Source organism: Halobellus captivus, assembly GCF_003697845.1.
In the GTDB taxonomy this organism is placed as follows: domain Archaea; phylum Halobacteriota; class Halobacteria; order Halobacteriales; family Haloferacaceae; genus Halorubrum; species Halorubrum glutamatedens.
In genome coordinates this window covers 1-54,682 of the sequence record NZ_RDQE01000012.1, presented here as the reverse complement: position 1 = coordinate 54,682, position 54,682 = coordinate 1, and the positions used below count along the sequence as shown (strand labels likewise).

Sequence of the window (54,682 nt, the reverse complement as noted above, 5' to 3'; positions counted from 1 at the left end):
TTCCCTCGCGACCCACCGTGACGGTCACGCCCTCGCCGCCGTGCTCGACGGCATTTCGAAACAGGTTCTCGAACAGGGTCCGAAGCCGCGAGGCGTCGCCGTCGATCGCCCCGACCTCTTCGATCCGCAGGGTCGCGTCCGCGGTCTCGACGGTCCCCCAGGCCCGCTCGGCGACGGCCGCGACGTCCACCCGCTCGACGTCGACGACGCGATCGCCCATTCGGGCGAACGAGAGGGCGTCCTCGATGAGCTCCGTCATTCGATCGAGCGCGACGACCCCGTCACGCTCGGCGAGATCGGGGTCGTCCGGCGCCGACTCGCCTGGAGGGACCGCTCCGTCGAGACGACCCGCTCGCAGACCGTCGACGACAGGGAGACGACGTCGCCCTCGGCGAACTCGCCGGTGGCGTCGTCGACGACCACCGTCCGATAGCGGTCGCCCTGGACTCGCGAGAGCAGTCCCGACTCGACGCCGAGTACCTCCCTGCCGAGCGCGAGCAGCGAGGCGACCTTTCGCTCGAACGTGGCGTCCCTCTCCGAGATGGCCTCGTGGAGCCGGTGCATGACGGACTCGCGCCGCTCCAGCTCGCGCCGCTCGTGCATCGCCTCCGTGACGTCCCGGGAGTAGACGGAGACGCCCGAGTCGAACGGATAGACCCGCGTCTCGAAGAAGCGGTCGGCCGGCTCGTAGTGGATCGTCGCGGTCGTCGACTTGCCGGTCTCGCGGGCGCGCTCGAGGGCCGTCCGGAACTCGGTGTCGATCACGCCGGGGAACACGTCCCAGACGCGCTCGCCGACGAGGTCGTCGCGGTCGCGGTCGCCGGCCGTCACTCCCGCCGCCCGGGCGTTGAGGTAGGTTATCCGGTCGTCGGCGTCGAGCGCGACGAACGCGTCGGTCATCCGGTCGAGCAGTTCGGCGCGCTCCTCCACGAACGCCAACTCCGCGGTGATGTCGGTCGCGATCCCGTAGACCGCGTACGGCTCGCCGGTCTCGTCGAAGAGCGGGACGCGGACCGTGGCGAACCGACGCTCGCCGTCCGGGCCGGGATAGCGCTCGTCGAACCGCTACGGCTCGCCGGCCGCGATGGCCGCCTCGTCGTTGGCGCGGAAACGACCGGCGAACTCCCCGCCGTGGACCTCGGCGGTCGTCGCCCCGATGATCTCCTCGCGCGGGACCCCGACCAGCGACGCGAACGCGTCGTTGACGAGGAGGTAGCGGTCGTCGGTGTCCTTCATGAACACCAGGTTCGTCGTGTGCTCGAGGATGGTGTCCAGACGCTCGGCTGACGCCCGGAGCCGCTCGATCGTCGCGGCGTGGTCGGCGTCGTCGCCTCCCGCTCGGACGGTACGCGCCCGCCGTATCCGGTCGCGGAGGTCCGCGAGCGCGTCCGGGTCGCCCTTCCGCACGTAGCCGGTCGCGCCCGCGTCCACCGCGGACGCCGCGAACGCCTCGTCGCCGTCGGCGGTGACGACGAACACGGGGACTCCCGGATCGATCCGGCGGACGGCCGCGAGAAGGTCGAGTCCGATCCCCGAGCCGAGGTCGCGCTCGACGAGCACGCAGTCGTGGCGGGCCGGATCGAACGCGTCGCGGGCGGTTCGGAGGTCGCGGACGTGCCGGAGTTCGAACTCGCCCGTCGCGTCGGCCAGCGTCGTCTCGAGCGCCGCGGCGAACTCGTCGTGGGGGTCCGCGAGCAGCACGGATGCCGGGCGCTCCGTCACGATCCCCCGTTCTCGTCGGTGCCACTTGTGTGTGGCGGGGATCGGACGCGGCCGTCTCGGTCGACGAACGCCCGCCCGTCGGCCCGATCGATATCAACCCTTTTGCTCCTCTCCGTTGATGGGGGGGTATGGGCCTCTTCGACCGGTTGCGCGGGAACGACACCCCGCGCGTGGCGTTCGTCGGGATCGACGGACTCCCGTACGACCTCGTGGCGAACGACCCCGAGACGTTCCCGACGCTCTCGGCGATCGCCGAGGCGGGCGACGGCGGGGCGATAGACAGCATCGTCCCGGCGGAGTCGAGCGCCTGCTGGCCCGTCCTCACGACCGGCGTGAACCCGGGCGAGACCGGCGTGTACGGCTTCCAGGACCGCGAGGTCGGCTCCTACGACACCTACGTCCCGATGGGCCGGGACGTCCAGGCGACGCGGGTGTGGGACCGGGCCACCGCGGCGGGTCTCGACGCGACCGTCCTCAACGTCCCCGTCACGTTTCCGCCCCAGCGGAACCTCCAGCGGATGCTCTCCGGCTACCTCTCGCCGGAGGTCGACACGGCCGCACATCCCGAGGAGCTCCGGGCGTACCTCGCGGAGGCCGACTACACCCTGTCGGTCAACGCGAAGCTCGGCCACAAGGCGGACAAGACCGAGTTCGTCGAACACGCCCGCGAGGTCCTCGACGGACGGGCGGCGCTGTTCGAGCGCTACGTCGAGCGCGACGACTGGGACCTGTTCGTCGGCGCGTTCACCTCGCCCGACCGGATCAACCACTTCCTGTGGGGCGACCACCTCGATTCGGGGCCACACCGCGAGGACTTCCTCGAATTCTACGCCGCGCTCGACTCGCACATCGGGTCGATCCGGAAGGCGCTCCCCGACGACGTGACGCTCGTCGTCGGCTCGACGCACGGGTTCACGCGGCTCGAACACGACGTGTACTGCAACGAGTGGCTCGACCGCGAGGGATGGCTCGAGTACGACGACGAGGACCACGACTCGCTCGCGGACATCGGCGGCGACGCCCGCGCGTACTCGCTCGTCCCCGGCCGCTTCTACCTCAACCTCGAGGGGCGCGAGCCGGAGGGCGTCGTTCCCGAGGCCGACTACGACGACGTGCGGGCCGACCTGGTCGCGGACCTGGAGGCGTGGGAGGGTCCGAACGGCAAGCCCGTGGTCGACCGCGTCGTCGAGCGCGAGACCGCCTTCCGGGGCGACCACGACGCGATCGCGCCCGACCTCGTGGCGATCCCCAACCCCGGATTCGACCTGAAGGCCGGGTTCCGGCCACGAGACCGCGTCTTCGACCCCGACGGGCCACGGACCGGCATGCACACCTTCGAGAACGCCGCGCTCTTCGTCGACCACCCGGCCGCGACCGTCGGGGACGCCGACCTCCTCGACGTCGCCCCCACCCTCCTGAAACTGCTCGACGTGGAGTACGCGCGGACCGACTTCGACGGCGCGAGCCTGGTGTGAGAGTCGGCTGACGCCGCCCGTGGTCCCCATCGCATGACGGACGTGTTACAGGCCGTGTACTTCGTGTTCCTCGCGGGGATCCTCGGAACGCTCCTGGTCGGGACGTCGTCCCGGGACCTCCGGGCGGTCGTGAACGGGATCGCATCCCTGGTCGCGGCCGTGACGCCGACGCTCGCCGAGGTCGCCATCGCGCTCGAAACCGGGGCGAACGTGACGTTCCCCCCCGAGCTCTCGGTGTGGATCGTGGTCGCAGGGTTCCTTCACATGCTGGGAATGTTGGGGTGGTACGACACCGTCGGGTGGTGGGACCACCTGACACACACCGTCTCCGCCGCCCTCATCGCGGCACTCGTCTACGCAAGCCTCCAGAGCCGGTACGCGTTCGGAGCGCAGGTCACCGACCTCGACGCGGCCGTCTTCACCGTACTGTTCACGCTCGGGGTCGGCGTGTTCTGGGAGTTCGTGGAACTCGCCGCCCGCGAACTCGGCGAGCACGTCGACAGACCGCCGGTGCTCGAGTACTACGGCCTCCGTGACACGGTCCTCGATATGGCGTTCAACGGAGCGGGTGCGGCCGTGGTGGTCGCACTCGACGTGCGGACGTTCGTGTCGATCGTCGATCACGTCCCGCGGATCGCGGAAGCGGTCGTCGTCGGGAGCACCGTCCTCCTGTTCGTCGGCACGCTCGGTCTCGGAATCGTACTCGAGATCGTTCGGGAGGCTGCGACCGATGCTAGATGACGGTCCGGCCTCCGAACGCACGCCGGGGGGAGCCGGCTCCCACCCGGCATCGTGGTGACTTTCGTCCCCGTGTCGGTCCTCGAAACCGCTCGACGATCCTCGAAACCCCCAACAACGATCCCCGGAACCGCCAACGCTTATTCGCGGTCGTCCGATACCCGTACGCATGCAGGTCGTCTTTCGAGCGTACGGTCCCGTACGGGACGTCGTCGGGGCGAAGACGGTCGAGCGGGAGCTTCCGCCGGACGCGACCGTCGAGGACCTCCTGGCGGGACTGGTTGAGGAACATCCCGATCTGGCGAACCTCCTCTACGCCGACGGGGACCTCGGCGACGCCGTCAGCCTCACCGTCGATGGCGTCAGCGTCTCGCGGCTCGACGGGCTCGAGACGACGCTGTCGGCGGGCGACGAGGTGCGCGCAGCCCCGCCTATCCACGGCGGGTGCGGCGTCGACCGAGCGTTCCCGTCGGACTGAATTCCGTCAGTCGTCGGCGACGCCGCCGGCTCCTCCGCCGACGTGGCCGGCCGGAACCGTTCCGTCCGGGTTCCAGCCGCGGAGCTCGTAGTACTCGTCGAGCGCCGCCTCGAACCCCGGCAGGTCGTAGGGGAGCCGGTCGTCCTCGCGGTCGAACCCGCGGCGGTTGTTGAAGTGGCGCTCGAGTTCGATCACGCGGTCGCCCATCGCGAGGAGGTCCGCGAAGTCGGCGTCCAGGAGTTCGGCCCTCGCCTCGTCGTCGACGTAGCCGCTCGCGAACGCACAGAAGATCCCCGAGTCGCGGACGACCTGCCGGTTCTCCCGCTCGATCAGCAGCTCGGGTTTCCCCTCCAACCCCTCCGGGTCGACCTCGCCGTCGTACTCCAGGCTGAGGAACGACGAGTACATGTGGTCGGCCCCGCGGTTCGCCACCGCGTACGAGAGCCCCTGGCCGTGGATCGCCCGGCCGTCGTGTGCGGCGAACTCGAGCCCCTTCACCGACCAGTTCTCGACGCCGAGCTCCTCGTGACAACGGGCGACGCCCTCGGCGAGCGTGTCGCCGATCCCCTCCCGACGGGCGACGTCCTCGAGCGTCTCGTGGACCAGCTCCGCGTTGCCGAACTCGTCCTCGCTCGCGAGGTACGCGGCCACGGTGTCGCCGGCGGAGATGGTGTCCATCCCGAGGTCGTCACAGCGGTCGTTCGAGATCATCACGTCGACGACGTCGTCGACGCCGGCGTTGCTGCCGAACGCCATCACCGTCTCGAACTCCGGTCCCTCCGTCTCGACGCCGCGCTCCTCGTCGCGAGTGGGGAGCTTGCACGCGAACGCGCACATCGAACACGCCGCCTTCTCGTACTTCTTCTCCTCGACGGCGTCGCCGCCGATCCCCTCGACGCCCTCGAAGCTCATCTCCGAGAAGTACCGGGTCGGCAGCCCGAACTCGTCGTTGATGAACTCGGTCCCGTTGGTCGTTCCCTGTCGTTTCATGATGTCGTCCGCCGTCGCCGCCTCGCCGTGGATCTCCGACTGGATCTCCTCGGGGAGGTCGACGCGGGCGGGCGAGTCGCCCTCGAAGGTGAGACACTTCACGTTCTTCGCGCCGAGGACGGCCCCCATCCCGCCGCGACCGAACGCCCGGCTGTCCGAGGTCATCACGCAGGCGAACCGGACGCGGTTCTCCCCCGCCGGACCCACGGTCGCGAGGTGCTCGCTCTCGAGCCCGTGCCGTTCGCGCATCGCCTCGGTCACCTCCGGCACCTCCGCGCCGGCGAGTTCGGGGACCTCCTCGAACTCGACGCCGCCGTCACGGACGTGGACCGCGAGGAGTTCGTCGCTCGCGCCCGTGACCTCGACGACGCCGTGTCCGGTGTCGACGAAGTTCCGCGAGAGGTAGCCGCCGGCGTTCGTCGAGCATAGTCCATCCGTGAGCGGCGAGAGGCCGGTCATGTTCATCCGCCCGGTGAAGCTCATCCGCGAGTGCTGGAGCGGACCCGACGAGAGGTAGACGCGGTTCTCGGGGCCGAACGGGTCCGCGTCGAACGGGATCCGGTCGTGTGCGAGCTTCGTCGCCGCCCCGCGGCCGCCGACGAACGCGGCCAGCACCTCGTCGATATCCGTCGTCTCCGCCTCGCGGGCGCCGACGTCGACGGTCAGGAGGTCGCCTTTCGCGTGGTTCATGCGGACGTGTACCACTCGACGGGTTAGGGAGTCTCGGGAACCGTACAGATTTTCCGGTACTCGCCGCGAGCGCGGCGGTTCCGACGATCCTCGTCCGCGTCCTCCGTCCGCGTCGACTTGAAGTAGTCTCGCGCACATCCACGGGCATGGAACGGACGCCGGACGGATCCCCCGTCGGCGTCGACGATCCGTACGCGGTCGCGGGCGTGTGTGATCACCTCACCGACGACGGGCGGTGTCGGTTCGCGTTGACGCGAGCCGGCGACGACCCCGCGTTCGCCGCCGAGCGACGCCGTGACGGGTACGCCTGTCACGTCGGTCCCGACGGCGAGTGGCGGGCGTGCCCGCACTACCGATCGACGACCGACGGCCGCGAGTGTGCGCGCTGCGGGCTCGAGGAAGTCCGAGTGGCCCACGAGGACGCCCGGCCGCTCGTGGAGGAGCACCACCTCTCGTACGCGGGACGGGAGAACGGGACGGACGACGGGGGAGTCTCGGGGACTGACGACCGCCCCGACGCCGGACCCCACGAGATCACGGTCGCGCTGTGCCGCTGGTGTCACGCGAAGGTCCACGGCTCCATCGCGCGGATCGACGACGACGCGAGCCCGGATCCCGAGGCGATCGCCGAGCGGGAGGGTCGGCGGACGAGAGAGCGCGCGGAGTCGGCATTCGAGACGGCGCGGGAGCGGTACGATACTGAAAAGTGAGAAGCGATGGCGTGCGGATCGATGGCTAACGAGGGGGACGTGGTTCCAGTGAGGTCCGATCTCTGTGTGTGATACGGCACGAAACAGCCGATCACTGAAAAGTGGTTGTAGAACGATCGTTTCGAGAGAGATCGGGTCGATCGGAACGGGATCGTTGGTTAGGTGGTGGGCACCTCCAAAGCCCCAGCCGCGAGGACTCGATGCGCTCGCTGCGGTTCTCGTCGCTCACTACGTTCGCTCCTGCGGTCCTTACGTCACGCGTCTTCGTCCTCGCGACTGCCCCTTTGAATCCCACCCGAACCGCACCGCCCCGCACCTCACGCCTCCCCAGCCTCGCGGCTCGCTCGTCGAGGTGCTCGCTTCGCTCGCACCTCGCACCACTCGCCGCGTCCCTCGCGGGCTGCTCGCGTCCTCCGGGCGCTCGCAGGCGCGCCACCGCACCACAGATCGTTCGTTCCTTCGTCTGTAGTGAGCATCCGCGAGCGAAGCGAGCGGTTCACCGACGGCTCGGCTGTCGCCTCGCCGTCGGCTTTTTCCCTCCAGGTTTTTCGAGGAGTGGTTCCCGAAGCGAGCGCAGTGAGCGAGGGAACCCGACGAGAAAAAGGTGGGCGGTTACTCTTCGGGTTTCGGACGGACGAGGTTCGCGAGCGCGACGAGCGCGCCGAGGAACCAGCCGAGCGGGACGGAGATGCCGATCCACATGAGGACGTAGCCCAGTCCCGGGAGCCCCCACTGCTCGCCGAAGGTCTCGAGGTCGAAGGCGTTCCGGAGCGTGTCGTTGACGTCGCCGACCGCGAGGAACGTGTCGAGGATCCAGGCGGCGAGGTCGTAGCTCGGCGGGAGGATGACCGCCTCGAGGCTCGGCGTGACGAGCGCGGCCACGACGGGCGGCAAGAAGAGCGCGGTCATCGCGAAGGGATACGCCAACAGGACGCTGACGAAGCGGCCGCCGACCTTCGAGAAGCCGGCGGCGAGCGCGGCGGAGACGATCGCGACGACGCTGGCCGCGCCGACCGCGATCACGTCCGCGGTGGCCAGTTGGAGGTAGGTGACGAGGGTGAGCGCGCCCCAGACGACGGTCGCGACGAGCACCGCGCCCGCGATACCGAACCGGGTCACCGCGGAGTCGAGCTTCGCGGCGTAAAACCGGGTGGCGAACCCGACGAGGAGCAGGGGGTACGCGACCGCGACGAGCGGGGCCCCGAGGACCGCCCAGAGGTAGTAGCCGACCGTCTGGGGGGCGGTCTCCGGCTTCCACTTGCCGAGCACCGTGCTGGGATCGAGCTGTCTGGGGAAGACGATCTCCATCCAGGTCTCGTGGAGCCGGACGACGTCCAAGAGAAGCGCCTCCAGCAGGCCGATCTGTCCTCGTCGTTCCATTTGGCTCACATCGCGGGCGGGGTGACGTGAACTTTGTGCCTTCGGGACGGATCCGCTCGGACGGTCGGGAACTCGGCGGCGACGGGGCGGACGCTCCGCCTTCCGGAGGGTTCCTCTCCTCCTCGATCTCGCCCGCCACACGCCGACATATTTAAAGGTGGCTCGCGGCGTATCCCGGGTATGTACCGAAGACGACTGCTGGGGGCGCTCGCGGCGTCGGGGGCGGTCGCCGCCGCCGGCTGTCTCGGGGGCGACGACGGGAGCTTCGAGTTCGACGCGGAGCCGGCGCGGGTGCCGGACGCGGCGCTCTCCGAGGCCGGCTACGAGGGCGAGGAGCCGGAGTCGTTCGAGATCGAGCAGACGCTCGAGGTCGCCGGGATCGAGCGGGAGGTGTCGGCGACGACGTGGGTCGCGAGCTACGAGAACCCCGAGCGCGCGTCGTCGCTTCTGGTCGCGAGCACGCCGAACCCGACCGTGGCGGGCCAGTCCGTCAACCCGCTGGTGCGCGCGGACGACGCCGAGCTGCTCCGGCGACTGCTCGAGGGGGGCCTCGGCGGTGGCGGCGGTGGCGGCGACGGCGGCGACGGCGAGGCCGGCGGCGTGGAAGGAGGGAACGTCGACGACCTCGAGGAGGTCGGCACACAGACGCGGACGGTCCTCGGGACCGAGACGACGGTGACCACGTTCGCGACCGAGATCGAGTTCGACGTTCCCCGGGACGCGCCCGTCGACGGCGAGGGAACCGTCCCGGCGCTCGTCCACGTCGCGACCGTCGAGGACGGCGACGACGTGCTCGCGCTCGTGGGCGTCCATCCGGAGGCGGTCGAGGAGGGGGAGACGCTGGGATCGCTGATGGAAGCGGTCGAGCACTGAGACGGCCGGGCGAGCGGACGGTCGAAGGCCACACCCTCCCTGCCCGACGGCCTTTTGCCCGTCGAGTTCCGGAGGGACGTAACGTGAACCGACGAGGGGTCCTGGCGGCCGGCGTGCTCGCGGTCGGCGGCGCGATGGCGGCCAGCGCGCGGGTGGTCGCGGAGTCGCTCGCGGGCGGCGAGGACGGGTCCGGGTCGAGCGCGCCGGTCGTCGATCCGGACCTCCGAACCGTTCGGGCCCTCCCGGAACCCGGCGACGGCTGGGAGCGGAGCCGGCCGACCGCGCTGGCGATCGACGGGACGGCTGCCGAGGAGGGGACCGGCGCGGAGTACGTCGCCCCCGACGGGGAGAGCGCCCTCGTCCACGTGGTCCTGTGGCCGGACGCGGGCGTCGCGGCCGAGCGCGCCGAGACGGACTACGCCGAGTGGGACCGGGCGATCGCCCACGAGGAGTTGACGTTCGCGTGCGACGGGCCCTCGCGTGCGGACGCGACCGAGTTGCTCTCGGCGTCGCCGGCGCTGAACGGCAGCGCCGCGGATTCCGACACGGACGGGCCGGTCGGCGACGGATCGTGAACGAACGGTTCGCCGTCCCGCTCGCGTTTCACCGTCGTTCCCGGCGGAATTCCTAACCGGCCACGACGAAAGGATCGACCACGGCGATGGTATCAAGCACCGACTCCTCGAAGCCGGTCGACGACGAGCTTCGCCGCCCCTACGAGCGGTACCGGTCGGCCGAAATCGACGAGGAGCGCCGCGAGATCGCCCCGGAGACGGGAGCGCTCGACGGACGGCGCAACGCCGAGATCTACGACCGGCTCGAGGACGAGTAGTCGTCCGGATCCCCGCCGAGGTCCTCCGCGAGCGCTTCGCGGACCGCCTCGGCCCCTTCGTCCATCGCGTCCTCGAACGCTTCGAGTTCTGCCTCGGTCATCGGTTTCCGATCCCGTGCCATGTTTCGAATCTCCTGATGGATCGCTCGACGCGGCGGCTCGATCTCCCTCGGGGGCACAGAGTACGGGCTCCACAGCCAGCATGTCGTGGTCGAACCACCCCCGTTTCGATGATCCCGCGCGTCACCGCCCGATCCGACCGGGTACAGTATCGAACGTAAACGTCCGACGGGGTTCAGAATCCGTAGCGCTTGTGTGCTTCGTCGATGGGGACGATCTCCAGTACGCGCACTTCGCTTTCGTCTTCCAGGACCGTGTAGATAGCCGTGTAGGTCCGAGAGACGTGTATCCGGTATCGGTCACGACGACCGTCGATGGGGAGCTTCTCCTTGTCTCCACGGCCGCGTCCCGGATAGGGGTTCTCCGCCAAGTAGCCCAGTTTCTCCGTACAGATCCGCTCGGTCTTCTCGTCGGCGACGACGAGGAATTCTCGAGCCTGTTCACCCAGTAGAACCTCGTACTCAGACATCCGAAAGGGACGTCAACTCGTCACCGTCCGCGTCTTCCAACTCTCGAAAGCGCCGCTCCAGGTCCCGTCGGCGTCGCTGCCGTGCGAGCTCCTGGAGGAGTTCGTCGTACGTCTGACCGGGCTCTTTGAGCTCGTGGAGCTCTCGTCTCGTTTCCTCCGTCACCGGGATGCGTTTGTCTGCCGACATCGGTTATCCGGACGTACAGGACTAACAGTCTTAACAGTTTCTCACCGGTAGGTAGTGACGTTCGCCTCTCACCTTCGCGCACACGAGGCGTTCGACGACGACTCCCCGGGATCCACTGCGGCGAGAGGGTCTCAAGTATCAGCACCTTCAAAACTTTCGTAGCTTTCAGTCCTATCACTTTTCACTGTAGCCGACGTACGGTCAGTCAACGATGTCGATCGATCGAGAGACGTTCGAGAACACGAGCGAGGACGAGCTCGAGGAACTGTCCGTCCCGGATCGGGTCCTCGGGTTTCTCGCCGCTCACGAGGACCGCGCGTTCAAGGCGCGCGAGATCGCCTCCCGGATCGGTATCGACGAGGGCGCGGTCAGCACCGCACTCTCGCGGTTGAAGGACCGCGACCTCGTCGAACACAAGGCGACGTACTGGGCCGTGACCGACGACACCGATCGACTCGACGGCTACAGCGGCTACGAGCGGGCGACTACCCTGTTCAACGATCGACTCGGCGAGGAGGACGGGGAGTCGTGGCACGAACACGCCCCTGGCGAGTCGCATCCGAGCGTGGAGAACGAATCATGACCGGATCTCTGCCGTATTCTCTCGTATTGAGCGTCAGCGATCAGTCGCCGCCGTCGGCTATCGGACGCTTCCGGTAGTCGTCCGGATCCCCGCCGAGGTCCTCCGCGAGCGCTTCGCGGACCGCCTCGGCCTGTTCGTCCATCGCGTCGTCGAACGCTTCGAGTTCTGCCTCGGTCATCGGTTTCCGATCCCGTGCCATGTTTCGAACCTCTTTACGTACCTCTCGGCGTGCTGGTTCAAGTGTTCTCCGGCGAACGTCAGGGCATTACGGGAACTCGAGGCTTCTTGAATCTCCGTAATTCACCGGGGCGTCATAGGGCGGTTCGCATCCACGTGTTGCTCCTCGGAGATCACTCATAGGGATTACCCGAGCTTCCGTGTGAGGCCTCGAACCGACTCGACGTCCCGTTGCCGGAGCGTCTCTACGAGCTCACATCGCTTCGGCGTGAGGACCGTATTCGCACTCTCCCAGATAATATATCTACAATTCCTCGGATATATATTCTATCAGGACGTAGTAGCGTCCATGTCCGACGAGATCGATGACGACGACGATCCGAACGTACCGTCGATGACGCGGGGTGAGCGGGTTCGTGCCGCCGCACGAACGCTTCGGACGCCCAGAACGGCATCGTGGGTGGCTGAGGAGACGGAAACCACCACGAAGACGGCCCGGAAGTACCTCGATCAACTGGTCGAGGACAACGTGTTACAGAAGATTGAACGTGGCGGGCAGACGCTCTACTGTGTCGATCAATTGATGGCGACCTATCACGAAGTCGCGACCCTCCAACGCGAGCACGACCGGGAGGAACTTGCTGACACGCTGGAGTCGATACAGGCACGGATCGCGGAGTGGGAAGCGGAGTACGGCGTCGAGTCGCCAAGCGAACTCCTCGCGAGCATCGCCGACGTCAACGATCCCGATGAAGCCGACGCTCGTCGTGAGATCGCCAGCGAGTGGGAACATCTCGCCGACCGGCTGCCGGTCGTGAAGGCGGCGCTAAAGCAGTACGATTGGGCGACCGATCGAGACGCGATCCCGGTCTAACGATGGGGTTGCCAGGAACGATCGACCCCTCCGTCTACAACGGGCTTCGTGACGTGTTGAATCGACATCCCAAGATCACGACCGTCGGGTTCGAGCCGGACAGTATCTCGAAGGAGTTCGTTCGGGCGAACGTCGCTCCCGATCGAATCGACCCACCGACCGGTCCGGACTCCCCAATACTCGAAGTGGAGTGGCGGTTTCGACGGGGTACGGAATACTATCGAATACACTACGCTGACCCCAACACGGGCTTCAATTGTGGGTGGCATCGCGACGAGGATCATCCAGATCTCGGTTCGGTACACTTCCAGTACGAACATCGAAAAACAGGGGAAGCGGATCGTTTACGCGCAGGCTTCACAAAATCCGTTCCGACGGAGATCCTGTGGACCGCGCTTCAGCGGTTGTTCGAAACGAAGATCCCAGCATATTCTTCCAGTGAATAGACGATGCCTCCCGAGTGTTCCGGACGACACGAGAGCGAGAGAACTCGTTCGTTCCCAGTCGGGTCCGACTCGATCCGACGTTCGTTTTCCTTCCTTTCCTTCCCTCCATACTTCCATCTTCGCGCACGCGAGGCGTTCGACGACGACTCCCGGGGACTCGACCGAGCGGTACCGATCGGCCGAAAGCGACGAGAAGCTCTAGACTCCGGATCGCGTCGGCGAATTTCGGCGGCTCACAGGGTCGTAACTGAACAGTGGTGGTTTAGACCGGAAACGGGTCTCGGGGCTCTCACACGATGGGTTCGACGACGACGTGGTCTTGCGTGAGGGTCGGTCGTTTCGCGTTCCCGTTCTTCTCGTATCGGACGACACCGATCTCGGCGAGGTCCGCCAGGTCTCGGCTGACTTGGCCCTTATCTCGATCGAGCTTCCGCGCGAGGCCTCGAACCGACTCGACGTCCCCCTGCCGGAGCGTCTCGACGATCTCACGTCGTTTCGGCGTGAGGACCGTATTCGCACTCTCCCAGCTAATGACCTGGACGCCGTCCATCCCGCCCCGGGCGAGGGAACGTGCCATCTTCGCTCGGAGTGAGTCACGATCAGCGGTGTCGGAGGACGTGTTCCCGGGATGGCTCCCCGAACTCGCATCAGACATCAGTTCCACCCATACGTTGTGTATGAACCTCAACGGCTTAAAGGTACTCGATCGTATCGTTACCCGTGCAAAATAGACCTCACGATCGAGATCAATATATTCAAATTCGAGTGATCTGTGAAGTCGAGCAAGGACCGTTCTCTAGCGTTTGATATCACATCATGACTGAAGGATATGACTTTGACTACCTGTATGAGGCAGGAAGGCTACGAGGAGTCGTCTCTCAGATCGGTGTACGGGCAGACCCGGATATCAATCACGTCGACTCCTTTGCCGTCGTCCTGTTCTTCGAGTCGTCGGATGGAACCGTCGTTGAGGTGGCGAAAGTCGATGACAGTACGCACGAGGAAGGGAATATTCACGTCGATCGGTACTATCGAGAACGGGACAGTGAGAGGAAGGACTTTGACGTCCAACTCTCGAACGTCTGGGAAGCGGACGAGTATCTACTGCACAACTGGGAGCGATTCGTGAGGGCCTATCTCGATACCCACGGGAAGCAGCCACCCGACGAGGATTGAGCAGCGAGAACGGACTGTCGACGATTCGGTCCCGCTTCACTCGATGTCGTAGTACGCCAGCGCTCGATGAACGCCTTCGTCGAGGCCACCTTCGCGCACGCGAGGCGTTGCGACGACGACTCGCTCCGCCTCGACCGAGCGGGACGTTCTCAGAACCGAAAACGAGCGTCTGACGCGGGTCAGACTCGCTTGTGGCGTGTTCACACGATTCGAGGAAATCACACAAAGCATATATACCGAACGCTTGAACACACGGTTGCAACCCCTACCCAAATGCGTCAGTGGACGAGTAACCTCCGACCGAGTCCGGCCGTACGACGAGACATGGTAGGCGACGACGATCGGGCGTGTCTCGAAGGTCAAGAGAAAGCCGCTGATGCGATGCGAACGAACGAAACAAACTATGACAAACGACAATAACTCAACACGGAAGAAGGCCAATGCGGTCTTCTTCACGGCAGTCATGGTACTATCCATGGTTGCTGCCGGTTTCGCAGCGGCTCCCGCTGCGGCAGCGGCGAATTCACATGCAGACATCAGTTATGATCCTGCCAGCCCGTATCAGGGTCAAGATGTATCGACAGTCGATCTTAACGACGCAGATGGCGACTACCAGATTCGCCGAGTGACTGAAACCGAAGATGGCGAGGTCACTAACAGTCAGTTCGTCGAAGATGCTAACCCAGGCGATGACGGGGAGATCACCTACGATACTGACGATCTCCAAGCAGACGACTACTTCGTCTCCGGAGAGGAATTAAGTCGGACGCCTAGTCTGGACCAAACCTTCGAGGTTCGTGTCCAAGACCTCAGTACTGAGTTCGACGACGACGAGGTCACTGACGAAGGGCAGAACGCCCTGACCGACCTTGATATCTCCTCGAACCGTGGCGAATACAGCCTCAACGTGAGTGCTGATGGTGACCTCGACGACGAGGAACTGTACAACATCCTCAACACTAATCAGGACAACAGCTACAGCGATGCTGCAGATGATCCGGTGACTTCGGATGATCTGACTGACGGTCGCAACTCTGGTAACTTCAACGTGGCTGTCTACGACCCCGAGGAGGAGGACGCTGACGAGAAGGTTGTCCTCGTTAACTTCCAGGACGACGAGTTCGAGGCTAACTTCTCGGACATCGACGCCGGTGACTACGAGTTCACCTTCGAGGTCACCGACACGGAAGCCGAAGACACCGCGAACATTACGGTTACCGAGCGTGACCGCTCCGCGGCCTTCAGCCAGAGCGTCTACACACAGACCGCAGGCGACGTTGTTAACGTGACCGTCGAACTCGACGATACCGACAACACCTGGGTTCAGTTCGGTAGTGAGGATGCCGGGTTCATCGACGTCCTCTATCTTGAGGACGACGACGACGACGATGAAGTAACCTTCCAGGCCAACACCCGTACCCTCGGGAATGAGGATGCTGACTTCGAGGATGTCTACGACAGTGAAGAGGACATCATCGGAAGTGAGATCCACGGCGGCGACTTCGAAGAAGACGCATCCTACGTTGACGAGGATGGTAACGATCTCAACGGTGACGGTAACGGTAACTTCGAGGACTACCTCGAAGCGCTCGACTTGATCGACAACGCTGAAGCCGACCTCGTTGACGAACAGCTCACGCGTCCGCTTCAGCCGACTGACTACGATATCGCCGCGAACGGGAACAACGAGTTCGTCGTGAACGACGATGATGAGTCCGAGCTGGACGACGAGATCGGTCTCGCGACGGTCGATCTGACTGAGCCCGGCATCGACAACATCCAGACGTGGACTGCTCCGGGCAACAACGCTGACGAGAACGACGAGCTCGACGAGGTCCTCGAAACGGTGACCCAGCGGTCGGACATCGCCATCGACGATCAGCTCATCGTTCAGGTTGAAGCCAGCGGCATCTACGGCCAGATGGTCAATCAGTCTGACAACGGCTTCGATGATCTTAACGACGGCTTCAGCGCTCAGACGATCGCCGACCTCAACGGCATGGACGGCGTGACACTCGAAGTCGAGTCGACCGACGCGACCGGCAACCAGGACCCGGTGGCACTCGACTTCGCCGGTGGCGACGTTGGTGACGATGACATCTTCGTTCTCGTCGACAACGAGAACGGTGAGATGTACATCATCGCCGACACGAGTTCCGGTGACACGTTCGACCGCTCCGTCGAGGACGGTGACGACTTCACCGCCGAACTTGAGTACGACACGGATGAGGACGAGCGCTTCGAATTCGGTGAGGTCGAAGACGCCTTCCCCTACTTCCAGGCTGGCGATGAGAACGTCCAGAGCGAGTCTGCCGAGTTCACGCTCGAAGATCGCGACGCCACGTTCGACAACCAGAACGAGGACGACGAAGTCCAGATCGTCGCACAAGAGGGTGCGACGGTCTCCGGTGAGACCAACGTTGCGCCCGGCTCGGACGTGAGCGTTCGCGTCCGGTCTGCACAGGGTGTCTCACCCTCGTTCGTCGAGACGGCTGATGAGTTCAATGTCAGTGAAGACGGCACGTTCGAAGCCGAACTCGACCTCAGTGCCGGCTCGGTCGGTGACGAGGGAACGATAAACTTCCGTGTTGCCGGAAGCTCCATCGCTAGCTCCGACATGGTGCTCGTTGAGGAGGAGGCTCCCGCGAACTTCGCGGTCTCCGACCTCAGCGCGCCCGGTAGCGTCACACAGGGTGACGCCATCGACGTCTCCGCGACGATCGAGAACACGGGCGATGAAACCGCGACCCAGACCGTCGAATTCCAGATCGACGGTGATGTCATCGCCGACCAGGACATCGAACTGGAAGGTGGCGAGGACACCACGGTCGAGTACACCGATGTCGACACGTCGAGTCTCGACCCCGGTGACTACGAGCACGGTGTCTTCACCGACGACGACAGCCAGACGGCCACGCTGACCGTCGAAGCCCCCGACGACGGTGGCGACGACGATGACAGCGAGGACGACTCCACCGACGACTCCACGGACGACAGTACTGACGACTCCACGGACGATTCCACCGATGACTCCACGGACGACAGTACTGACGACTCCTCGGACGACTCCACGGACGACTCCACCGATGACGACTCGACGGACGACAGCACGCCCGGCTTCGGCGCGCTCGTCGCCCTCGTGGCGCTCATCGCCGCTGCCCTGCTCGCGACGCGCCGTCGCGACTAAGGCAGCTACTCCGTCGAACTAACCACCGGCCCCGCGCCGGTCATCCTCGCGGGATTTCTTTATCGCGCTACGTCGGCCAGCGGCGGCTTCGGTCGGAACGGAACTCCTCCTCGTGACGAGAGAGCAGCGGCGACGAACCTATGTATGTGTAGGATCTACACATCGATCGATGGCCGAAGAGAAAACCCGCGTCGATTTCAACGCCCCGAAGTCCCTCATCGAACGGGCCGATAGCGTCGTGGAGGTCCTCGACGTTTCACGGACGCGTCTCCTCATCGATGCCCTTGAGGACGAACTCAAGGAGCTCGCGAACGACGAGGAGTTCCGGCGGCGTCTCGGCGACGCCTACTACGACGGTCGTGTCGAGTACGACACCGTCGAAACGGTCCTCGGCCGTGAGGAAGCCCTCCGAATGAAACTCCTGCGGGAATCGATCGATCGGACACCTCCTATGCCCCAACTCGAGGACGACCTCCCGAGCGACGATGTCTTCTACGATGGCGACGTCCCGGAATGGACGGGCCCTCCACCGTCCGAACCGTCGGATGACGAGTCACACGCCTGAGGATGTCGGAGAAAGCCGTTGCCGTCGTTGACACCAACGTTCTGTTGAACCTGGCGCTCCCCGTCGTTGACGGTCGTCCGAAGGCCCCCTCCGGCGCGGATCCCTTCAAAGCCCTCCTCTCGGCGTATGACGTTCACGTCCCCGAAAGCGTCCTCGGAGAGCTCACCGACGCGACGGGGAGCGGCGATCTGCTTTCCGTGGCCGCCGACCTCGTGTTCCAGGCGGCACACCATCTGACGACGCACGACGTCGAGGATTACACTGGCGATCCGCTCGATTACGGCCTCGATCGCGGGGAATCCGACTGTATCCGGCTGGCCAACGAGTTGGAGGCAGACCTATTCATCACTGACGAGTTCAATACGACCAACTACCTCCTTATCACTCTCGCGCTCGACGATCGGAACGTCCTGTTCACGACGCCACACGTCCTCTGTACGTTCGCGACCCGAGAGGCCCTCCCCGCGGAATACGTCGCGGCCACGCTCACCTACTACGTCGAAACCAAGGGCTGGGACGCGCAGTACGTCGATCGACTTCGGCAGCAGTATTTCGAGGATTGACGACCGATCTCCCTACTCCACCGGAACCCGAAGGTCCGCCACTCGCCGGGCGCGATAGAAGCGCACGTAGCGCGTGACCAGTCGCCAGCCGACGACGGCGAGGCCCGCGCCGGTGGCGTTGGTGAGGACGTCGTCGTAGGCGGCGGTGCGGGCGGTGAGCGTCGACTGGAGCAGCTCGATCCCGGCCCCGTAGGCGGCGACGGCGAGGAAGACGAGCGCGAGGACCTGCCAGTCCGGCCGCGGGGTGTCGTGGAGGGTGTACGCGAGCGTCGCGGCGAGCCCGCCGTACGCGAGCAGGTGGAGCCAGGTGGAGTAGCCGAGCAGCCCGAAGGGGCCGGTGCGGAACGTCCCGCTTCCGGGTGCGGGCACGATCGAGTACGACAGGATGACGAGCGCGACGAGCGCGACTGCGGCCCAGCGGACGCCCCGCGGGATCAACGGTAGCCGGATCCGATCCATGGACTCCCGGTGACGACGCGTCGGAGTAAAACGCCCGATCCCGGCTCGGGGCGGGCGAGGAGAGGGCGCACGCCGACGAGGCCGACGAACGGACGACCGACCCGACGACAACGGAGGCTTTTACCCGGTCGCCCGCACACGGACGGGTAATGGCGGACCCGCACGCGGCGACGCGGGAGCTCCTCGCGGAGCGACCGGCGATCGAGGAGGCGCTCGAAGCGGTCCTCGCGGCGGACGAGTCGGGGGCGTGGGCGTTCGACGACGTCGACGTCGACTCCGGCACCTTCGGCGAGCTGGTCTCGCGGGGGATCGTCGAGCGCGCGGACGACGGGGGCGACTACCGCGTCGCGGACCGGGGGGCGGTCCGGGCCGCGATCGACGGGGAAGCGTACGCGTCGGGCGGAGAGAACGGGGAGGGGTCCGCGATCGGATCGTCCTTCCGGTCGAAGTTCACGGATCGAGTGAACCCGTTTCGGTCGACGTTCGGAGCGTCGCTGCTCGCGTCGCTTGCCGTGTTGGTGGCGTTCCGGCTCGTCACCTATCGGTCCGTGTTCCGTGAGAGGATGGTGGCGCTTCCCGGCAACGATCCGTACCACTATCGACATCACGTCGACCGACTGCTCGCCGCCGACCCGTCTCCGTTCGATCTTCAGGCGATCGCGGACGTGTTGGGTGGCCGGGTGACCGGCGATCCGCTCGTCTATACGCTCGGCTACTGGGCGACGCGACTCTTGGAACCGACGGCCGAGCAATCCGGTGCCGCGATCGCGTGGCTGCCGGTCGCGGCCGCGGTTGGCGTCGGCGTGCTCGTTGCGTGGATCGGACTCGTCGTCTCGAACGACGAGCGCGTCGCCGTCCTGTCGGTGCTCGCGCTCGCGGCGACGCCCGCACACGCCCTCTATTCGGGAATCGGGTTCTTCGATCACCACCCGTTCGATTACCTCTGGGTCACGGCGATGGCCGCAGCGCTGGTGTGGCTCGCACGCGACGTAGAACGCTGGCGGGCGGACGACTCAGTATCCGAGAACCCGGTGCGAGGACACCTCCTGAGTCCGTGGACGTGGGTCGTCGCTTCAGGGTTCGGTGTCGTCGTCGCTGCCTCGATGCTCTCGTGGGACGGCTCGCCGCTCCTGTTGAGCGGGGTGGCGACGTACGCCGTCCTCCGGTCCGGATCGGATCTGCGGGCCGGTCACTCGCCGGTGGGAGTTGCCCTTCCGCTCGTCGGCGGGCTGACGCTCGGAGGTGCGATCACCCACGCGATCCATTCGTCGTACGGCTGGCTGGATCCGGCGGTCGCGTACAGTCCCCTGTTGGTGGCCACAGGAGCTCTCCTCGTCGCCGCGATCGGCGAAGCCTATCGTTTCCTCGGCGTCACGTCTCTCCGGGCGTATCTCGGTGGTGTCGCCGTCGGGGGGGCTGGGTTGTTCGTCGGCGCAAGGGTGGTGACACCGGCGGTCCTCGGGCGGCTCGTCGACCGGTTTGGAACGATCGTCGGCGGGGCGCGAGGCGGGATCGCCGAGAGCCGATCGCTCCTGTCGGCCGACTACGGCGTGGTGTTCGGGAGCCTCGAGATGTTTGGCTGGTTCCTCGTGCTCGCGCTGCCGGCGCTCGGATGGATCAGTTGGCAATGCGTACGGACACATGAGCCGCGGTGGCTCGTCCTCTCCGGGTTCGCGTGGCCGCTCCTCGGCGTGACGCTCTTCGAGATCAGGTTTGCCGGCGAGTTATCGCCCTTTACCGCGGTGTTCGTCGCGGTCGGGGCGCTGTGGCTCCTGTCGTGGATCGATCTGGCAGCACCCGTCTCTCCGATCGAGGGAGGGTCCCGCTACCGATTACCTCCGGATGCTTTCCGACCGTCGTCGGAGACCGCCTACGTCGCGGGCATGTTGCTCCTCGTCGCGAGCCTCGGGATCCTGTTGGGGCCGGCGGCGATGGACACGGTCGCCCAGACCGACGAGCAGGTCGAAGCAGTCGGCTGGATGACCGAGGACGCGGCGACGAACGAGCCCGACGAGTTCGTCGCGAGCCAGTGGGGCGAACAGCGGTTCTACAACTACCACGTCTTCGGCGAGAGCGATTCGTATCGAACAAGCGTTCAAGACGACATCGAAGCGCTGTACGGGTCGTCGACTCCCGATGCCGAGTACGATCGCTTCAACTCGGGGATCGGCTACCTCGTGTTCGAGGAACTCGAGGACGTTCCCGAGGGAACCGGTCCCGAGGACGGCTATATCCGCCTCGTCGAGGAGTACGGAAGCGCGACGGCCAGCGCCGACGGCGTCGGCCACTACCGCCTGCGATTCGCGTCGTCGGACGGCGGCTATCTCGTCTTCAAGCCGGTTCCCGGGGCGACGATCAACGGAACCGGGCCGGTCGACGAGCGATTCAACGCGTCGACCGACGTGTCGGTCCCCGGTGCGTCGTTCACCTACAGCCGGTACGTCGAACCCACCGATACCGGGACGTACTCGGTGCGGGTCGCGCATCCGGGAACCTACGACCTCGGCGATCAGGGTACGGTCACCGTCAGCGAGGCGGACGTGCGCGAGGGTCGGACCGTCTCCGTCGGCACAGAGAACTCTTGAAAAGAGTTCCTGAAACCTCTTGCTCGCCGTTCGGTAGATCCTTTTGAACGGATAGAGACGCGTGATTTATATACGCTGACCGACGTGTTTCGCGTAATGCTCACGGGTTGGCGGTATCGACTCACGGGCGTCGTCGGGGTCGCGGCGCTCGCGACGCTCTCCGTGTACGTCGCGAACCTTCCCCTACTTCAGGCGATCCTCACGACGCACGTTCCGATCGTCAACAGGCTCGATCCGATCGTGTTGACGGGGAATGGACTCCGGTGGGCCGTTTTCATCTCCACGGCGATCGTGTTGGCCTCGTTCGTCCCGCTTTTCCGACCGGAGCCACGACGCGTGCTCGACGTGGTGTTTTCCGTCGAGAAACGGGTCGTCTTCGCAGTCTGTGCGATGGCGACGCTCGGCTACTTCAAGTGGTCACATCGCCTCCCGCGCCAAACGGTGATCCTCACCACAGTCCTCCTGTCGATCACGCTTCCCGCACTGTTCGTGGCGATCTCTCGGGCCCCATCCATGGACGGGGAGCGATCACTCGTCATCGGCGACGATCCCGCCAACATCGAGCACGTCGCCGACGTGTACGACGGGCCAATGCTCGGTTACGTCGCTCCTCCGACTCCCTACCGGTCGGGTGACGATCCTACTGACCGTGAACCGGCCACAGTTACTGACGGCGGCCGGACTGTCTTCGAACACGGGTACGTCGGTGGGCTTTCCCGGTTCGAGGATGCCGTCCGCGAGTACAACGTCGATTCAGCGATCCTCGCGTTCGAAACGGCGGATCGCGCCGAATTCTTCGGTGCATTACATTCCTGTCACGAACACGGGATCGATGCGAAAGCACACGTCGACCACGTCGACAGCCTCCTCGTCGATCCCACGAGCGGTGATGGACCGATCGTCGACATCGACCTCGACCCCTGGGATCCGCAAGATCGAGTAATCAAACGACTGTTCGACGTCTCGTTCGCCGGGACTGCGCTGCTCGTCCTCGCTCCTGTTATCCTCCTGATCTCGCTTGCGATCAAACTCGAAGGAAACGGACCGATCCTGTTCTCTCAGAACCGAACATACCGATTTGGAGATACGTTCACGGTTTACAAGTTCCGGACGCTGAAGCCGGAACCTGAAGGAGAAGTCGGAACCGTGTTCGACGATGGCCGACGCACCCGGCTCGGTGACTTCCTCCGGATGACCCATCTCGATGAGATCCCGCAACTGTGGTCGATCCTCGTCGGGGACATGAGTGTCGTCGGTCCGCGACCCGCCCAGACTGACCTCGAGGACGATTTCGAGAACGAAGCGGCAACCTGGAAGCGCCGGTGGTTCGTGAAACCCGGTCTCACAGGGCTCGCTCAGATCCACGATGCGACGAGTCAGGAACCGTCGCTGAAGATCGACTACGACGTCGAGTACATCCGTAGACAATCGTTCACGTTCGACGTGAAGATCGTGTTACGCCAACTCTGGCAGGTTGCCCGCGACGTGGCGTCACTCGGAGAAGACGACCACGAAGTGTGACATTTCCAGCGGGCTGACCTACTCGTTGGTAGTTCCTTCGAAACTCTCGTGTCTCACGGATATCCTCGCCGCCGTACGATTCGGTCAGCGCGTCGGTGGCTCTTCAACCACCGTATCGACGCGCGCCGTCGTCTCCCCCAGCGTCACCACGGTCGCGGACGTGTCATCCGGCATCGCGTTCTTCGCGTCGTACACGAACGAGGCGTGCTCGCCCAGTCGGACCAGATCGAACGCGTCGTGGTCCACGAGGAGGACGGCCGCGTCGGCCGCCTCTATCGTTGCGTCGCTCACTGATTCCGTGACTGGAACCCACAGCTCCTCGGGGTCGACGTGCGGATCGACGAGCGTCACGTCGGCGTGGCGACGGAGCTCCTCGAACACGTCGATCGCGGGTGAGTGTCGCGGATCGCCGACGTTCGGCTTGTACGCCGCGCCGAACGCGAGCACCGAGGCGTCCTCGAGGGGAACGCCACGGGCTTCGAGCGCGGTGGTCACCCCCTCGACGACCCGACCGGGCATCCCTTCGTTCACCTCGTGTGCGTGTTCGATGAACGGGAGTTCCGTGCCGGTCTCGTTCGCCCGCCACGTCAGGAACTGTGGGTCGATCGGGATACAGTGGCCGCCGACGCCGGGGCCGGGTTCGAACGCCTGGAAGCCGAACGGCTTGGTCCCGGCGGCGTCGATCGCCTCCCACACGTCGGCGTCGAGCCGTTCGGCGAGTGCGACGAGCTGATTGACGAGCGCGATGTTCACCATCCGGTAGGTGTTCTCGAGAGTCTTCGAGAGTTCGGCCGTCTCGGTCGCATCCACCGGGACCGTCTCGGTGATCGATTCGAAGAGCGCCGCTGCCGCGTCCCGTGCGGTCGGATCGTCCGCGCCGACGACGAGCGGGATCTCCGCGATCTCGTGACCACCGCCGGGATTGAGTCGCTCGGGAACCATCGCGAACAGGGTCGATCCGGCGGGACGATCCGCGGAGACGATCGGGGCGACCACCTCGCTCGTGGCTCCCGGGTAGACCGTACTGGAGACGATGACGAGCGTCTCGCGCTCGCCCGCCTGCTCGGCGATCGTTCTCGCGGCGGCCCTGACGGCGCCCATCGCCGGTTCCCCGTCGGCGACGCCGGTGGGAACCGCGATGACGTACGCGTCACAGTCGGCGACGACGGACGAAGTCGCCTCCGGGATGAACCCCTCGTCGAGTCCCGCCGTGAGTTCGGCGTCGCTCACGTCGTCGACGTAGCTATCCCCGTTCCGGAGGCGTCCGACACGCTCCTCGTCGATGTCGAAGCCTCGAACCTCGAAGCCTGCATCGACGAAGGCGAGACTCAACGGGAGGCCGACGTATCCGAGGCCGATCACGCCGATCCTCGCGTCACGGGTCGCGAGACCTCTTTCGACGCCAGTCATCGTGCGGGCACCTCGTCCGTTCGTTCGTCGATCACGTCGTGCAGGATCCGGTCGAGCTCGACCGTGGGTGTTCGTCCCAGAACGTCCCGAAGTTTCGAGACGTCGGGTTCCCGTTCGTCGGGTTCCTCGAAGTCCTCGCTGTACGCCTCCGCGAAGGGGACGTGAGTGATCCCGGAATCCGAATCCGTGAGTTCGATCACTCTGGTCGCGAGGTCGTTGATCGAGGTCGGATCCGGCGTCCCGACGTTGAACACCCGGCCGTGGGCCTCGGGCGTCGTCAGTAGTTCGTGCGTGATCGAGACGGCCTCGGCGACGTGCGTGAAGCTTCGGGTCTGGGTTCCATCACCGTATACCGTGAGGTCGTCCCCGGCGAGCGCCTGCTCGACGAACGTGGGGATCACCATCCCGTACTGCCCCGTCTGTCGCGGACCGACGATGTTGAAGTAGCGCCCGACGACGACGGGGAGATCGTGTTCCGAGTGATGGCCCAACGCGAGGAACTCGTCGGCGGCCTTGGCGGTCGCGTACCCCCACCGTGGGGAGGTCGTCGGACCGTACACTCGATCGTCGTCCTCCGCGAAGGGAACGGACTCGGACTTGCCGTACACCTCCGATGAGGAGGCGATGAACGTCGGGGTGGCGTCCGCCGCCGCCGCCTCGAGGACGTTTTCCGTTCCCTTGAGGTTCGTCCGGATCGAGTCCAACGGGTTCTCGACGATCGTCTTCACGCCGACCGCGGCCGCGAGGTGGTAGACGGCGTCGGAGTCCGCGACGAGGTCCGTGACGAGGGAGCCGTCCCGGACGTCACCGTCGACCGTCTCGACTCGATCGGTATCGAGGTGGGCGAGGTTCGCCGCGTTGCCGGTCGAGAAGTCATCGAGAACGACGACCCGGTCGTCGGTCTCGGCGAGGAGGTGATCAATGAGATGCGAGCCGATGAATCCCGCCCCGCCGGTGATCAGAACTGACATCTATTGGAGTAGTATCCGGGGTAGCGGCACGTTAACTTTGTGTATTGGTTCGTGGCTGTCGTGATTCGACCGGAACCAGTCCATGTTTCGAAAACATGAACGCACTGAGGCCGGCAGGCGCGACGCTCGACAGGGTTTTCCACCCGCTGGTGAAACCTACCCGTAGATCTCGAAGCGATCGACCATGGAACGCACACGATGCACGGTTGAGAGCCCGGGGGCGACGGTCGCCCGCGGTGCCGGGGTGGTATAGATGGGGACGCGACGGATCGGCGTCGACGTCGGCGGCACGTTCACCGACGTGGCGTTGGCGCTCGACGGCGAGCTGGTGACCGCGAAGGTCCCGAGCACCGACGACCAGAGCGAGGGGGTGATGGCCGGGATCGAGAAGGCCTGTGCTGAGGCCGGGATCGACCCCGAGAGCCTCGAGGAGTTCTCCCACGCGATGACCGTCTCGGTCAACGCCCTCCTCGAGGAGGACGGCGCGCGGACCGGCCTCGTGGCGACCGAGGGGTTCCGGGACGTCCTGGAGATCGGCCGGCAGGACCGGCCGTCGCTGTACGACCTCGACGCCGAGAAGCCCGCGCCGCTGGTCCCGGGACGCCGCCGCTTCGAGGTGGACGAGCGGGCGACCGTCGAGGGGATCGAACGCCCCGTCGACGACGCGGACGCGCGAAGGGTCGCCGCGGCGCTCCGGGAGGCCGACGTCGAGTCCGTCGCCGTCTCGCTGCTCCACGCGTACGCACATCCCGAGAACGAGGCGCGCGTCGCGGAGGTGCTCCGCGAGGAGCTCGACGTGCCGGTGTCGGCCTCCCACGAGGTCCTCGCCGAGTTCCGCGAGTACGAGCGGACGTCGACGACGGTCGTCGACGCCTACGTGCGCCCGGCGATCGACCGCTACGTGGGCCGGCTCACGGAACGCGCGCGCGACCGCGGGGTCCCCCAGCCGCGGATCATGCAGGCGAACGGCGGGATCACCGACGCCGACACCGTCAGGCGAAACGCCGTGACGACGGTCCTGTCGGGGCCCGCCGCGGGCGTCGTGGGCGCGAGCGCGATGGCGGCCGCGAGTGATAACACGACGGACCTAGCGGACGACGACGCGGACGAGGAGGCCGGACTCGTCACCTTCGACATGGGCGGGACCTCGAGCGACGTGAGCCTCGTCCGCGACGGCGCGGCCGCGCGGACGACGGAGGGGGCGATCGACGGCCGGCCGATCCGGACGCCGATGGTCGACGTCGAGACGGTCGGCGCGGGCGGCGGGTCGATCGCCTGGATCGACGCCGGCGGCGCGCTCCGGATCGGGCCGCGCTCGGCCGGAGCCGACCCGGGACCCGCCTGTTACGGGAAGGGCGGCACGGAGCCGACCGTGACGGACGCGAACCTCGTGTTGGGCTACGTCGGCGCGAGCACCAGCCTCGGCGGCGAGCTGTCGCTCGACCCGGACGCCGCTCACGACGCGCTCGCGGAGCTGGCCGCGGAGGCGGGCATGGACGGCCCGCTCGCGGCCGCCCGGGGCGTCCACCGCGTCGCGAACGCGAACATGACCCGCGCGATCCGGTCGGTGACCGTCGAGCGGGGGTACGACCCGCGGCGGTTCGGCCTCGTCGCGTTCGGCGGCGCGGGCCCGATGCACGCGATCGCGATCGCGGACGGGCTCGACGTCTCCCGCGTGACCATCCCGCGGGCGTCCGGCGTCCTCTCGGCGTACGGCCTGCTCGCGGCCGACGAGAAGCGCGACGCGGTCCGGACGTACCAGCGCCCGCTCTCGGCGGTCGACTCCGACGACGTCGATTCGGTGTACGCGGCGCTGGCGGAGGAGCTGCTCTCGGAGGTGAGCGACCGCGACGCGGCGACCGTCCGTTTCGCCGCGGACCTCCGGTACGCCGGGCAGAGCTTCGAGCTCACCGTCGACGTCGAACGTCCCTTCGATCCCGCGGCGGCCGCCGAGGCGTTCGCCGCCGCCCACGACGCCACCTACGGCTACCGCGCGGACGAGCCGGTCGCGCTCGTGAACTGTCGTGCGACGGCCACCGTCTCCCGGAGCGCGCCGGCGTTCGAGTACGACGCCGGCGGCGACGCTCGGAAGGGAACCCGCGAGGCGGCCTTCGGGACGCCCTCGGGGGACGGTGGGGCGGGCGGTAGTGTGGCGGGAGGCGATGCGGCGACCGACGGAGCGACCGCCGACGCCGTCCGCGAAACGGCCGTCTACGACCGCACTCGGCTGTCGGCGGGCGAGGCGATCGCGGGGCCGGCGGTCGTCGAGGGCGACGAGAGCACGGCCGTGGTCCCGCCGGGGTGGGACGTGCGGGTGCGTGCGGACGGCGCGCTGGTGGCGGAGGTGAGCGACGAATGAGCGACGAGTCGACGACGAACGACGACCGCGACGGGATGGACCCCGTAACGCTGGAGATCCTCCGGAACCAGCTCGAGAGCGTCGCCGCCGAGATGGGTCACGTACTGATCCGCGGGGCGTACTCGCCGAACATCAAGGAGCGACAGGACTGCTCGACCGCGCTCTTCGACGCGTCGGGACGGATGGTCGCACAGGCCGAACACATCCCGGTCCACCTCGGCGCGATGCCCGACGCGGTCGAGACGGTCCTCGAGAAGGACCCGAAGCCCGGCGACGTGTTCGTCGTCAACGACCCGTTCGCGGGCGGGACGCACCTGCCGGACGTCACCCTGGTGTCGACGATCGCGCCCGCGGGCGAGGTGCTCGGCTTCGCGGTCTCGCGCGCGCACCACGCCGACGTGGGCGGCAGCACGCCGGGGAGCATGCCGCCCGGGGCCCGCGAGATCTACGAGGAGGGGCTCCGGCTGCCCGCGGTCCGGCTCGTCGACGGCGGCGAGCCGAACGAGGCGGTCCACGAGCTGATCCGGGCCAACGTCCGGACGCCGGACGAGCGCGAGGCCGACCTCAGAGCGCAACGCGCCGCGAACGCGCGAGCCGAGGAGCGGATCGGCGAGCTGCTCGACGAGCACGGACCGACCCTGATCTCGGCGTTCGACGCCGTCATCGAGTACTCCCGCGAGCGCGTGGAGACCGAGCTCGCCGCGCTCCCGGACGGCACCTACCGGGCGCGGGACGTCCTCGAGGGCGACGGCGTGACCGACGAGGACGTGCCGATCGAGGCCGCCGTCACGATCGACGGGCCCTCCCTCGCCGTCGACTTCGCCGGCACCGCCGAGCAGGTGGCGGGCAACCTGAACGCGCCGCTGTCGGTCGCGAAGAGCGCGGTCTACTTCGTCGTCCGCGCGATCACCGACCCGGAGATCCCGCCGAACCACGGCTGTTACGAGCCGGTGTCGGTGTCTGCCCCGAACGGGTCGCTTCTCGATCCGAACCCGCCCGCGGCGGTCGTCGGCGGCAACGTCGAGACGAGCCAGCGCGTCACCGACGTCACGCTCGCGGCGCTCGCGCCCGCGATCCCCGACGTCGTCCCCGCCGGCGGGCAGGGAACGATGAACAACCTCATCATCGGCGACCGTTCGGGCGAGTTCACCTACTACGAGACGATCGGCGGCGGGTTCGGCGCTCGCCCCGGGAAGGACGGCATGGACGGCGTCCAGGTCGGGATGACGAACACGCTCAACACGCCCGCCGAGGCGATGGAACTCGAGTATCCGCTCCGCGTCGAACGCTACGCGCTGCGTCCCTCGACCGGCGGCGACGGTCGGTTCCGCGGCGGGCTGGGGATCGAACGGACCGTCACCGTCGAGACCGACGCCACCGTGTCGCTGCTGACCGATCGGCGGCGGACGGCTCCCGCCGGACTCGACGGTGGCGGGGATGGCGCGACCGGCCAGAACCTCGTCGACGGCGAGCCGGTGCCCGCGAAGACGTCCGTCGACGTCGCTAGCGGGTCGACCGTCTCGATCCGGACGCCCGGCGGCGGCGGCCACGGCGATCCCGCCGAGCGGGACCCGGAAGCACGAGAGCGTGATCGGCGCGACGGGAAAGTCGAGGAGTGAGACGACAGTAAGAGGAAGACCGGTCTCACCCGCCGTAGTCCTCGAGGAGCTCCCACTCCTCGCGCATCAGTTCGCGAACGCCGTGTTCGAGGATCCCCTCACCAAGTGAGGTCGCCCGGTAGTAGGAGTAGAGCCCATTGCTCGACGGTTCCGTTCGTTTGCGGTTTTCCACGAGTCCGACGTCGACGAGTTCGTCGAGGTGATAGTGAAGGGTGTTCGACTCGATGTCGAGTGTGGCTCGGAGTTCCGCCGCTCCCTGTGCGCCCTCTTCAACGAGCAGGTCGAGGATCCGGAACCGGGTCTCGTTGCCGATCGCCCGCTGCATCGCGAGGTATTCCTCGAGCGAGAGCAAACTGTGCTCCGGGAGGAGTGCGGACCGCCCACCCGAACCACGTTCCGTTCTCCCTGTCTCGGCCATATCTCGAAGTGACACGCCTCACGGCATAAGCCTTCGCTGACTCAATAGATACTGATATTGGTGGTTTTTATATCGAATACGTATCAATACCCGCTATGCGCAACCGGATCGTTGATTCCCTCGGAGAGCTCGCCCACTCCCGATTTCTGGTCTATTTGATGGGACCGTACAAGGCGTTCGACCTCGATTCGGTCCTCGAGACGACCGATGCGGATGACGCCCTCGATCTCGATCGGATCCCTGAGTCGATCGATTTCGGAACGCTCGTCGACTCCGAAACCGACCTCGAAAAGCAGGAGGCCGTCTTCGACTTGCTGTTGTTCGTTCGCGATCGGCTCCGAACCGACCCGGGCGTGAACGCATTTCTCGCGGTCGATGTCGACGTCCCACTCGATGAGATGGATGCAGGAACCCAGAGCATCGAGTTCGCTTTCGCGAGCAACGCGGTGATATATCTCGTCCCGAAAATCGGCGATAACCTCGGCGTTGGAATCGAAACTGGATCCGTCCTCGAGGCGTTCTACCGCGAACGCGCCGAATCCATCGACTCCCGATCCGTGTCCGATCGGCACGAGCGAGTTCTGTTCATCCACGAATCAGGTGTGCGAAGCGCCATGATCGCGGCCGTCCAGGATCGTTGGGACGCACGGGTGTACTCGTACACGGATCGTGAGGACCTCGTCACACAGATCCGACTGTTCGTTCGCGATCTCGCTCGACGCGAACGGCACGGTTCGCTGCCGACCCTCGAAGACGCTTCCGATGCTACGGATCGGTCGTGAGTCAGCCGGATCTCGAACTCAACGATGTGTGGCAGATCTGATCGTTTCTGGAACGATCATGTTCTCCGCGTCGGTCACGTCCCGCTAGTTCGTCCCCACCGTGTCCTCGAGGTAGGGCCCACAGACGCGTTCGACGCCCTCTTCGAAGTCTATCCGCGGTTCCCAGCCCGTGGCGTCGTGGAACGTCGAGTAGTCGGCCATGGTGTCGTGGACGTAGCCGTCGAAGGGACACTCGATGTATTCGGGGTCGATGTCGGTGCCGAGCGCGTCGTTGATCAGCTCGACCATCTCGTTGAACGAGTAGGCTTCCTGGGTGCCGACGTTGTAGACGCCCGTCAGTTCGTTGTCGGCGGCGAGCTCGCAGGCGCGCGCGACGTCGCTCACGTGGGTGAAGTCCCGCGTCTGGGTGCCGTCGCCGAAGAGTTCGGGCGCTTCTCCCGAGGCGATGGCGTCGGCGAACTGCGCGACCGTGTTGGCGTACTCGCCCTTGTGGCCCTCGTTGCCGCCGAAGCCCTGGTAGACGGAGAAGAAGCGCAGGCCGGCGGCGTTCACGTCGTGGTGGTTGGCGTAGTACTCGGCGTAGCGCTCGCGGGCGAGCTTGGAGGCCTCGTAGGCGGTGTGGGCTTCCACGTCCATGTCGACGGGAGACGGCTCGGTGCGGCTGCCGTAGATGGAGGAGGTGGAGGCGTAGACGATGGTCTCGCATCCCTCCCTGCGGGCGCGCTCGACCGTGTTGACGAAGCCCTCGACGTTGACGCGACAGCCGCGCTGGGGGTCGTTCTCGTGCATGTTCCGCGAGGAGAGCGCCGCGAGGTGGAAGACGACGTCGACGTCGACGGGATAGTCGTCGTCGAGGACGTCCGCCTCGACGAACTCCACGTCCTCGTCGAGGTTCTCGGCGGTCCCGAGATAGGTGTCGTCGACGGCGATCACGTCGTTGTCGCTCGCGAGGCGGTTCGCGAGGTTCGAGCCGATGAAGCCCGCGCCGCCCGTGACGAGGACGCGCTGGTTCTGCATGGGGGACGTTCCTCGGAGACGCCGGTTTAGCGCTTCGGTTCGTCCCGTCGCTATTCGGGAACGTTCACGTCGGCAGGAACGAGAGAGAACCCGAGCGTCCGGAAATCGGAATCGAAGGCGAAGACGTGTTCGACGTCACGCTCGTCGGCAAGGACGCCGGTCGTGTGGTCCACGAACGAGATCTCTTGGTCGTCGTAGTCTGCAAACCGCGCTGCCGCAGTTTCGAACGCGTGTTCGCCGACCGGGATCACGTTCACGCTGTTCGAGTCTCGGATGGCGGCCAGTGCCCGAGTGGCGGTGTCGTGGCCCAGTTTGTAGAGTGCCAAGGTCGCGAACTCGGCGAGCACGGCTTGCGACGTGTATATCGGTCGGTAGGGGATCTCGCCGGATCGAACGCCACTGAAGAGCCGGAGCGCATCCGCGTGATGTTCGTCGTCCGCATCTGCTCGTGCGTAGAACGCGCCGGTATCGACGAACACGGGGATCGCGCCCGTCTCATTCATGCCGATTCCTCGCCGTATAGCACGTCATCGACGCGCTCGGAGACGTCCGACTCTCCCGACGCGCCGGGGTCGAACTCCCAGAACGGATCGTCCGGATCGATCCCACGTGCGGGCGCTCGGTCGTCGACGATCCACCAGACGATCCGCCCGGCCGTCTCTCGACCAGCGATCCGTCCTCGAGCCTCGAGCGTGTGAAGCTTCCGACGCGCGGTCTCCCGGGAACAGTCGAGCGCCTCGGCGACGTCGCCCGAGGTGACGACGGGCCCCTCCACCGTTCCGAAGACCCCGAGCACGGCATCGAGCGTGACCCTCTCGGCGTACCGACCGGAGTCCTCGCGTTCGTCCCTGCTCATATGAGATCCAACCCGCCGCGAGCAAATAACCCTTGTGGCGCACCCCATACGGAAACGCCACACGTGCGACCGCTCCCGGCGATCCGACTACCGGGAGTCGTCCCCGAACCGCGTCACTGAGACGGGATCGGGGATCGGCTTCCCTTCGGTGACGTGGTCGGCGACGAGCTTCCCGCTGTAGGGGCCGAGGGTGAGCCCGGTCGCGCCGTGGCCGGTCGCGAGGTACGCGCCCTCGACGTCGGGGGGCGCGCCGAGCACCGGAACCCCGTCGACACAGGCGGGCCGGAGCCCGACCCGGTGTTCGATCACGGTCGCGTCCGCGAGCCCGGGCGCGAGCCGGAGCGCCTCGCCGAGCACCTCGCGGAGCCCGCCGGCCGTGACCCGCGGGTCGAAGCCGCTCCCGGCCTCGCGGGTCGCGCCCGCGACGAGGCGGCCGTCGGGCCACGGGACGACGTAGTGGTGGTGAAACCCCTTCAGCACCGGCCACGACCCCGTGTCCGCCTCCGGCAGGTCGAGGTGGACGATCTGTCCGCGCTTCGGCTCGACGGGGATATCGATCGCGAGGTCGTCGCCGAACGCGGGCGACCACGCCCCGCCGGCGACCACGACCCGGTCCGCGTCGATCCGGCCGCCGTCGGCGGTCCGCACGCCGGTCACGCGGTCGTTTCCGGTCCCGTGGTCGTCGTCGGTCCGGATCCCGGTCACGTCTCCCGCCGCCGTCTCGAGGCCGTGTGTCCGTCCCGCCTCCCGGAGCGCGCCCGCGAAGACCTGCCCGTTCACGCGTGCGGCGTCGGGGACGTGGAAGGCGCGCTGCGGCTCCGCGAGCGCGGGAACGCGGTCGGTCGCGGCGCTCGGCTCGATCGCCTCGACGTTCGGGAGGTGGTCGCGACGTGCCTCGATCCGGGCGGTCGCGTCCTCGTAGGGGGCGAGCTCGTCGTCGTCGACCGCGGCGGCGATCAGGCCCACCCGGGCGTAGCTGGTGTCGTCGACGCCGTCGGCCTCGAGTCGGTCGACGAGTTCGGGGTAGTAGTCGACGGCGTCGGTCGCGAACGCGAACCAGTCGTCGTCCGCGGTGCGGCTGCTCGTCCCCGGCGAGACGATGCCCGCGCCGGCGGTCGTCGCCCGGCCCGCGTCCCGGCGGTCCACGAGCAGCGTTTCGACGCCCGCACGGGCGAGGTGGTACCCGACCGAGGAGCCGACGATGCCCCCGCCGACCACGACCGCGTCGTACATGACGGTGGAGTCGAGCGGGGATCACAAGGCGTTTCGGGTGGCGGAACGCGGTCGTCCTCGTAACGCCGGTGGACGGCGAGTACGTGCGAGGAGCGACCGACCGTCCCGCCGTCGGCTACCCGTTCGACTCCCCTCGTGTCTTCACGTACGGAGCGGTCCATCGTCCCGGGCTCGTCGTCGACGTCCTCGTGGTGTCGCCGGCGCGACCCACACACTCTTTATCGGAGTCGCCTCGGATAGCAGATCGTCGATGGTGCTCGTCTTCGGGAACGTAGGGCAAGTCGTCTCCAGGTGGTCGTCGCCCGCGGTGCCGATCAAGCCGTCGTCTCCTCGGAGAGCCCGTCCAGTCGTTCGAGACGATCGAACTTTTCGGCGTTGGTGGGAGACATCTCTTCCGTCGAATCACGAATGAGCAGTTCGGCGATGTCGATACAGGCTTCGATGGCAACTTGGAACTCTCGTTCGACGATCGCCTGTTGTTCCCGATCGGCGAGATACTCCTCGCGTTCGAGTGACCGCTTTCGAGCGAGTACCCTCGTCGCTTCCGTCACGAACTCGAGTTCGTCGACGATTCGGTCGATCGTCTCCTTTTTGCCACTATTGATCGATCCTCTCTGAGATCGGGACACACCCCGTACCGAGTGTACACTCGTCTGGTACGGTCGAGTCGAATTGGAGCGACGGTCAAGTAGAGACACCCCTCGTACCGAGTGAGTACCAGCTGATCGGACCTGGTGGTAGGTTACCAGTTACTCGTCACCGGCTACTGGTCATCGAGTCCTCTCGTAACGATCTCCGGTGATCGAAGCAGGCGGTGGACTCGATAGCTCCCCTCGCCGTGGCCACCGCCCGTGTGTTTGCTCTCCGTGACGCCGAGAAACGCCTGCTCTTTGAGGAGGCGCTGGACACGGTCGTAGCTCAGCGGCGTCGTACCGGCCTGCTCGGCGACCTTCCGATACGCGTCATACACTTCCGCGGTGCGAAACGTCCGTGTATCGGCCCGTTCGGTGAGGAGTGCGAGCGCCCGGAGGATGTGTTTCACGTGCGGCGTCTGTCCGCTCACGAGCTTCTGGAACCGGTTTATTTCCGCACGATCGACGGCCTCATCGACGTGTGCTTCCGTGACGTGATCGGCCCGTTCCTGTTCGGCCAGTCGCCCCGCTTCGTACAGCATATCGATCGCCTTTCGGGCGTCGCCGTGTTCGCGGGCGGCGAGCGCTGCGGTCTTCGGGATGACACCGTCGTCGAGGACGCCCTCCGCGAATGCGTCCCGGCGACGGGAGAGGATCGCCTCGATCTGTGTGGCGTCGTAGGGGTCGAAGACGAGTTCGTTGTCTTGGAGCGAGGAATCGACGCGTTCGCCGAGTCGTTCGCGGTACTCGATCTTGTTGCTGATACAGATCGCCCCGACGAACGTGTCCGCCTTCCCGCTCTCCCGTGCGCGCGAGAGGCTCCGTAGGAGCGCGTCGCCGTCGAGTTTGTCGATTTCGTCGAGGACAACGACAAACGCGTCGACGTCGCCCTCCGTGAGCAGTTCCCAAGTGATGTCGCGGTAGTCCGCGGCCCCGATACCGCGCCGGGGGATCGAGCGATCGTCGACGGCGTCGCCGAGCCGCTCGTGAAGCTCACGCGCCATCTGCCGACTCGCCTGCGCTTCGGTTCCGTAGTCCGAGCAGTCGATATAGGCGTATGCGAACGTGTTCCCGTCCGCCGCCGCGCGACGTGTTGCCTCCCTGGTGACACACCTCGTAACGAGTGACTTTCCGGTCCCGGTCTTTCCATAGACGATCGTCGTCTCGGGCGGACCGCCCCGTATCGCGGGAGCGAGCGCGCTCCCCATCGACTCTATCTCCTCGTCGCGGCCGACGACACGATCGAGATCGGGGACGTGGCCGACGCGAACCAGCTCTCGCTCCCTGAATATCTCCCCCGTTTCGAAGATATCGCCGCGTTCCGTCATAGTAGTGTGTCAACGGTATCCGGTATATATCCATCGACCTCGTACCGAGTGAGTTCTATTGTAACCGGTTTAGAAGCCTAATAGGACCTTTCTAATATTTATTAAATATAGTATTATGACGTATCACACACTCAAAACCGAGTGATAGTATCCACGGCCAGTCACGGACGGACCGTTCATATCGGGGACTGATTTCACTCGGTATCGGGTGTGGGTGTCGGCGTCGACGGATCGGTCCCATCGAGCCTCGATCGACCCCGTCTTCACTCGGTACGGGGTGTGTGCCATCGATCCCGTGTCATCGGAAGTGGGTGCGATATCGTCGCCGGAACACTCGACATGGTCGGGTGGGGAGACGGGGCCGCCCCCTGTCAAGCGCAGAGCTTCTGAACGCCCGTTCTTAGCTCAGGTGGACGGTGTTTCGTCGGCACTGATGACGAGGAGCGGATGACCCGCCGACTCGTCGTACCGATGGCGTTCCGCGTTCGTCGCTTGCCGACGACGTCCGTGCGGAGGGCATCGTCGTCCGTAGTGACGATCACGACCGACGCGCTCGACCGTGAGTACCGGACGGTCCACGACGACGTCACGCTCCTCGCGGACTACGGGCTCGTGTTCGTCGTCGAGGACGGTCGGGGGCGGTCGATCAAAGCGACCGTACCTCCCCTACGAACGGATCCACCTCGACGTCGAACTCATCGCGAGCGAGTCGGGTGAGGAACCCGCAAACCGTGTGACACACCGCGCACGACGACCGACAGGTAGGCAGACCGAGTGCCTCGGGGTTTGACCTTCTCCTGAATCCATCCCTCTCGGTCGTCGCGGATGGAGCTGTTCTTTCGCGTTGCCACGCCACATCATACAGAATCTGTGTATACTCGGTGTCGTGGTTGACGTGGAACTGTGGGCCGATCGTCGGCGAATCGGCACGCTTGTGTATTGCGGTGTCCAACTCGAGGTCGAATGCGAATCCTCCGGGTGGCCCAGCACCTGTATCCGGACACGAAGGGCGGGGGGCAGTACCACGTCCACGCGATGAGCCGCGACCAGGCGGCGATGGGCCACGACGTGACGGTACTGACGACGCGAGTCGACGAGTCGCTGCCGCGGGTCGAGGAGACGCACGGGTACACCGTGCTCCGGGTCGATCCCGGGATCTCCGTGATCGGCAACGACGTCTCGCCGGCGGTGGCGCGATACCTCTGGCACGCCGATTCGGACGACTTCGACGTGATCCACGCGCACTCACACCTGTACTTCGCGACGAACATGGCGGCGCTGAAAGCGCGGCTCGGGGACGTCCCGCTGGCGATCACGAACCACGGGCTCTACTCGCAGTCGGCACCCGAACGCGTCTTTCGGTGGTACCTGAAGACGCTCGGGCGGTGGACGTTCGACCAGGCGGACGTGGTGTTCTGTTACACGGAGGTAGACACAGAGCAGGTATCCTCTCCTCTGGAACGTGTACCAAACTCCAGTCAGATTTCGTCTCAGCCCGTTTAGATCCGAATTCACTTAACTAGTCCTCTTGAACTATAGGGCGGATGCGAACCTCTCGCGTAGCACAGAGTCGGCTGAACCGATCTCTGGATTCAATTTTCGAAGGTCGTAGATGACGCTCCGAATCGCGATCGTCACACAGGATGACCCGTTTTATATGCCCACCTTCTTTCAAGAATTTCTTCCAAGACTAGATGATGTAGTCGTCGAACGTATAACGATCCTTGACCTTCTTGATGAAACGTTACCTGTATTCGCCAAACGTATGCTCGATTTCTATGGACCAATACACTTCCTTCGTCGATCAGTCGCGTATACAAGTAGAAAGATATCCGATAGGATCGGTATCGGTACATATTCTGTCGATTCAGTGGCTCAGAAGCACGAAATAACCGTCGAGAAACGTGATGGTATCAATGAGGATACCTATATCCAATGGGTAGATGCTACTGATATCGACGTCCTATTGTCGGTCTCGGCATCACAGATATTCGATGAAAAATTACTCGACGTACCGAACCAGTACTGTCTAAATGTCCACACGGCGGAGTTGCCGAAATACCGGGGAATGCTCCCGACGTTTTGGGCCCTGTATCACGGTGAAGATCAGATCGGGACCACGGTACACACGATGGTTCCAGAAATCGATAGGGGTCAGATCATGAAACAGCGAACCTTTCCGATAGACACGAACACGACTCTTGACGACGCAATACTGAGAGGGAAACGGGAGGGCGGTCGACTTGTTGCGGAGGCGATCAACGAGATCGCGGCGGGAACGGAAGCGACTACGGAGATGACTGGCGAGGGCTCGTACTTCTCTTTTCCGACGAAGAGCGATCGAAGGGAGTTCCAGAGGCGGGGAAACCAGCTCGTATGAGCGACATGTATCTCTCTATCGACGTCGAAGACTGGTTTCACTCGCACAACCTCTGGAATGGCCTTGATCGAGATCAGTGGGACGAGTACGAACTTCGCGTCCAACACGGTACAAACCGGATTCTTGACCTGCTTGACGAACACGACACGAAAGCGACCTTCTTCGTGTTAGGTCACGTCGCCGACCGAGCTCCTGAACTCGTCGCAGAGATCGCGGACCGGGGGCACGAGATCGCTAGCCACGGATACAATCATAGGCTCCTCTACGAACAGGAGCCGGAAGACGTTCGTGCGGACATCGCTCGATCGGTAGACCTGCTTGAGACGATCACGGGCCAGCGGGTTCGCGGCTATCGCGCACCAAGCTTCTCGATCACCGACTGGGCGATCGACGTGCTTGACGATCTCGGATTCGAATACGATTCGAGTCTCTTTGCCGCACCGGTTCATGATCGGTACGGCGGATTGAGTGTTGACTCCGCGGAGACGTTCACGGAGATCCGTGACGGGTTCACCGAGGTACAACTTCCACTCATTGATGCCAAAGTCACGCGGATCCCGTGGGCGGGTGGGGGATATTTCAGAGTTATTCCCTACTCAGTTTATCGACGTGGATTGGAGCGGATCGCAACGCAGCGTGACTGCGTGTTCTATCTCCATCCGTGGGAACTCGACCCAGATCAGCCGCGGGTCGATGACGTTAAGTGGCAGTATCGTGCCCGACATTACACGAATATCGAACGAACGGAGCGTAAATTCGAGCGTCTCCTCTCCGCGTTTGATTGGGAGCCGATCGGTGAGAGTGTATGACCTGGAAGCGACGTATCGACAGGTTCTGGACGGATGCTCCCGAGGTGACCCGATAGATGCGGATCCTTCGTGTGAGCCACTGGTTGTACCCGGACGAGATCGGTGGCGGTGAATACCACGTCCACGCAATGAGTCGTGATCAGGCGGCGATGGGTCACGATGTGACCGTTCTAAAGGTGACGGATGACGTCGATCGAGTCCGACGGGAAACTCGCCATGGATACGAGATCGTCTACTGTCCCACGACGGTGAACCTTTTAAAAAACGAGATCTCGGTCACGGCGGCCCGCCGGATCCTCGGAGCGAAAGAGTTCGACGTGATCCACGCCCACTCCCACTTCTACTTTAGCACGAACCTCGCGGCGCTGAAGCGATGGTTGGGTGATATACCGCTCGCGATCACGAACCACTCCCTGTATTCGCAGTCAGCTCCGGATCGGTTGTTCTCGTACTATCTGAAAACGATCGGACGATGGACGCTCAACAGCGCGGATGTCGTCTTTTGTTACACGGATGCGGAGCGGGAGGCGACTAGAGAGATCGGCGTTACGACCGACATTGAAGTGATCACCAATGGAGTGGACGCAGAGAAGTTCCATCCTGACGGACTCACAAGCGAACTGATCGACGATGACGTACCGAGCGTGTTGTTCGTTGGACGGCTCGTCGAGGGTAAGGGACCACACCACGCGATCGATGCGATCGAACGCCTGCAGGCGGATCATCCCAACGTCCGGTTGTACATGGTTGGATCCGGACCGCTTCGTGAGGAGCTCGAAGCGGACGTGGCGGCCCGGGGGCTGGAATCGACCGTGGAGTTCCTGGGCCTAGTTGACTACGACGATATGCCGAAGATATTCCGGACGGCGGACGTGTTGCTACTGCCGAGCAGGGCAGAGGGATTCCCGCGCGTCGTCATGGAGGCGATGGCATCCGGAACTCCAGTAGTGTGTACGGATCTGGATCAAATCGTCAATGTCGTTTCGGGAGCCGGAGCAACCGTAGAGTGGGGTGATACGGAAGGTATGTGTACCGCGGTTAAATGTCTCCTCAATAATGACAAGACACGCGAGGAGTATGGACGGAATGGGCGAAAAACCGTTGAAGCTGAATTTTCGTGGTCTGAGACAGTAGAAGAGACTTCAAGAGAACTCCTTGAACTCTGTTAGAAACAAAATAGAACTTTAAAACATAATTATGATAGGTTATTTATTGAGTTCTGTGGAATTTACTAACGTGTAATATAACCGCTTGTCTGGAGTCGATCGCCTACTGAAGGTAGCCGAGATCTTCCAGCCGGTCTTTGGTTTCGTCGCTCATGTCGACGTCACCCGTTACGTCGGCGTGGTCGAACGAGTCGAGCCACGTGTCGAGTTCAGATTCGAGTTCGGAGACTTTCTCAGGACGATCCGCAGTGAGGTTCCTCAGTTCGTCGGGATCCTCGGCAACGTGGTAGAGTTCGGTCGACCCATCCGAGCCCCGGATCAACTTCCAGTCCTCGCTCTGGATCGCTCGGAGCGATCGGTCGTACTCGTACACTTCCTCGGGTAGATCGCCGACGCGCTTTTCGAGTGCCTCCATCGAGGGTTGTGGAGCCAGATATTCGGCGAAGGCGTACTCCCGTGGTTCGGTTTCGGAATCCGGATGGAACGACCGGCCCTGTGACTGTTCTTCGAATTCGTCGTTCTCGATTCCGGCCGCATCGAGCAGGGTCGGCGCGAGGTCGGTCAACTGGACGAGGTCGTCGACCGTCTCCCCGCCCGTGAACGCGTCCCCGTGGATCACGAGCGGCACGTGGATCAGCGTGTCGTGGAGGCTGTACTGGTGGTCCATGAGGTCGTGATCGCCGATGTTCTCGCCGTGGTCGCCCGTGACGACGAAGACGGTGTCTTCCCACTCGTTCGCCTCCTCCAGTAGTCGGCGGAGCTCGCCGATGCGCTCGTCGAGGTAGGCGATCTCCGCGTGGTAGAGCCCTTCGAGGATCTCGAAGTCCTGTTCGGTCATCTCGACGTCGTTCGCGATGTACGTCCAGGCGTCCTGATTGACTTCCATCGCCTCCGCGTAGCTCACACCCTCGGGGAGGTACTCCTCCGTGTACTCCTCGGGTGGGCGATATTCGAGATGTGGTTCGAGGTAGTTGATGAACAGGAAGAACGGGTTCGAGTCGTCGCGGTCGTCGAGCCAATCGGCCACCCATCGATTCGTCCCCTTCGCGCCGTCGTCGTCGGCCCGCTTCCTGACGAACTGTCCGTATACCGCGTTCGCGGCGTTGACGATCGGGTTCCCGTCGAACAGCTGTCTCGCGACGCCGCGTATCTTGTCGAATCCCTCCTCCTCTCGGGCGATCTTCCCGAGGTCGACGTCAGACTGGATGTACTGCCAGTTCTTCCGGAAAGTGTCGAACCCACGGGCGAACCCGAACTCGTCACTGATCCAGGTGTTGTTCGAGACGGCGACCGTCTCGTAGGAGGCGTTCGCGAACGATTCGACGACGGTGGGAACGCTCTCCGGGAAGCGTTTCGCGGCCGCACTCGCGCCGTGTCTCGACGAGTACCGCCCGGAGAAGAGCCCTCCGTGTGAGGGGAGCGTCCACGGGGCACTCGCGAACGCGGAGGTGTATGTCGTGCCTTCCTCTCGGAGGGTCTCGAAGGTCGATAGCTTTGCCCGGGTATCCAGTATCGAATCGTACCGGGCGGTATCCATTACGATGAGGGCGATGTTGGTCATAGATTGGGAGATCGTTTCTGCCTTGTTTTCATCGAATTTCCATACATTATATTATTTTTCGGGTAATTGTATTTTTTCTTCTATCTATTATCATTTCTCTTCTACGAGCATCTAGATCGCGGTTCTCTTAGATTTTCTGCCGATTTTATCTAGTTTGAATCTCTTAAACTACATTTCTCTATTGATTTATTCTGAGACTGGCTGACCGTAGAGATAGAGGAAAGGGTGTGGAGTCTTAGATCTGTACATTGAAACGTGATCCTTCCAACTCCATTCCACGTTCGATTAAGGCTGTGAGTGACGAATTGTCAAGGATTGTGATCCTAGAAACCGAGCCGGAGTGACCGAATTCAAGCATTTACGAACGCTCCAAATATTACATTTAATGTTAATTTAATATGTATACTTTCAATTTTTGATCTAAATACAGTATCGACACCACTATAATTATTCATCTAATTCGTATTATCGATAATGGATCTACGGAGAATATTTTGTCTCAAGTAGTGAATTGACTGGACATTCGAAATATTCCTCAATTTATGGATATATTTGTTTGATTCATTCATGATCCTTCTGCGACTTCTTGATAGAGATCGAGATACTCCTCAGCTGTTCGCTTTATTGAAAAGACCGTTCGTGCGCGTTCTCTTGTCTCTATAGAGTATCTCTGATATCGATCTTCATCATCAAGTAGTCTCGTGATTTCGGCTGAGAATCCTTCAGTATCCTCAGGATCGACGAACACAGCCGTATCGCCAGCGACCTCATGTAGCACTGGGATATTACTGACGACAGGTGGACAACCACTTGCCATAGCCTCCAGCAATGCGACACAGAATCCCTCAGAGTACGATGAAAGAGCGAACACATCTGAATAATAAAGTATATTATATACTTCTTCTCGGGACACTCCGCCCGTTAGCGTAATACTATCCTGAATTCCGTTGGATTCGGCTATCTTTTCAAGTGCTGACTGTCTGGGTCCACTACCAACAATGACAAGCTCTGCGTCAGGTACCTTGTCAAGAACAGCTGAGAAGCTATTGATGAGAGTCTCTTGGTTTTTCACAGGGATCAATCGCCCAACTGTCGTGACCCGTGGGGAATCAGTCCTCCATGTTTTATCTTTAGTGGAGGTATCGATCCAATCTACATCAACTCCATTGTATATCACACATCTTTGATTTGAAGGAACAAGTACCCGTTCGTGTGGATACAACGAATCAAGTGTCGCTTGCGAGTTAGCGACAACTCGGTTTGCACGCCCAAGAGTTACAGAATTAACAAGATTCTGTGCGACTGAATAGTGATCCTTGTGATTGGCGTGTTCTGTATCGATGATCGGCAGATCGGAAGGAGCAACCATACAGCCGAGCGATCCCACAAAGTTATGATGGGTGTGAAGCAGGTCGAAGGACTCATTTCGGAGAAGATCATGTAACTCTGAGATAGCTCTCAGGTCAAGTCGGTTAGAGGCATTAAGAGTTTTGACAGTCACAACATCGGTGTCGATCTCGATCTCCAAGTCATCGATCAAAGAGTCGTTATAACTGATAACAGTCATTTCGATATTAGGGAATTGACCGATATGCTCGGATATCTCGTACGCGATAGTCGTATGACGGAGAACTCCGAGTAGAGCGGCCACACGTATCATTAGTCAATTGAGGTATGGCCGGCCTAATCAGTTCACCGGTAGCGGTCTATGCGTGACAACACACTCAAGTATAAAGAATTGTTGCTCTTCAGTAGGTAGTGATCAGATAAAACTTGTAGTAATATCGTTGTGGAGGTCCGTGAATTGCTCCGTTTGATAGGTGAGCGAGCTGAATATTCCGAACGCTGATTCGGCCACGATCAGTTTCACTTCTCCTCACCAGATCGTTGCTCTCGGCTGGGTTCTGTCGTGAGAGGCGTTCTCCTGGCGAATATTACTCTCAGGCTTATCTGAACACCGCCGTTCGACCGTATTGACCAGAACGACGGCTGGTTCGTCTCACATGTTAAGCATGACGCGAACTTCGAGATCGTCGAAGAGCTTTGCACGTGGCGAGGAAGCAGTATTTCACTCGAAGGTGAGTCGCTGTAGGACGTCCTTGACGACCTGTAGCGACAGGAAATCGATGTCTAAATCACCCTCTCATTCGACCGTAAGCGAGAGTCGAGCGTCAGCACGACCCGAGCGTTCCGACTCGTCGGTGTGCTTAACCGGGACAGCGACGAGTACCATCTTCGCTATGCCGTCACACCAGCGAATCTGTGTCAGCAGATCTGCGGCGCGACGCTCCGACACGAACATCTTGATAGGGAACACTGTTCATCGGGTGACGCCACTGCGTCACCCTTGCCTGCTTTCCAGCTCCTGCTGAGAATTGACCAACAATCCTCTACCCAAGAATGTCTTACAGAGATACCTCTGATACTCCCGTAGCTGCTGTGTTCGATCACTGCCTTAGACCGGTAGTGCGGGCAGCAGAGGTCATCGTGCCAGCGAACCTGCTGGAGCAGGTTCGCGACACTCACCTCTGAGCTAAGCAATTTAAATGAGAATATTGGAATTCGGATGATACTGCCGCGTCACCCTTGCCTGCTACGCTTTCATAGCGACAGCTCTACTCGACCAACAATCTCCGAAGAGTGGTCAACTCATCAGAATACTATCGAATACTAGAATGTGAACCTATCGTGATTGTGGCGACACTAATACTAAGAAGGACCCAATACGCACGAAACCATAGTATGGCCGTGGAAAATACTTGGCCTACAAGGAGCCCTAGTACCCCTGCCAGGGGTGCCAAGTATAGAAGCTTATTGGTTGAGCTAAGCTTCTCCGATGATACAATCCGCATCCAATCCCGTGATAGAACGATTGGAATAAGAATATACAATAGGAGAGCAGGTATTCCTAACTCGGAGCTAATAGTTAAGTAAGTGGAATGTGCACTCCCAGCGATATCGTATATGACAGAATAATTATTCCAACCGATCCCGGTCATTGGTTTTGAAGATACTACATCTAGTGCTTCATTATATATCTCCAATCTAGCAGAAGTTTCTGTATTGTTTGGCTGAACTATTGATGCTACTCTCTCAAGTACCCGCTGAAGTTGTCCAAAGAATATCGCTACTATTATACTGAAAACTAGACTAGGTATATTTAGTTTAATTATATCTTTCCGGATGTTCTTATAAAATAGGAAAGATGGGAGTAAAACACCTGTAAGAGCTATCCAAGGTCCACGTGATATTGAAATGAATAATATAAAGATAGAAAATTGGTATGTACAAATAGAACTAATTTTGCCGAAAATCCGATTTCTTACGTCGTAGTATCTGTATAGATAAATTGATATAATAGCAGTAACGACAAGCAGATAAGGAAGTTGTGTCCTATGGCTATATGAATATGACGGGGCTATTGCCCTCATTCCAACATTTATGATCTCATTAATAAATATAGTAATAGTTGCAGTAACCGCACCTATCATCCATAAAATAATTAATTGGATAATTTTTTTTTCGTATCGAAAATATTTGATTATACGATTGTATATAATAATAGATATCATGCATAAATTCAGCAATAGGACTCCAGAAGGAAATGCTTCAAGTTCATACGGGGCGTAAATTGTAGAGGCTATAGAAATCACAGACAGAAGACCTGGGATAATATAAATAGAATGAATTAGAATTCTATCATTTTTGTATGATCTTTGTATTACCCAGAGTATGATTAGAACTCCTCCAATAAAGTCAGTAGGAACGATGTTTGTCCCTAAGCGAAGAAAGTATAGCGGAGATGTAACGACATAGAGTACAAGAAGTCCGTTAATTATCTTTTCAAATACATCGGGACTGTTATATTCTCTCATCACGAATATAAACCTCTTAATCTAGCGTTATAATCAACCTTGCGTCTCAGTTGAATATACTCGACTACCAAGTATTAGTACCTCACAAAGCTAGTGATATCAATATGCTTTAGTAGTTATAAAGATTCCCATCTATGTAATGACGACGACTGAGGTAAATCCTAATATCGTTTTCATCGTTTCAGATGCTGCCAGGGCCAGAAACTTCTCTTTATACGGCTACGATCGAGATACGACCCCATTTTTAGAAGAATTCGCCGAGCAGTCTCACGTATACGAGAACACGATATCCACTTCACCTTGGACAGTTCCCTCACATGCATCAATGTTCACTGGACTCTATACGAGCAAACATGGGGCAACCCGAAGTAATCCCTCTATCTCAAATCATATCCCTACACTTCCGAAGATCTTTAACAAGAAGGGTTATTCCACGCACTGTCTGACTGCGAATCAGCTACTTACACTGGAAAATGGACTGAATGCGGGGTTTGACTATACTGAAATACCAACTCGGTTGTTTCCGAACGATACAGACTACTCTCAAATCAAGTCGTCATTTTCGTCAAACGGATTTTCAAGAACGTTCGTAGAGGACTTAGCGGGATTCTTGTGGGAGGAAAAGGATATCAAGGATGCGTCTAACTTGGCATATAAATTCGCAACAAAACTGCTCGGAACGTCTATCGTTGGTCATCGCCGAAGAGAGCCGAAAGGTACGAATTCGATCGTCAACAGTTTTGATTCTATCGTATTTGGTAGCGATGAACCCTTCTTTACATATATTAACCTGATGGAAACACACTTGAAATATATCCCGGATCAGGGATTTTTGAGACAAGTCGCACCTCCTAACCACAGCACCTCGGGGTACTCGGATGTGAATCAGGATCCGCGACTATATAATTATGCAAATGCCGTCGATATGGATGATGAAGACTTCGCGCTACTTCAATCGTTTTACGATGGTGCTGTGCGCCAAACTGATCAAGCTATTTCAGAAATTGTCAAATCACTTAATGAGAGCGGAGTCCTCAAAGATACGTTGGTAGTGATTGTTGGAGACCACGGCGAGAATATCGGTGATTTCGGTCGCATGGGGCATTCACTTTCACTGAATGATGCAGTCCTTCGAGTACCTCTTATAGTCTCCTATCCTGGCGATACAGGCGGAGAACGTATCTCAGAATTGGTGCAGACCGTGGATCTGTTCACCACCATTGACCAGGTATGTAATCTCGGAGTTTCCGAATCTGATGAGGTTGGTTTAGATTCGCAACCTCTGCCCCGAACGAGAGACGAGCAAGGACGTGACTACGCTGTCGCTGAATATCTTGGTTCTCCATTCGACGGTATTCAGCGAGTTATGGAAAAATACCCAGAACAAGATTACTCAGAGCTCGATTTCGAGATAAAGACGATATATGATTCTTCTGCCCGGAAATTGACGATACATTCAGATGGGAGAGAGAGAATGTCGGAAGTGGATATCAACGGTGAGATACCATTACACGGGGATGAATTGCAAGATCAAGAAGACTTAGAATCGAAGCTATTTGAGATTGTAGAACCGTTTGGAACTGTTGGTATCAACTCAGAATATGAAGATTCGGTGAGAGATACGCTTCGCGACCTAGGCTATATTTAAATAATGCTTGATCGTGGACTCAGTTCGGACGTCTTGAGGTACACGCCCGCCAAAATTGTTCCCGCTCTGATTAATTTTCTGTCAGTTGTTGTCTTGACGAGACTGCTCGTAAATGATCAATATGGCGAGTATACTGTAGTACTAACTGGCGTTTCATTCAGCTTAGTCCTCGTCTTATCATGGTTGCGCCAACCACTGTTACGATACTTCGAGAAATACCACCAGACTGGAGAGAGTTCATTGTTGGTATCTTCTCTTCTGAACACTTACTTCCTCATTTTAGGTATAGGACTGCTTGTGGTGTCAGCAACATTTTTTATTATACAATCTATTGAAATTAAGTGGGTGCTATTCAGTATAACTGGTCTCATCCTTGTCCTAACACGGGGTACATTTTCGCTGGTCAGCACGCTTCGCAGAGCGGAAAATCGAGCTGGACGATATACGGTGCTTGTGTGTGCGAACTCCATCGCTCAATTGTGTATTGCAGCTGCTGTGATAATCTATACCCCGTTAGGTGTGCTAGGGGGACTATTAGGATTAGTAATCGGTTCTGGCTTGATTAGCATTGTTGAATTGCTGATTCTCTACAACAAGGGCCTATACAAGTCGTTCGTCTTCGACATTAGCACGGTGAAACAGTCTGCTAGTTTCGGATTGCCATTCATTGGTGCTCAGATCGGCGGGAGAGTTCTCGAGCTCGCGGACAACTATTTATTGTTTGTTATTTCAGGGGCTGCAGCAGTGGGAACCTACGCTGCTGGATACAAGATTTTCTATAGAGTTGTTTTTATGACGTTTTCACTCATCTCATTGGCCACTTATCCGAGAGTGGTGAGCGTATTCGAAACGAAGGGTCGGAAAGAGGCGGCGAAGAGCTTCGAGACGGTGATTCGATTATTTATTCTCTTATGTGTCCCAGCAGCAGTTGGTTTGATAGCGATAGGCCCTGACCTCGTTCAAATATATGTTGAGCAGGAGTACTATGACACTATAGTGATTATTCCCTGGATCGTCCTCGGGTCTCTTTTTTATGGGCTTGGTCAGATTCTCACGTACCCCATTCAATTAGAAGAAAAAACAAGACTTCTGATGACCGCTCTTCTATTTTCTGCACTAGTGAATATTATTCTGAATTTCATGCTAATACCAGAATTGGAGATACAAGGAGCTGCAATCGCGACATTTATATCATATATAGTATATACCGGTGTGATTGCGAACTATAGTAGAAATATAATGAAATTTGAATATCAACTCAAATTATGTACGAAAGTCGTGGGAGCATCAGGAGCTATATGGATTCTTGTTAGTTCTCTGACTCAGTTCTTTGGAGGACTTCTCTTTCTAGCTTCTGCGATTCCTATGGCTATTTTGACTTATACGCTCGTATTGTACCTTCTCAGAACCGATGAAGTCAACCAAGCGGTGTCAAAAGCATCCAAGACAATAAGAGGGACTCGATCCTGATTTATTACGACTCGCCAAAACGGAACCATTATATTCGCATTAATCCTACTGATTACTGTGAGACTGAGATCGATTTACAGTACTCTCCCTGACTCTATTAAGCCGGTTGCTAAGAAGGCGTATTTTACTCAACGCTGGATTCGTTTCTATCTCCGTCTCCCTATGTTGCGATTTTTGGATCGTTTTAAATTGAATAATCTTAACTCAATATACTCCGAGGAGTACTTCGTTCAACGTAGGAAACCACCGCACGACACAGTTGCCGAAGAGTTTACCACAGAGATGATTCGAAGGTACGACCCTGAGAGTGTAGCTGACATCGGTTGTGCAATCGGACATTATCTCAAGAAGTTCGAAGATAATCAACCAAGTATCAATGTCTTCGGGATTGAGGGTGCATCAAAGGCAGTCGAGAACGCGCTAGTTGATTCTGTGCGTCAGGGCGATCTTCGAGAGGAAATTTCGATTGATGGGAGTTACGATGTGGTGACCTGTATCGAAGTCGCAGAGCACATTCATCCAATCTACGCTGATAATCTAGTTAGTACAATTATTTCTGGGAGCAAGTATGGCGGTAGAATCATATTCACTGCTGCCCCACCTGGCCAGTACGGGACACACCACATCAATTTGCAGGAGAGAAAGTACTGGGTGGAGAAGTTTGAACAGAGAGACGCAAACTACCTACCGGAGGAATCTGAGTCGCTCATTGCCAGGTTAGATACCCGAATTCCAGAGAAAACGTGGCCGGTAGATAATATCATGGTGTTTGAAGCCGGAGCCAACGGTGGCTCTAGCGCGCCCTGAAGACGGTTTGAGACCAATTTTGCGCTGCTTCTCTCCATTCGCTTGGTAGCGATGATAAGAGTAAAAGATACCATGGACGGGGTTTCGTCGGAGCGAACCAGATAGCTTTCAACGCTCGATGGCGCGAAGCTGTATGATTTCCCTGCTCCAACAAGTGATTCCCTTGTAGGTAGTGATACATTCCTGTCGCCACCCGAGAGTTGAAATTGCGACTCTCGACTTCTTGAGCCCTGTCGGAGAGCTCTTTGAGCAACCCTGTGTCGTCTTCTCCTCGCTGTCGTCGTTTGGCGCATTTCCTCGCAGTTTCGGCAAACAGCCGTTGCAGTTCTCGTTTCTCTAATTGATGCGCTTCAACGCGACGTTCGTAGAGAACTTCAGGCACCACGTCAAGCCAGCCTTCACCGAACTCGTCCGCCATGCGAAACCATAAATCATAGTCCTGAGCCAAGGTAAATTCCTCACGATATCCACCTACTCTCTTTATAGCTTCTTTCTGCATCATCACAGAGCCATGAGCGATGCCAGGTCCATTGTTCAGTAAATCATTCACTCCGAAGTCACGATTTTGTGACACCTGTACCGTCGCAACCCTCTCGTTATCTGGCCCGATTGTCGCATACCAACACCCAACTGCTTGGACGCCAGAATTTGCCTCAAAAACCGATCGCTGTTTCTGAAGTCGAAAGGGATCAGAGTACTCATCCGCATCAGCTCTGGCAATGTACTCCCCCTCTGACTCTTGAATTCCACGATTCAATGCCTTAGGAAGCCCTATATTCTCGTCTATAGCTACAAGTCGGACACGAGTGTCTTCAAAAGACTTAGCAATTTCTGCTGTCTTATCTGTTGAGCCATCGTCAACAATAATGATCTCGTAATCACTGAACGATTGACCAAGGAGGCTCTGAATCGTGTCGGCTAATGAGTCTTCTTCGTTGTAAGCACCGACAACGACGGAGATTAAGGGTCGTTCTGAATCCACCATCCATGTCCCATTGAGAGTCAGGATAATTCAACTCAACGGTAATACCTCAATATCTCAGCCTCGTTTCCGAATCTCATGTCCTCCTCGTTCACCGTCACTTCCTCATCACTAATCTCGTACGTCTGGGGATACAGAACACGAACCGAGTAGTTCCCCGATCCGTCAGCGGTGACCGTCCGGCTGTACGTTATTTCCATCTTCAACACGTCGACAGTCGTCGTCGCCATCACCGACGCGCTCGCCTCAGCCGTCTCAGCCACCGTTGCCCTGCGAGATTCAAGATCGGCGACGTGTTCGAGACGACCGTCATTCGTGCGCATACTCGATATCGAGTGCGAGGTCCGCCTCCGTGTAGTGTCGCTCTACCTCACGCTCGCCGAGTAGCTGATGGAATTTCGCCTTCGAGAGCCCGGCCAATTCTCGTGCCTTCCCGAACGACAGATATCCCTCCCGGTACAGCGACACCGCGAGCTCCTGCCGGACGATGGGCTCGCGATCCTCCGGCGGTGCCGCGATCGCATCCAGCACGTCCGGCGGGAGGTCGATACCGCTCATGTCGATTATTTCGACGCCGTGCTACTTAGTAACCCCGTTCGGGTACGTATCCGTTGATTTCGGGGGATTGAATCCTGTCTTCAGCCAATGTCCTGCGGTCAGTTTAGTGGTATTCGAGAGTATCTGACCAGTGTGTCCCGGCTCTTACGACGACCGCACCAACGGCTCGTACCCGATCGTCTCTTGGATGAGCGTCGACCGGCCGGCAGAGGGGGAGCCGACCGGGCAGCATATTTATTCACGGGTCCGACGTAGGGACTCGTATGTCCGGGCTCGCAGAGGATCTCGATGCCATCGCGGCCGCCGGCGACTACGATGACGCCGATGCCGTGGTCGAGGAGGCCGTCCGTGAGCTGTTGCGTCGGCGTCCGGAGCTTCGCGTGTCGCTTGCGGTCGAGAAGTACCGAACCGGCACCGTGAGCTGCAACCGGGCGGCCGAACTGGCCGGTCTCTCGGCGGAGGTATTTCGGGACGAACTCGCGGATCGAGGGATCGACCGCGACGCCGGCTTCCTGCGTGACGCGCAGCGGGAGAGCCAGCTGGAGACGTTTACTGAATAGAGCGACGGATGGCGCTCGTCGACAACAACGTCCTGAGTTCACTCGCCAAGATCGACCGGTTGGAACTGCTGCCGTCGGTGTTCGAGACCGTCGAGACGCCGCCGTCGGTTATCGGCGAACTCGATCGTGCCGAAGTCGACGGCTACGAGTTCGTCACCCGCATCGACGCGGTTAAATCGTACAACGACGGCTGGCTCGAGATCGCCACCCCGACCGACGCTGAACTCGCACTGGCGGACGATATCGGCGATCACGCACTCTCCTCGACCGATGCGCGATGCCTCGCGATCGCGTCCCAACGCGACGCTCGACTCGTGACTGATGACGCCCACGTCGGAACTCGTGGACAGCAACTCGGTGTCGAGGTCTGGGATCTCGTACTGTTGCTTCAGGCGGCGATCCACTGCGACGCGATCGCCACGACCGAAGAGCTGTCGACGCTCGTTACGGAATTACGAGAAGAGGACGGCTATCGGTTCTCCGAGGAGGACCGAAACGCTCTGTTCGGGACCATCGAGAAGGACGGATGACTCCGCGGAACTGTTGCCATCTCTCCCGTACGACGACGCTCTCGCCACACCGTAAGCGACGTTTCCCGATCCTACGTCACGACGACCTGACGAGCGGCTCGTACCATTCCCGATTCTGCTCGTACCACTCGATGAACTCGCCGACACCCTCGGTGATCGTCCGCGAGGGCTCGTATCCGATCGTCTCCCGTGCCTTCGCCACCGACGTGTGCGTGTGCCGTCCACCGTCCACGCCGACTCGTATTCGATCTCCAGTTCCGGCACGAGCTGGTCCCGAACGACCGCTTCACCACCACTGTTAGTATTAACCCTAACGCTTATCCGAGTGGGATGGGTCAGTACTCCCGTGGATGGACGATGACGTCACCGTGCTCGAAGACGAGATCGAAGCGTACGCCGATGGCACCGTTGCTCGGGTACGTGTGCTCTCGGTCCCGACGTCGGAGCGATTCGAGGACGGGATCAAGTACGCGTACCACTACGGCGAAGCCGGCGCGGACGATCCGATCATCAGGTTCGACAACCACCACGGCGTCCACGAACTTCACCTCGGGGGCGAGACCGTCGAGATCGACTACCCCGGTCTTGCGGAGGTCTTCCGCGCTTGGCGGGCAGCGCTCCCGGAGGAGAAGCGCGACGACTGGGAGTCCGCTCGAACACGGTGACCGACGTACAGCCCTCCGACTACTCCCGACCGAGCACCCACACCCCACTCATGACCCGAACACTCCACGTCCGGATCGAATCCGCCGATCGTAGCGACCTCGAAGAGCGTCTCGAAGCGATCGACGCCGGCGAGGACGTCGAACCGAGCGAGCCGACGCTCTCGATCGAGGACCTCGAAACGTTCGGCCGCGTCTTCCGCTCGACCAACCTCGAGCTCCTGGAGGCGATCGTCGAACACGAACCCGAGAGTATCCGCGAGCTCGCGCGCCTCGTCGACCGAAACCCGCCGGAGGTCCTCGACAACGTGAACGAGCTCGCCGACTACGGTCTCGTCGAACTCGAAGCGAACGGCCGGGCGAAGCGCCCGGTCGTGTGGTACGACGAGATCGACGCCGACATCCCGCTCACGGCGGGGTCGGGTCAGGAGCGGAAGGCGAACGCCTGAGCCACCCTGGAAAAGAGAACTCACGGATGCACCACTCCCCGAATCGCCCCCAGGACGGACGAAACGAGGTGTGTCCCTCTCCCCGTCTCCGGTGCTCGCGCTCGCCGACGACGATCCGATCGATGGTATATCCGTCCGTTGAGCAGTCACCCAAACTGGCCACGAGTCGATTCCAGAAAATCGACCGCCATCTCCACCGAACGGTTTCCTCGCCCGGCACGTAGCACACACCATGGTGGAACCGAACGACGGCGAATCGGCCATCGAGGGCGTGGACGTGGCGGCGATTCGCCGATATCTCGCGGCGACGGACGTTCGCTTCGCGATCCTGTTCGGCTCCCGAGTCCGGGGGAACACCCACGAGTCGTCCGACGTCGACGTCGCGCTCCGATTCCCCGACCGGCCGTCACCGAAGGAACGATTCCGGCGACGGAACCGGATCGACGCGGACCTCCAGGGCTACGCCGACGGCTTCGTCGACGTGAGCGATATCGACGACCTTCCGCTTCCGATCGCACGTGCCGCCCTCGAAGGTGGAATTCGACTGGTCGGTGACGACGGAGCGATCGACGCCTCCCGCGAGCGGATAGCCGCCGAGGACGAGGAGACCGCCGCCGATCGGGAACGGGACCGCCGGGAGTTCATCGATCGGCTCGCAAAGGGAGCGATCGGATGAGAGGGAAAGGTTTGACGCGATGTTCAGGCAGTCGTCGTCACCGTGAGTCGTTCGGGCAGGGGTTCCTGCAGGAACACCTCCGAAACGGTATTTCGACTCCTGATACGAGACGTTGTACTGACACGGATGACGCGTCACAACGTCTATTACGATGGAGAGAGAAAACAGGGTAAGATGGCCACGAACAACGACAAGATCCAGTTCCGGGGGGAGACTGAGAAGGAGGCGACACAAGTCGTCGATCAGATGCGTCTCGGTGGGATCAACGTCAGTGAGCTTGCTCGACAGGGGCTTCAAGAGAAACTCCGCGAAGTCCTCTCGGACGAGGAGAAGATCACGCTCCACCAGCGATACAAGCAGGGAGAGCTTTCTGAGGAAGTTGCGGAGATCCTTCTTGGGGATGCCTTGGAAGAAATTGAGCGGGAGCGGGAGGCCTTTGCGGAGGCTGCGGAGCTTGATACGAGTGGCGTGTTCCAGAACTGAAGATGGTGGATGATGCCGTGCGCCATCCAGTTATCGTTGATACGGACGCAGTAAACTACCCCATCCTACTCCCTCGGCGCTACGCACCTCGGTCCGTGGGGGAGGTGCTTTGATGTGGACTCCCAGCGATCAGTCGCCAGCAATAGGCTGGTAACTCTCGCCGTTCACCGTCCCACCATTCAAACGCACGTCTACTGGTGCGTCTCCACTCCCCGACGTGGGCGAGGAACGGAGTCTGTGTATCCGCTTTCGAGCGTACCGCGTCCCGATGTTCTTCGCCGCGTTGTAATCCGCGTTCACTTCGTATCCACACTTCTGGCATTCAAACTGTTCTCCATCCCGGTTGTCGTCGTGCGTGAATCCGCAATCCGTCCGAGAACAGCGTTGGGACGTGTGGTTCGGCTCGACCTGTTTCACCGAAACACCGCGTTCCGGGGCCTTGTAGGAGACGTACTCGAATAGGCGTCGGAACGCCCAGAGATGGTGCCACTTCGCGTGTGGAAGCCGCTCTCGAATATCGGTCAACTCCTCGAACACGATCACATTGCTCTATTGAAAATGAGGTACATGAGCGGGATCATAGTGTTTTGACGAGTTTCTTGAGGTTGTTGAGTGCGAACGAGAGGATGATCTCACGGAAC

The 54,682-nt window shown here is 61.2% G+C and carries 59 protein-coding genes and 5 pseudogenes (1 of these 64 cut by a window edge); 34 read left to right on the top strand and 30 right to left on the bottom strand.

Going from position 1 to position 54,682, the window contains the following annotated elements:
* From EAO78_RS18485 to EAO78_RS14050, 3 genes are all read right to left on the bottom strand, one after another.
* Positions 1 to 259, bottom strand: partial view of a sensor histidine kinase gene (locus EAO78_RS18485; protein ID WP_238987711.1) — the 5' portion only. It extends 233 nt beyond the left edge of the window; the window shows 259 of its 492 coding nt (coding positions 1-259); the start codon lies at positions 257 to 259; its stop codon lies beyond the left edge, outside the window.
* Positions 256 to 930: a PAS domain-containing protein gene (locus EAO78_RS18480; RefSeq protein WP_238987710.1), complete on the bottom strand. Its 675-nt coding sequence runs from the start codon at positions 928 to 930 to the stop codon at positions 256 to 258. The genes EAO78_RS18485 and EAO78_RS18480 overlap by 4 nt, the downstream gene beginning before the upstream one ends.
* Before the next feature lie 135 nt (positions 931 to 1,065).
* Positions 1,066 to 1,722, bottom strand: a complete 657-nt coding sequence (locus EAO78_RS14050; RefSeq protein WP_122106467.1) for a response regulator — start codon at positions 1,720 to 1,722, stop codon at positions 1,066 to 1,068.
* A gap of 128 nt (positions 1,723 to 1,850) precedes the next feature.
* On the opposite strand from EAO78_RS14050, the gene EAO78_RS14045 reads away from it, so the two are divergent.
* The 3 genes from EAO78_RS14045 to EAO78_RS14035 all read left to right on the top strand — a co-directional run bounded on the left by EAO78_RS14045 (position 1,851) and on the right by EAO78_RS14035 (position 4,413).
* The gene (locus EAO78_RS14045; RefSeq protein ID WP_122106466.1) at positions 1,851 to 3,197 is read left to right on the top strand and encodes an alkaline phosphatase family protein; all 1,347 of its coding nucleotides are present in this window, start codon (positions 1,851 to 1,853) and stop codon (positions 3,195 to 3,197) included.
* A 33-nt stretch (positions 3,198 to 3,230) separates the two neighbouring features.
* Positions 3,231 to 3,938: a hypothetical protein gene (locus EAO78_RS14040; protein ID WP_122106465.1), complete on the top strand. Its 708-nt coding sequence runs from the start codon at positions 3,231 to 3,233 to the stop codon at positions 3,936 to 3,938.
* A 166-nt stretch (positions 3,939 to 4,104) separates the two neighbouring features.
* On the top strand, positions 4,105 to 4,413 hold the full coding sequence (locus tag EAO78_RS14035) for a ubiquitin-like small modifier protein 1 (RefSeq protein WP_122106464.1): 309 nt from the start codon (positions 4,105 to 4,107) through the stop codon (positions 4,411 to 4,413).
* A gap of 6 nt (positions 4,414 to 4,419) precedes the next feature.
* Here EAO78_RS14035 and EAO78_RS14030 read toward each other — a convergent pair whose 3' ends face one another.
* Positions 4,420 to 6,093 carry an aldehyde ferredoxin oxidoreductase family protein gene (locus tag EAO78_RS14030; protein ID WP_122106463.1) on the bottom strand — a complete coding sequence of 558 codons (1,674 nt, stop codon included), beginning with the start codon at positions 6,091 to 6,093 and terminating at the stop codon, positions 4,420 to 4,422.
* Positions 6,094 to 6,239: 146 nt separating this feature from the next.
* Between EAO78_RS14030 and EAO78_RS14025 the strand changes: the two genes are divergently transcribed.
* Positions 6,240 to 6,803, top strand: coding sequence for a DUF7097 family protein (locus tag EAO78_RS14025; RefSeq protein WP_122106462.1), 564 nt, complete (start codon positions 6,240 to 6,242; stop codon positions 6,801 to 6,803).
* A gap of 612 nt (positions 6,804 to 7,415) precedes the next feature.
* Here EAO78_RS14025 and EAO78_RS14020 read toward each other — a convergent pair.
* A complete protein-coding gene (locus EAO78_RS14020; RefSeq protein ID WP_122106521.1) occupies positions 7,416 to 8,156 on the bottom strand; it encodes a hypothetical protein in 741 nt (246 codons plus the stop codon).
* 207 nt (positions 8,157 to 8,363) lie between these two features.
* Between EAO78_RS14020 and EAO78_RS14015 the strand changes: the two genes are divergently transcribed.
* The 3 genes from EAO78_RS14015 to EAO78_RS18230 all read left to right on the top strand — a co-directional run bounded on the left by EAO78_RS14015 (position 8,364) and on the right by EAO78_RS18230 (position 9,888).
* Positions 8,364 to 9,056 (top strand): DUF6517 family protein, encoded by a 693-nt coding sequence (locus tag EAO78_RS14015; RefSeq protein WP_122106461.1) that lies wholly within the window; start codon positions 8,364 to 8,366, stop codon positions 9,054 to 9,056.
* Between the two features lie 83 nt (positions 9,057 to 9,139).
* Positions 9,140 to 9,631, top strand: coding sequence for a hypothetical protein (locus EAO78_RS14010; RefSeq protein WP_122106460.1), 492 nt, complete (start codon positions 9,140 to 9,142; stop codon positions 9,629 to 9,631).
* An 86-nt stretch (positions 9,632 to 9,717) separates the two neighbouring features.
* On the top strand, positions 9,718 to 9,888 hold the full coding sequence (locus tag EAO78_RS18230) for a hypothetical protein (protein ID WP_203227897.1): 171 nt from the start codon (positions 9,718 to 9,720) through the stop codon (positions 9,886 to 9,888).
* On the opposite strand, the gene EAO78_RS18225 is transcribed toward EAO78_RS18230, so the two are convergent.
* From EAO78_RS18225 to EAO78_RS14000, 3 genes are all read right to left on the bottom strand, one after another.
* The gene (locus EAO78_RS18225; RefSeq protein ID WP_203227896.1) at positions 9,864 to 10,010 is read right to left on the bottom strand and encodes a hypothetical protein; all 147 of its coding nucleotides are present in this window, start codon (positions 10,008 to 10,010) and stop codon (positions 9,864 to 9,866) included. The genes EAO78_RS18230 and EAO78_RS18225 overlap by 25 nt on opposite strands.
* Before the next feature lie 173 nt (positions 10,011 to 10,183).
* The gene (locus EAO78_RS14005) at positions 10,184 to 10,477 is read right to left on the bottom strand and encodes a type II toxin-antitoxin system RelE family toxin (protein ID WP_122106459.1); all 294 of its coding nucleotides are present in this window, start codon (positions 10,475 to 10,477) and stop codon (positions 10,184 to 10,186) included.
* Positions 10,470 to 10,664, bottom strand: coding sequence for a hypothetical protein (locus EAO78_RS14000; protein WP_122106458.1), 195 nt, complete (start codon positions 10,662 to 10,664; stop codon positions 10,470 to 10,472). Before EAO78_RS14000 ends, EAO78_RS14005 begins: the two co-directional genes overlap by 8 nt.
* A 211-nt stretch (positions 10,665 to 10,875) precedes the next feature.
* On the opposite strand from EAO78_RS14000, the gene EAO78_RS13995 reads away from it, so the two are divergent.
* Positions 10,876 to 11,247: a MarR family transcriptional regulator gene (locus EAO78_RS13995; protein WP_122106457.1), complete on the top strand. Its 372-nt coding sequence runs from the start codon at positions 10,876 to 10,878 to the stop codon at positions 11,245 to 11,247.
* A gap of 40 nt (positions 11,248 to 11,287) precedes the next feature.
* Here EAO78_RS13995 and EAO78_RS17935 read toward each other — a convergent pair whose 3' ends face one another.
* Complete coding sequence (locus EAO78_RS17935) at positions 11,288 to 11,425, bottom strand: hypothetical protein (RefSeq protein WP_162498079.1); 138 nt, start codon at positions 11,423 to 11,425, stop codon at positions 11,288 to 11,290.
* On the bottom strand, positions 11,422 to 11,538 hold the full coding sequence (locus tag EAO78_RS18795; protein WP_463467552.1) for a DUF7718 family protein: 117 nt from the start codon (positions 11,536 to 11,538) through the stop codon (positions 11,422 to 11,424). Before EAO78_RS18795 ends, EAO78_RS17935 begins: the two co-directional genes overlap by 4 nt.
* A 235-nt stretch (positions 11,539 to 11,773) precedes the next feature.
* Here EAO78_RS18795 and EAO78_RS13990 point away from each other — a divergent pair, with 235 nt between their 5' ends.
* Positions 11,774 to 12,298, top strand: a complete 525-nt coding sequence (locus EAO78_RS13990) for a DUF7342 family protein (protein ID WP_238987709.1) — start codon at positions 11,774 to 11,776, stop codon at positions 12,296 to 12,298.
* Between the two features lie 2 nt (positions 12,299 to 12,300).
* Positions 12,301 to 12,744, top strand: a complete 444-nt coding sequence (locus EAO78_RS13985; protein ID WP_122106456.1) for a hypothetical protein — start codon at positions 12,301 to 12,303, stop codon at positions 12,742 to 12,744.
* Positions 12,745 to 13,033: 289 nt separating this feature from the next.
* Here the strand turns inward: EAO78_RS13985 and EAO78_RS13980 are convergent, their stop codons facing one another.
* Complete coding sequence (locus tag EAO78_RS13980) at positions 13,034 to 13,321, bottom strand: HVO_A0114 family putative DNA-binding protein (RefSeq protein ID WP_122106455.1); 288 nt, start codon at positions 13,319 to 13,321, stop codon at positions 13,034 to 13,036.
* A 239-nt stretch (positions 13,322 to 13,560) separates the two neighbouring features.
* Between EAO78_RS13980 and EAO78_RS13975 the strand changes: the two genes are divergently transcribed.
* From EAO78_RS13975 to EAO78_RS13960, 4 genes are all read left to right on the top strand, one after another.
* On the top strand, positions 13,561 to 13,920 hold the full coding sequence (locus EAO78_RS13975; RefSeq protein ID WP_122106454.1) for a DUF7718 family protein: 360 nt from the start codon (positions 13,561 to 13,563) through the stop codon (positions 13,918 to 13,920).
* A 376-nt stretch (positions 13,921 to 14,296) separates the two neighbouring features.
* A complete protein-coding gene (locus EAO78_RS13970; RefSeq protein WP_343032412.1) occupies positions 14,297 to 17,107 on the top strand; it encodes a BGTF surface domain-containing protein in 2,811 nt (936 codons plus the stop codon).
* Between the two features lie 169 nt (positions 17,108 to 17,276).
* Positions 17,277 to 17,672, top strand: coding sequence for a hypothetical protein (locus EAO78_RS13965; RefSeq protein WP_122106452.1), 396 nt, complete (start codon positions 17,277 to 17,279; stop codon positions 17,670 to 17,672).
* Between the two features lie 2 nt (positions 17,673 to 17,674).
* Positions 17,675 to 18,235 (top strand): hypothetical protein, encoded by a 561-nt coding sequence (locus EAO78_RS13960; RefSeq protein ID WP_122106451.1) that lies wholly within the window; start codon positions 17,675 to 17,677, stop codon positions 18,233 to 18,235.
* 12 nt (positions 18,236 to 18,247) lie between these two features.
* On the opposite strand, the gene EAO78_RS13955 is transcribed toward EAO78_RS13960, so the two are convergent.
* Positions 18,248 to 18,694 carry a VanZ family protein gene (locus EAO78_RS13955; RefSeq protein WP_122106450.1) on the bottom strand — a complete coding sequence of 149 codons (447 nt, stop codon included), beginning with the start codon at positions 18,692 to 18,694 and terminating at the stop codon, positions 18,248 to 18,250.
* A 149-nt stretch (positions 18,695 to 18,843) separates the two neighbouring features.
* Here EAO78_RS13955 and EAO78_RS13950 point away from each other — a divergent pair, with 149 nt between their 5' ends.
* Both EAO78_RS13950 and EAO78_RS13945 read left to right on the top strand, forming a co-directional pair.
* On the top strand, positions 18,844 to 21,279 hold the full coding sequence (locus EAO78_RS13950; RefSeq protein WP_122106449.1) for a hypothetical protein: 2,436 nt from the start codon (positions 18,844 to 18,846) through the stop codon (positions 21,277 to 21,279).
* Positions 21,280 to 21,375: 96 nt separating this feature from the next.
* Complete coding sequence (locus tag EAO78_RS13945) at positions 21,376 to 22,800, top strand: sugar transferase (RefSeq protein WP_122106448.1); 1,425 nt, start codon at positions 21,376 to 21,378, stop codon at positions 22,798 to 22,800.
* Positions 22,801 to 22,884: 84 nt separating this feature from the next.
* Here the strand turns inward: EAO78_RS13945 and EAO78_RS13940 are convergent, their stop codons facing one another.
* Both EAO78_RS13940 and EAO78_RS13935 read right to left on the bottom strand, forming a co-directional pair.
* A complete protein-coding gene (locus EAO78_RS13940; RefSeq protein WP_122106447.1) occupies positions 22,885 to 24,210 on the bottom strand; it encodes a nucleotide sugar dehydrogenase in 1,326 nt (441 codons plus the stop codon).
* Entirely contained in the window at positions 24,207 to 25,181 is a 975-nt protein-coding gene (locus EAO78_RS13935; protein ID WP_122106446.1) for an NAD-dependent epimerase/dehydratase family protein, read from the bottom strand. Before EAO78_RS13935 ends, EAO78_RS13940 begins: the two co-directional genes overlap by 4 nt.
* A gap of 253 nt (positions 25,182 to 25,434) precedes the next feature.
* On the opposite strand from EAO78_RS13935, the gene EAO78_RS13930 reads away from it, so the two are divergent.
* Together EAO78_RS13930 and EAO78_RS13925 are read left to right on the top strand one after the other, a co-directional pair.
* On the top strand, positions 25,435 to 27,540 hold the full coding sequence (locus EAO78_RS13930) for a hydantoinase/oxoprolinase family protein (protein ID WP_122106445.1): 2,106 nt from the start codon (positions 25,435 to 25,437) through the stop codon (positions 27,538 to 27,540).
* Entirely contained in the window at positions 27,537 to 29,159 is a 1,623-nt protein-coding gene (locus EAO78_RS13925; RefSeq protein ID WP_122106444.1) for a hydantoinase B/oxoprolinase family protein, read from the top strand. The genes EAO78_RS13930 and EAO78_RS13925 overlap by 4 nt, the downstream gene beginning before the upstream one ends.
* Before the next feature lie 25 nt (positions 29,160 to 29,184).
* On the opposite strand, the gene EAO78_RS13920 is transcribed toward EAO78_RS13925, so the two are convergent.
* A complete protein-coding gene (locus EAO78_RS13920) occupies positions 29,185 to 29,577 on the bottom strand; it encodes a winged helix-turn-helix domain-containing protein (protein WP_122106443.1) in 393 nt (130 codons plus the stop codon).
* A 95-nt stretch (positions 29,578 to 29,672) separates the two neighbouring features.
* Between EAO78_RS13920 and EAO78_RS13915 the strand changes: the two genes are divergently transcribed.
* Complete coding sequence (locus EAO78_RS13915) at positions 29,673 to 30,359, top strand: DUF7509 family protein (RefSeq protein ID WP_122106442.1); 687 nt, start codon at positions 29,673 to 29,675, stop codon at positions 30,357 to 30,359.
* Positions 30,360 to 30,443: 84 nt separating this feature from the next.
* Here EAO78_RS13915 and EAO78_RS13910 read toward each other — a convergent pair whose 3' ends face one another.
* The 6 genes from EAO78_RS13910 to EAO78_RS13885 form a co-directional block, all read right to left on the bottom strand.
* Entirely contained in the window at positions 30,444 to 31,376 is a 933-nt protein-coding gene (locus tag EAO78_RS13910) for an NAD-dependent epimerase/dehydratase family protein (RefSeq protein ID WP_122106441.1), read from the bottom strand.
* A 50-nt stretch (positions 31,377 to 31,426) separates the two neighbouring features.
* Positions 31,427 to 31,879 carry a type II toxin-antitoxin system VapC family toxin gene (locus EAO78_RS13905; protein WP_122106440.1) on the bottom strand — a complete coding sequence of 151 codons (453 nt, stop codon included), beginning with the start codon at positions 31,877 to 31,879 and terminating at the stop codon, positions 31,427 to 31,429.
* Positions 31,876 to 32,232 carry an HTH domain-containing protein gene (locus EAO78_RS13900; protein WP_122106439.1) on the bottom strand — a complete coding sequence of 119 codons (357 nt, stop codon included), beginning with the start codon at positions 32,230 to 32,232 and terminating at the stop codon, positions 31,876 to 31,878. The genes EAO78_RS13905 and EAO78_RS13900 overlap by 4 nt, the downstream gene beginning before the upstream one ends.
* A gap of 87 nt (positions 32,233 to 32,319) precedes the next feature.
* Positions 32,320 to 33,465 carry an NAD(P)/FAD-dependent oxidoreductase gene (locus EAO78_RS13895; RefSeq protein ID WP_122106438.1) on the bottom strand — a complete coding sequence of 382 codons (1,146 nt, stop codon included), beginning with the start codon at positions 33,463 to 33,465 and terminating at the stop codon, positions 32,320 to 32,322.
* A gap of 314 nt (positions 33,466 to 33,779) precedes the next feature.
* Positions 33,780 to 34,016: a HepT-like ribonuclease domain-containing protein gene (locus EAO78_RS13890; RefSeq protein WP_203227895.1), complete on the bottom strand. Its 237-nt coding sequence runs from the start codon at positions 34,014 to 34,016 to the stop codon at positions 33,780 to 33,782.
* A 212-nt stretch (positions 34,017 to 34,228) separates the two neighbouring features.
* Positions 34,229 to 35,425, bottom strand: coding sequence for a Cdc6/Cdc18 family protein (locus EAO78_RS13885; protein ID WP_122106436.1), 1,197 nt, complete (start codon positions 35,423 to 35,425; stop codon positions 34,229 to 34,231).
* A gap of 531 nt (positions 35,426 to 35,956) precedes the next feature.
* Here EAO78_RS13885 and EAO78_RS13880 point away from each other — a divergent pair.
* The 5 genes and pseudogenes from EAO78_RS13880 to EAO78_RS13860 all read left to right on the top strand — a co-directional run bounded on the left by EAO78_RS13880 (position 35,957) and on the right by EAO78_RS13860 (position 39,783).
* Entirely contained in the window at positions 35,957 to 36,142 is a 186-nt protein-coding gene (locus EAO78_RS13880) for an HVO_A0114 family putative DNA-binding protein (protein WP_238987708.1), read from the top strand.
* A 246-nt stretch (positions 36,143 to 36,388) separates the two neighbouring features.
* Positions 36,389 to 36,898: pseudogene (locus EAO78_RS13875) on the top strand (glycosyltransferase family 4 protein); the annotation flags it as partial.
* A gap of 139 nt (positions 36,899 to 37,037) precedes the next feature.
* Positions 37,038 to 37,805, top strand: coding sequence for a formyl transferase (locus EAO78_RS13870; protein WP_122106435.1), 768 nt, complete (start codon positions 37,038 to 37,040; stop codon positions 37,803 to 37,805).
* Positions 37,802 to 38,614: an XrtA system polysaccharide deacetylase gene (locus EAO78_RS13865; protein WP_203227894.1), complete on the top strand. Its 813-nt coding sequence runs from the start codon at positions 37,802 to 37,804 to the stop codon at positions 38,612 to 38,614. The genes EAO78_RS13870 and EAO78_RS13865 overlap by 4 nt, the downstream gene beginning before the upstream one ends.
* A 56-nt stretch (positions 38,615 to 38,670) precedes the next feature.
* Positions 38,671 to 39,783 carry a glycosyltransferase family 4 protein gene (locus EAO78_RS13860; RefSeq protein ID WP_122106434.1) on the top strand — a complete coding sequence of 371 codons (1,113 nt, stop codon included), beginning with the start codon at positions 38,671 to 38,673 and terminating at the stop codon, positions 39,781 to 39,783.
* A 100-nt stretch (positions 39,784 to 39,883) separates the two neighbouring features.
* Here the strand turns inward: EAO78_RS13860 and EAO78_RS13855 are convergent, their stop codons facing one another.
* Positions 39,884 to 41,341, bottom strand: coding sequence for a sulfatase (locus EAO78_RS13855; RefSeq protein ID WP_122106433.1), 1,458 nt, complete (start codon positions 41,339 to 41,341; stop codon positions 39,884 to 39,886).
* Between the two features lie 565 nt (positions 41,342 to 41,906).
* Positions 41,907 to 43,001 carry a glycosyltransferase family 4 protein gene (locus EAO78_RS13850; RefSeq protein ID WP_122106432.1) on the bottom strand — a complete coding sequence of 365 codons (1,095 nt, stop codon included), beginning with the start codon at positions 42,999 to 43,001 and terminating at the stop codon, positions 41,907 to 41,909.
* A gap of 303 nt (positions 43,002 to 43,304) precedes the next feature.
* Between EAO78_RS13850 and EAO78_RS13845 the strand changes: the two are divergent.
* Positions 43,305 to 43,577 (top strand): annotated as a pseudogene (locus EAO78_RS13845) (IS4 family transposase); the annotation flags it as partial.
* Between the two features lie 168 nt (positions 43,578 to 43,745).
* On the opposite strand, the pseudogene EAO78_RS13840 reads toward EAO78_RS13845, so the two are convergent.
* Both EAO78_RS13840 and EAO78_RS13835 read right to left on the bottom strand, forming a co-directional pair.
* Positions 43,746 to 43,897 (bottom strand): annotated as a pseudogene (locus EAO78_RS13840) (IS1595 family transposase); the annotation flags it as partial.
* 104 nt (positions 43,898 to 44,001) lie between these two features.
* On the bottom strand, positions 44,002 to 45,216 hold the full coding sequence (locus tag EAO78_RS13835) for an O-antigen ligase family protein (protein ID WP_122106431.1): 1,215 nt from the start codon (positions 45,214 to 45,216) through the stop codon (positions 44,002 to 44,004).
* Between the two features lie 139 nt (positions 45,217 to 45,355).
* Between EAO78_RS13835 and EAO78_RS13830 the strand changes: the two genes are divergently transcribed.
* From EAO78_RS13830 to EAO78_RS13820, 3 genes are read left to right on the top strand one after another with little or no spacing between them, the layout of a single operon-like run.
* A complete protein-coding gene (locus EAO78_RS13830; RefSeq protein WP_122106430.1) occupies positions 45,356 to 46,864 on the top strand; it encodes a sulfatase in 1,509 nt (502 codons plus the stop codon).
* 3 nt (positions 46,865 to 46,867) lie between these two features.
* A complete protein-coding gene (locus EAO78_RS13825; RefSeq protein ID WP_122106429.1) occupies positions 46,868 to 48,334 on the top strand; it encodes a lipopolysaccharide biosynthesis protein in 1,467 nt (488 codons plus the stop codon).
* 57 nt (positions 48,335 to 48,391) lie between these two features.
* Positions 48,392 to 49,141: a class I SAM-dependent methyltransferase gene (locus EAO78_RS13820; protein WP_136516513.1), complete on the top strand. Its 750-nt coding sequence runs from the start codon at positions 48,392 to 48,394 to the stop codon at positions 49,139 to 49,141.
* On the opposite strand, the gene EAO78_RS13815 is transcribed toward EAO78_RS13820, so the two are convergent.
* From EAO78_RS13815 to EAO78_RS13805, 3 genes are read right to left on the bottom strand one after another with little or no spacing between them, the layout of a single operon-like run.
* Positions 49,128 to 50,123, bottom strand: a complete 996-nt coding sequence (locus tag EAO78_RS13815; protein WP_203227893.1) for a glycosyltransferase family 2 protein — start codon at positions 50,121 to 50,123, stop codon at positions 49,128 to 49,130. The genes EAO78_RS13820 and EAO78_RS13815 overlap by 14 nt on opposite strands.
* A 35-nt stretch (positions 50,124 to 50,158) precedes the next feature.
* A complete protein-coding gene (locus tag EAO78_RS13810; RefSeq protein WP_122106426.1) occupies positions 50,159 to 50,446 on the bottom strand; it encodes a hypothetical protein in 288 nt (95 codons plus the stop codon).
* Entirely contained in the window at positions 50,433 to 50,681 is a 249-nt protein-coding gene (locus EAO78_RS13805; RefSeq protein WP_122106425.1) for a UPF0175 family protein, read from the bottom strand. Before EAO78_RS13805 ends, EAO78_RS13810 begins: the two co-directional genes overlap by 14 nt.
* A gap of 263 nt (positions 50,682 to 50,944) precedes the next feature.
* Between EAO78_RS13805 and EAO78_RS13800 the strand changes: the two genes are divergently transcribed.
* The gene (locus EAO78_RS13800; protein ID WP_122106424.1) at positions 50,945 to 51,241 is read left to right on the top strand and encodes a UPF0175 family protein; all 297 of its coding nucleotides are present in this window, start codon (positions 50,945 to 50,947) and stop codon (positions 51,239 to 51,241) included.
* 8 nt (positions 51,242 to 51,249) lie between these two features.
* Complete coding sequence (locus EAO78_RS18220) at positions 51,250 to 51,771, top strand: hypothetical protein (protein ID WP_203227892.1); 522 nt, start codon at positions 51,250 to 51,252, stop codon at positions 51,769 to 51,771.
* A 76-nt stretch (positions 51,772 to 51,847) separates the two neighbouring features.
* On the opposite strand, the pseudogene EAO78_RS13790 reads toward EAO78_RS18220, so the two are convergent.
* A pseudogene (locus EAO78_RS13790) lies at positions 51,848 to 52,050 on the bottom strand (UDP-glucose 4-epimerase); the annotation flags it as partial.
* A 71-nt stretch (positions 52,051 to 52,121) separates the two neighbouring features.
* On the opposite strand from EAO78_RS13790, the gene EAO78_RS13785 reads away from it, so the two are divergent.
* The 4 genes from EAO78_RS13785 (at position 52,122) to EAO78_RS13770 (ending at position 54,041) form a co-directional block, all read left to right on the top strand.
* Positions 52,122 to 52,436: a toxin-antitoxin system TumE family protein gene (locus tag EAO78_RS13785; protein ID WP_122106423.1), complete on the top strand. Its 315-nt coding sequence runs from the start codon at positions 52,122 to 52,124 to the stop codon at positions 52,434 to 52,436.
* A gap of 50 nt (positions 52,437 to 52,486) precedes the next feature.
* On the top strand, positions 52,487 to 52,882 hold the full coding sequence (locus tag EAO78_RS13780; protein WP_122106422.1) for an HVO_A0114 family putative DNA-binding protein: 396 nt from the start codon (positions 52,487 to 52,489) through the stop codon (positions 52,880 to 52,882).
* A gap of 232 nt (positions 52,883 to 53,114) precedes the next feature.
* A complete protein-coding gene (gene mntA / locus EAO78_RS13775) occupies positions 53,115 to 53,558 on the top strand; it encodes a type VII toxin-antitoxin system MntA family adenylyltransferase antitoxin (protein WP_122106421.1) in 444 nt (147 codons plus the stop codon).
* A 174-nt stretch (positions 53,559 to 53,732) separates the two neighbouring features.
* The gene (locus tag EAO78_RS13770; RefSeq protein WP_122106420.1) at positions 53,733 to 54,041 is read left to right on the top strand and encodes a hypothetical protein; all 309 of its coding nucleotides are present in this window, start codon (positions 53,733 to 53,735) and stop codon (positions 54,039 to 54,041) included.
* Between the two features lie 129 nt (positions 54,042 to 54,170).
* On the opposite strand, the pseudogene EAO78_RS13765 reads toward EAO78_RS13770, so the two are convergent.
* Positions 54,171 to 54,587, bottom strand: a pseudogene (locus EAO78_RS13765) (zinc ribbon domain-containing protein); the annotation flags it as partial.
* Positions 54,588 to 54,682: the final 95 nt, after the last annotated feature.

Coding starts and splice junctions, on each gene's coding strand:
- EAO78_RS13810 (WP_122106426.1), bottom strand. CDS start 50,446: ATGCGCACGAATGACGGTCGTCTCGAACACGTCGCCGATCTTGAATCT.
- EAO78_RS13900 (WP_122106439.1), bottom strand. CDS start 32,232: ATGAGCAGGGACGAACGCGAGGACTCCGGTCGGTACGCCGAGAGGGTC.
- EAO78_RS18220 (WP_203227892.1), top strand. CDS start 51,250: ATGGCGCTCGTCGACAACAACGTCCTGAGTTCACTCGCCAAGATCGAC.
- EAO78_RS14025 (WP_122106462.1), top strand. CDS start 6,240: ATGGAACGGACGCCGGACGGATCCCCCGTCGGCGTCGACGATCCGTAC.
- EAO78_RS13885 (WP_122106436.1), bottom strand. CDS start 35,425: ATGACGGAACGCGGCGATATCTTCGAAACGGGGGAGATATTCAGGGAG.
- EAO78_RS13895 (WP_122106438.1), bottom strand. CDS start 33,465: ATGTACGACGCGGTCGTGGTCGGCGGGGGCATCGTCGGCTCCTCGGTC.
- EAO78_RS13960 (WP_122106451.1), top strand. CDS start 17,675: ATGTCGGAGAAAGCCGTTGCCGTCGTTGACACCAACGTTCTGTTGAAC.
- EAO78_RS13965 (WP_122106452.1), top strand. CDS start 17,277: ATGGCCGAAGAGAAAACCCGCGTCGATTTCAACGCCCCGAAGTCCCTC.
- EAO78_RS13905 (WP_122106440.1), bottom strand. CDS start 31,879: ATGAATGAGACGGGCGCGATCCCCGTGTTCGTCGATACCGGCGCGTTC.
- EAO78_RS13835 (WP_122106431.1), bottom strand. CDS start 45,216: ATGAGAGAATATAACAGTCCCGATGTATTTGAAAAGATAATTAACGGA.
- EAO78_RS17935 (WP_162498079.1), bottom strand. CDS start 11,425: ATGACCGAGGCAGAACTCGAAGCGTTCGACGACGCGATGGACGAACAG.
- EAO78_RS14035 (WP_122106464.1), top strand. CDS start 4,105: ATGCAGGTCGTCTTTCGAGCGTACGGTCCCGTACGGGACGTCGTCGGG.
- EAO78_RS14000 (WP_122106458.1), bottom strand. CDS start 10,664: ATGTCGGCAGACAAACGCATCCCGGTGACGGAGGAAACGAGACGAGAG.
- EAO78_RS13825 (WP_122106429.1), top strand. CDS start 46,868: ATGCTTGATCGTGGACTCAGTTCGGACGTCTTGAGGTACACGCCCGCC.
- EAO78_RS13860 (WP_122106434.1), top strand. CDS start 38,671: ATGCGGATCCTTCGTGTGAGCCACTGGTTGTACCCGGACGAGATCGGT.
- EAO78_RS18225 (WP_203227896.1), bottom strand. CDS start 10,010: ATGGCACGGGATCGGAAACCGATGACCGAGGCAGAACTCGAAGCGTTC.
- EAO78_RS14005 (WP_122106459.1), bottom strand. CDS start 10,477: ATGTCTGAGTACGAGGTTCTACTGGGTGAACAGGCTCGAGAATTCCTC.
- EAO78_RS13780 (WP_122106422.1), top strand. CDS start 52,487: ATGACCCGAACACTCCACGTCCGGATCGAATCCGCCGATCGTAGCGAC.
- EAO78_RS13950 (WP_122106449.1), top strand. CDS start 18,844: ATGGCGGACCCGCACGCGGCGACGCGGGAGCTCCTCGCGGAGCGACCG.
- EAO78_RS13805 (WP_122106425.1), bottom strand. CDS start 50,681: ATGAGCGGTATCGACCTCCCGCCGGACGTGCTGGATGCGATCGCGGCA.
- EAO78_RS13930 (WP_122106445.1), top strand. CDS start 25,435: ATGGGGACGCGACGGATCGGCGTCGACGTCGGCGGCACGTTCACCGAC.
- EAO78_RS13985 (WP_122106456.1), top strand. CDS start 12,301: ATGGGGTTGCCAGGAACGATCGACCCCTCCGTCTACAACGGGCTTCGT.
- EAO78_RS13945 (WP_122106448.1), top strand. CDS start 21,376: ATGCTCACGGGTTGGCGGTATCGACTCACGGGCGTCGTCGGGGTCGCG.
- EAO78_RS13995 (WP_122106457.1), top strand. CDS start 10,876: ATGTCGATCGATCGAGAGACGTTCGAGAACACGAGCGAGGACGAGCTC.
- EAO78_RS13870 (WP_122106435.1), top strand. CDS start 37,038: ATGACGCTCCGAATCGCGATCGTCACACAGGATGACCCGTTTTATATG.
- EAO78_RS14015 (WP_122106461.1), top strand. CDS start 8,364: ATGTACCGAAGACGACTGCTGGGGGCGCTCGCGGCGTCGGGGGCGGTC.
- EAO78_RS13970 (WP_343032412.1), top strand. CDS start 14,297: ATGCGATGCGAACGAACGAAACAAACTATGACAAACGACAATAACTCA.
- EAO78_RS13855 (WP_122106433.1), bottom strand. CDS start 41,341: ATGACCAACATCGCCCTCATCGTAATGGATACCGCCCGGTACGATTCG.
- EAO78_RS13800 (WP_122106424.1), top strand. CDS start 50,945: ATGTCCGGGCTCGCAGAGGATCTCGATGCCATCGCGGCCGCCGGCGAC.
- EAO78_RS13990 (WP_238987709.1), top strand. CDS start 11,774: ATGTCCGACGAGATCGATGACGACGACGATCCGAACGTACCGTCGATG.
- EAO78_RS13770 (WP_122106420.1), top strand. CDS start 53,733: ATGGCCACGAACAACGACAAGATCCAGTTCCGGGGGGAGACTGAGAAG.
- EAO78_RS13980 (WP_122106455.1), bottom strand. CDS start 13,321: ATGGCACGTTCCCTCGCCCGGGGCGGGATGGACGGCGTCCAGGTCATT.
- EAO78_RS13910 (WP_122106441.1), bottom strand. CDS start 31,376: ATGCAGAACCAGCGCGTCCTCGTCACGGGCGGCGCGGGCTTCATCGGC.
- EAO78_RS14040 (WP_122106465.1), top strand. CDS start 3,231: ATGACGGACGTGTTACAGGCCGTGTACTTCGTGTTCCTCGCGGGGATC.
- EAO78_RS14030 (WP_122106463.1), bottom strand. CDS start 6,093: ATGAACCACGCGAAAGGCGACCTCCTGACCGTCGACGTCGGCGCCCGC.
- EAO78_RS18230 (WP_203227897.1), top strand. CDS start 9,718: ATGGTATCAAGCACCGACTCCTCGAAGCCGGTCGACGACGAGCTTCGC.
- EAO78_RS13920 (WP_122106443.1), bottom strand. CDS start 29,577: ATGGCCGAGACAGGGAGAACGGAACGTGGTTCGGGTGGGCGGTCCGCA.
- mntA (WP_122106421.1), top strand. CDS start 53,115: ATGGTGGAACCGAACGACGGCGAATCGGCCATCGAGGGCGTGGACGTG.
- EAO78_RS13830 (WP_122106430.1), top strand. CDS start 45,356: ATGACGACGACTGAGGTAAATCCTAATATCGTTTTCATCGTTTCAGAT.
- EAO78_RS13850 (WP_122106432.1), bottom strand. CDS start 43,001: ATGATACGTGTGGCCGCTCTACTCGGAGTTCTCCGTCATACGACTATC.
- EAO78_RS13915 (WP_122106442.1), top strand. CDS start 29,673: ATGCGCAACCGGATCGTTGATTCCCTCGGAGAGCTCGCCCACTCCCGA.
- EAO78_RS13940 (WP_122106447.1), bottom strand. CDS start 24,210: ATGACTGGCGTCGAAAGAGGTCTCGCGACCCGTGACGCGAGGATCGGC.
- EAO78_RS13925 (WP_122106444.1), top strand. CDS start 27,537: ATGAGCGACGAGTCGACGACGAACGACGACCGCGACGGGATGGACCCC.
- EAO78_RS13935 (WP_122106446.1), bottom strand. CDS start 25,181: ATGTCAGTTCTGATCACCGGCGGGGCGGGATTCATCGGCTCGCATCTC.
- EAO78_RS14045 (WP_122106466.1), top strand. CDS start 1,851: ATGGGCCTCTTCGACCGGTTGCGCGGGAACGACACCCCGCGCGTGGCG.
- EAO78_RS13955 (WP_122106450.1), bottom strand. CDS start 18,694: ATGGATCGGATCCGGCTACCGTTGATCCCGCGGGGCGTCCGCTGGGCC.
- EAO78_RS13785 (WP_122106423.1), top strand. CDS start 52,122: ATGGACGATGACGTCACCGTGCTCGAAGACGAGATCGAAGCGTACGCC.
- EAO78_RS13975 (WP_122106454.1), top strand. CDS start 13,561: ATGACTGAAGGATATGACTTTGACTACCTGTATGAGGCAGGAAGGCTA.
- EAO78_RS13865 (WP_203227894.1), top strand. CDS start 37,802: ATGAGCGACATGTATCTCTCTATCGACGTCGAAGACTGGTTTCACTCG.